We start from the raw sequence: 45,350 nt of genomic DNA on the forward strand, positions 1-45,350 counted from the left end.
CAATTACTCTTTTAACTCCCATACACACCTGGCCTGCATTTAGATATGCTCCTCTCATAACACCCAAAACAGCCTCATCAATATTTGCATCCTCTAAAACGACCAATGGATCATTACCACCCAATTCCAAAGTTATCTTTTTCATTCCAGCCCTATTTGCAATGAACAATCCTGTAGCCACGCTTCCTGTAAATGATATTTTATCAACATCAACAGAAGCTACGATTGCATCACCAACTTCCGAACCATATCCTGTCACCACATTTATTACACCATCTGGAAATTCCTCATTTACCAAATCGGCAAATTTCAAGACAGTCAATGGAGCATCCAATGGAGGCTTTACAACAACCGTATTTTTGGCAGCTATTGCAGGAGCTATTTTATGAATTGTTAGGTTCAAAGGATAATTGAATGGGGTGATTGCTCCAACAACCCCCAAAGGAATTTTTTGAGTGAATGCAAAAAATCCTTTTCCATTAATTCCAGCATCCAATGGAACGGTTTCGCCATAAATGCGCTTGGCTTCCTCCGCTGAAAGTCTTAAAGTTTCCAATGACCTATCAACCTCAACCAATGATTCTTTGATTGGCTTTCCAACTTCCTTTGTTAAAAGTTCAGCAAATTCCTGCCTATGTTCCTTTAGCTTTTCATATACTGCATATAATTTATTAGATACCTTAAATGCAGACATTTCCTGAATTGCTGATTTTGCTTCAACTGCAGATTCAATAGCCAAATCAACATTATTCAAATGAGAAATTGGAACAGTATCCACAACTTCACCATTGTAAGGATTTATAACTTCATGCAAATCATTATCTGATACCTTTTTACCGTTAATTAGCATATCCATATTATCGCCTATTCACCATCATTTAAAATAATTATTTATTTCATTTAATTTATTATTAAGCCCATTCACTTCATTGTTTTTAATATTTTTTGATAAGTCACTTAAATAATTTTTATAAAATATCAAACCAATCATTACAATTACAATCATGCCACCAATTATTAAAATCAATTCTGCTGCAACCTGACCCTTTTCATCCATTTTATCACCCCGAAATTAAAATTTGACCTGCGAAATTAGATATTATGTAAAATATTCCACAGGAAACCAGAACCAAAGGAATTGAAAATTTTATTCCCTTTTTAAAATCCCCATATAGAATTATGCTAATGATAAGACCTATTAAAAAGGAATGTATAACCAAATAAAGTTCTCCTGCAAGAGGGGCAATTGTAATAACTTCTGATGTTTTTCCAAAGCTTTCCATAAAGCTTCCATAAACACTTATCATTCCAAGAGAGAAAGGACTTGCGATTACTGCGGAAATTAGCAGAAACATCACTGCCATCATGACAGAAGATCTTCTTTCTCGCTTCAAAGCCAAAATGTCCCTTAAATCATTAGAAATGTCCATTATCACATTTGCAATCCCACCTCCACTTTTACGGCCGTCCAGAATTATCATGAAAACCCTTTCAATCTCTTTTGATTTTAAACGTTTGCACATGGCAATCCAACATTCATCAAAATTCCCTCCCATTTTAATTTCTATCAACGTTCTTCTCATCTCGTCATACAATGGACCAGATCCGTATTTAGACATATCCTCCATTGCGCTTTCAAAGCTCAAACCCACTTTCAATATACTGGCCAGCTGCCTTAAAAAGTCAGGAGCGGAATTTTCAATTTGGCTGATTCTACGCTCTTGCCTCAACATTGAAAAAGCATAAAATGCCCCAATTATGAAAAATGGAGCTATAAGAATGACTAAAGAGAATTTTAAAAATAAGATTAAAATAATCAGAACAAATTCCATTGATAAAAATAAAAAAATAAAATAAGATAAAAGTTTTATTGGATCAACAATAATGTCTGAAGAAAGTAAAAATTCCTGAAATCTTGATAATTGCTTTTCAGGAAGTTTATTTTCCAAAAATATTGATATGAATGAAATAATTTTAAGTTCCATGTATTTACTAAGTTTTTAAATGATTTAAAGACTTAGTTGGAAATTAAATCAATTATTCAATCACAAGTGGCAATTTACCCAATATTCTAGCCTTGTTGTCGATAGCTACAGTATCCTCCAACCTAACACCAAACTCCCCTTCAAGATAGATTCCAGGTTCTACTGTCATAACCATGCCTTTTTCAACAATTGTTTTGTCTTTAGATGAAAATGAAGGGGATTCATGAATATCCAAACCTAAACTATGACCTGTTGAGTGAATAAAATTATCGCCATAACCATATTCAGATATGATGTCACGTGCAATCTTATCCACCTCCCAACATTCCATTCCTGGCTTGATTTTATGAATGGTCTTATTATGAGCTTCAGCTACAATATCAAAAATTTCATGCTGTTTTTCTGTGTAAACCAAAGTCCTTGTATTGTCAGAGCAATAGCCATTGTATTTAGCTCCCCAGTCTATTAGAACAGGATTTGTTATTTTATCAGGTGTGGGAACAGCATGAGGTAAGCTGGAATTGGCACCGCTTGTTAGAATTGTTTCAAATGATGGTTCTGATGCTCCGTTTTCACGCATATATTTATCCAGTTCAAAGGCCACCATATTTTCCTGTGCACCATATTCATGTTTTTCGATGATTTTAATTTGTCTGAAAGCCTGCTGTGCAATTTCAGTAGCCTCCTCTATTTTAAAAATCTCTTTTGGACTTTTGATTGCTCTTTGTTTATTTACAAAATCCACGGCAGATATGTCAAAATCATCCCTGAATTTCTCATAAGTGCCGTATTCCAAGGACGGTTCTATAGCCAGCTTTTTAATTGATTTTCTTAAATCATCAATCATGCTGGAAAATGATTCGAACTCTTTTATTTCAATGGTTGAATCCCTATTTGCAATTTCCAAATCCATTTTTGAAGTATAAATTACGGGATTCTCCTTGATTACTGCAAAAGCAAAACTTGTAGGTTTGTAGTTTGATAAGTATTGAATATTTGAAAAATTAGCTAATAAATATCCATCATAACCGTCTTTTTCCATATCATTTAAAATATTTTTTATATGAAGCTCCATGATAACATCTCCTTAAAGATTGTATTAATTTATTTAATATTTAAAGTTAAGGAAAAAAGTTTATATAAAAAATAAGATATTTTATTAGTATGATTAGATTTACTAAAACAGAAGTGAGAGATTTACTAATATCTTTCATAGTTATTTCACTTTCTTTTGCTATTTTATTTACAGGCAGAAATCTTGCATCTGCAATTTATATCCTTCCAATAGCCATGGTCGGTGTAGGGGCAGGGTTTATCCTACATGAATTAGGACATAAATTCGCTTCAATTCATTTTGGTTATTGGGCCGAGTATAAGTTATGGCCTGCAGGATTAGTAATTGCATTAGTAAGTTCATTCTTCGGATTTGTATTTGCAGCACCTGGAGCTGTTTATACCTATGGAAACTTCGTAAGCGAAAGAGAAAATGGAATAATCTCAATAAGCGGACCTATTGTAAACATTATTTTAGCATTGATATTTTTAGGTGTGGCCGTTTTCATTTATCCTGCCGCATTCTACAGTGGAAGTCTGCAGATTGCATTTTTAGTTTGCAGTTTAGGTTTTAGTATAAATAGCTATTTGGCTGTTTTTAATTTAATACCAGTATGGAACTTAGATGGATCAAAAGTTCTAAGATGGAATGGATTGATTTGGGTAATTACAATAGCGATTGCTGGAATAATGACCTATTTCTCCATGACAATAGGTGTTGAAAATATTGTAAGAGCAATAATAGGATTATAGATTATGTTAAATGATGAAAAAATTGAATTTTTTGAAGGAACACAAAGAGTTACAACTCCTGAGAAAACTATAGAAAAATATGAACCGATGCTTAGAACTGCTGGAATAACCAGAATAACTGAAATTACACATCTAGACAGAATAGGAATTCCAGTGTTTTCAGCCATTAGACCTACCTCTCAAGATGGAGGAGTCAGTGTCTATGCAGGCAAAGGAATTGGAGTGAATCAGGCAAAGGCATCTGCAATAATGGAAGGTTTTGAAAGATATTCCGCAGAAAGGCAGGGAAATGAAGAAATCGTTGTTGCAAACATGAATGACCTTGAAGGAAACTATATTGATCCTAAAACACTTAATCTTCCCCAGGAAACAAAAAACTACAGCAATTTTGAAATTGAATGGAGTACTGCCTTTGATTTGGTGACTGAGAAAGAATTTTATGTCCCTTCAAATGCAATTTATCATCCATACATACCTGAAAATAACTGTTTGGCATTATTTAAAGGCCATACCAATGGATTGGCTTCTGGAAATGTAGTTGAAGAGGCCATTTTACACAGCATTTTTGAAGTTATTGAACGTGATGCATGGAGCATTTATGAACTTACCCGCAAAAACTCAAGGCAGATAAATCTTGAAACCGTAAAAAGTGACTTGATCAATGATTTGCTTGAAAAATTCAGTAAAAATGATATTGAGATAAGACTGTTCGATTTGACAGCAGACATCAAGGTTCCGACAATTCTTGCCTCTGCAGACGATACCCTACTTAAAGATGCAGGATTATTGTCCATAGGAATTGGAACACATCTTGATCCTGAAATAGCTGTTTTACGTGCCCTTACAGAAGTAGCACAAAGTAGAGCAACACAAATTCAAGGAGCCCGTGAAGATACCGTTCGTGCAGATATCGTGAGAAAAGTGGGCTATGAAAAAACAAAGAAAAAATACAAACATTACTTCAATGACAAGGAAAGCAAAATTGACTTTTCCGAAATTCCAAATAAAAGTACTGGGTCTTTAAAAGATGACATTGACATTGTGATTAAAGAGTTGAAAGCCAACGGCATTGAAAATGTCCTATATAAAGACATTACAAGGCCCGAAATCGGAGTGAATGTTGTGCGCGTCGTCATTCCAACAATGGAAATGTATTCCGTTGACAAGGGAAGAGTTGGAGACAGATGCTTAAAGATATGATAATATGAAGGCCATTATTTATACTGGACTCTCAGTGAGTTTTGATGAAGCGAAAGAGATATTGGATGAAAACGTTATTTATAAGCCCCCAATAAAAAGAGGAGATATCGGTGATGCCTTAAAAGAAAATCCAGACATTATTGGAATAATAGATGGGGTTTTCCACCAATCCCCTGCCGTTGCCCATAAGGAAATATTGAACGCAATCGATGCTGGAGTTAAGGTTATTGGATCATCAAGTATGGGAGCATTAAGAGCTTCTGAATTGGATGTGTTGGGAATGGTTGGAATAGGCTATGTTTATGAGCAATATAGAGACGGAGAGATAACTTCTGACGACGATGTTGCAGTTATGCTTGATCAGGAGACATTAGAACCTCTTTCAGTTCCTCTGGTCAATATGAAATATGTCTTTACAAAAGCCCAAGAGGAAAATGTGATAATCGCCAATGAAAAGGAGGAATTGCTACAGATAGCAAAAGAGATATTTTATCCAAAAAGAATTTATTCTGCCGTTTTGAATGAATCAAGCCTGAATGACGATAAAAAAAATAAGCTCATTGACTTTATCGCTATTTCTAAAGATATCAAAAAAGAAGATGGAAAAAAACTTATAAAATATGTTAAAGAGCTAATGGAAACAGCATGATTTTTATTAAAAAAAGAGAATAAAAAGATTATTTTTTACCTAATCTTTCCATATATTTTTTATAAACGATTTCTGGAGTTTCAATATGCTTTTCAACTTCTGTTTCTACAATTGAAACTTCATCCTCAGGACTTCTTTCAACACTTCTCAAACCATATACCATGATGTCGTCCCCTTCAATTTTAAAGCCAACGTCATCAGCCACAACATTCAATAAATTAATCTCTAATTGAGAAGCCTCACTTCTATCGTTATCAACTTTATAAATATATTTTAAGAATAAGTCCTTATGAGGCATGATTTCATTAACAGTTCTTTTTATTACAGATTCGAAAAGCTCTAAAAACTTAGCAACAATATCATCATCATTGTTCCAACAAAAAAGAACAGAATTAAGAACGATTTCATGCTCTGATGAATCGTCTCTTAATCTAGATCTAATCTTGATGATGCTATCATCTGATTTTATCATAAGGACTGGTTTAAGACCCATTATATCACTTATACTAAAGCCTTAATCAAGTCACTTGCCCTTACAAGACCTATTAAATCCCCATCAACATTAGTAACCGGAATTTGTTCAATATTCAACTGCTTCATCTTTTTAGCGCAATCTGAAACTTTAGTTTTTTCATTAGCTATTTCAATATTATCTCCAATAACGTCTTCAACTAACTTATCAGAGAATTTCAAATGATTCTTTTCAATGTATAAGACAGAAGTACTGTCCCAAGACCATTTGTCCCCTTCGGTTCCTACAGTAGAACTGTGTTCGGAACGTTCTGAGATAATTTCACTTTCAGCAATGAAATCAGTTTCAGTCAAGATACCAGTTAATTTTGCCTGATTATTTAAAGCTAAAATAGATTTAAGACCGAAAAGTTTCATACTTTCAAAAGCAACATTCAATGGAGTTCCTACCCAAGTTGTAGCAATATCAGTAATCATATACTTTCCAACAGGATCATTATTTTCCATATCTGCCAATGCTTTTGAAACCAAGTCAAATGAGGTTATGATTCCCACCAATTCATCTTCATCATTAACAACAGGAACTCTCCTCACATTATTTTCAATCATTTTTTTAGCAACGCTTTCAATATCTTCACCAACTGTTGCAGTAACAAGATCTCTAGACATCAACATGGCAATTTGATCTTCATCAGGATTTATAATCAAATCAGAACGTGTTAATAATCCAACAAGCTTATTAGTATCCCCTTTAACTACTGGAAGAACAGAAATATTTTCTTCCCTCATTAGTTTTAATGCTTTTTCCCTATTTCCAGGTACAGAAACACTAATTACCTTTTTAGACATAACTCTTTTAACTTTCATATTACCATCCCTACTAATAAATTAATTAAATTAACGTACTACTAAAACAGAACAATGAGCATGTTTTGATACTTTATCAGCTACACTACCCATAAGGAATTTATCCAATTTAGATTTTCCTGAACTTCCAACAACAATCAAATCGATATCTTCCTCTTCTGCAGCGGTTAAAATTTCTTTTGCTGGTGAACCTTCTTTTATTATGGATGTGATTTTAACATTGAAATTTTCTTCTTCATCCATATGTTCAAAATCTTCAATATTTTTCTCAGAATCTTGTTTTAATATTGAAGTTAATTCGAATACTTCTTCATCTAATGGAAGGCCGTTTACAAAGCTATTTTCAATAACACTAATAGCAAAAATTTCTGCATCCATTGATTTTGCAATTTCTAAAGCAATATGCTCTGCTCTTTGAGCAAATTCTGAACCATCAGTCGGAACTAAAATTCTTTTATACATATCAAATCCTCCTTTTAAGATATTAAATCTATTGATATTTATGAATTATATTTTTATGTATAATATATAATATATCTTTCGAATTTGAGCGATTTATTATATTAAGGTATGGATTTTTAGATTTTTGTTTAAAAACTATAAATTCGGCAAAACTATCCTCGCGAATAACTGCCTTTTTTATATGTTGATTAATGGAACTGCAGCATACATTTGTTGTAGCCATTTTAAGCAATTCCCTAGGATTTATATTATAATTTTGAGTTACAGAAACAAGTTTGATGGTAAATTCCAATTCCCTAAGCATGTTTGGAGAATTCAACATCAAATTATCTGATCCCAGTATCGGGGCAATATCAGACTCGACAATATCACTTATAGGGGCAATACCAACATTCAAAGTTGCATTGGCTCTAGGGCACAAACATAGATTAACATCGGAACTGGATATAATCTTCAAATCATCCTTCATTAAATTAGTCCCATGAACAATTTGATCGAAATTGCAGTCAATAGCCCTTTCAACTTCTGTCTTATTGAATTTTTCTAAGGAATTATGTTGAACTTCACTAGATTCCGCAACATGTATTGAAGAAATTTTAGACTGCTTTCTGCATTCTTCAGTAATTAAGTTAGCCACCTCATCAGTAATTTCACCAAATCCGCTCGGAGCAATTCCGTCCGCCACCTTCAGAATATCCCTAATGGCTTTTTTAACCCTTTTCAAATCAGGATCATCACCATAAAAGCTATTGTCACGGCCCAATATGATTGGATTAATTGGCATGTCCTTTGAAGCTTCTTTAAGAAGCTCTATTCCTTTAATTCCTCCCTCCCTATAGTCAATGAAATGTGTAGTTCCTGTTTTTATCATTTCCCACATTGAATCTTGCATTCCTGCAATGATGTCATCGTCATCGGCATTTGAAAGAGCAACATGCTTAACACCATTTGGAGGTTTTACCACCTCATCCAAAGTAAGGCCATAACCTTCATCCTTAATTATGGAATCTCCAATATGAGTATGGCCATTTAAAAATGTTGGAGAGACAATGCAACCTTCACAGTCAATTATTTTTCCTTCAAACGCGCCTTCATTAATTTCAATTATTTTTCCATCTTCAACAACGATATTTTCTTTTTTAGGAGTAAGATTTTCCCCCTTCAATATTGTTGCATTTGCAATAGTAAACATTAAAAAAAGATATGTAAAATCTAGTACTTATTTTATAGTGTAAAACCAATATAATATTAAAAATATATTTGAGATGATTTTTATTAACTCCCAGGAAATTAGATATTTTTACAGAAATATTGTTAAAACAAATAATGTTTACAGAATCAAATATAAAAATAAAGATTATGGTGAGTTTAAAAATTTATCTGACGCATTATATGAACGTGATGCCTTGTTTTACTGCAATTTCGACTATGATCTGCTAGTGGAATGCGACCTTGAAAACAAATATGAAAATATGGATTTGCCTCCGTTTCCAACCAAAAGATCCAAGGGGAGAATAAAGGGAACAAAAGTAAATAAAGAAAAAAGGGAAGGGGAAATCCTATTCAATCACAGTAAAAAGAAATTTTATGTGAAAAAAGAAGATAAAATTTACAAATACTGCGATACAATGACAGAAGCATATTATATTAAAAAAATACTAATGGAAAACAATTGGAACGAAAACAGCATCAAACAAACAATAACTGAAAAAATAGAAGTCAATATTGTAATTGATTCAAGTAAGGAATATGAAGTAAAAATAAGTTTCTGTCCTAACTGCAGACATAAGATAAAAAACAGCGCAAAAGAATGTCCGTATTGTGGATATAAAATAGAAGATTAATGAAGAATGATTATTCTCCATCAATATATTCATTTAATGATTTAACTTTAATTTCATTGTTTTGAACCGCTGCAATAGCGTTTAATGCAGCCCTTGCACCTGCAAGTGTGGTTACATATGGAATACCTAATTCAATAGCTAATCTTCTGATAATATAACCATCCTGTGCAGACTGTTTTCCTTCAGATGTGTTGATGATTAAATCAATTTCTTTGTTTAAGATAGCTTCCTTAATATTAGGAGAGCCTTGAGAAACCTTTTTGATTTTTTCTATGTTAACACTTGGAGCAGCGTCAGCAGTTCCACCAGTAGCTACTAATTCAAATCCTAATTCCTCTGCTTTTTCAGCAATAGGGAGGATTTTCTTCTTATCTGAATCTTTAACGCTTATGAATATTTTACCGGATTTTGGAAGATCCATTCCAGCAGCAAGCTGTGATTTGTAAAATGCCATTCCAAAGTTCTCGTCTATACCAATACTTTCCCCTGTAGATTTCATTTCAGGACCTAATACAGTATCGGATTCCGGAAGTTTCAAGAATGGGAAAACAGATTCCTTAACAGCCACATGGTCAATCTTGATTTCTTTAGTAAGTCCAAAGTCCTTAAGCTTGCTTCCAGTCATGATCCATGTTGCGATTTTTGCTAAAGGAACTCCAATAGCTTTACTTACAAACGGAACTGTTCTACTTGCACGAGGATTTGCTTCAATGATGTAAACACGTTCCTCATCAAGTTTGACAGCATATTGAATATTCATTAAACCTTTAACGTCCAATTCTAAAGCTAATTTTCTACTGCTTTCACGAATAGTATCTAAAATATGCTCAGGAATTGTTTGAGGAGGAATTACACAAGCAGAATCTCCTGAATGAACACCTGCTTCTTCAATGTGTTCCATGATTCCTGCAATGAATACATCTTCACCATCACAAAGAATATCAACATCCAATTCAATTGCATCCTCCAAGAATTTATCTACAAGAATAGGGTGTTCTGGGGAAACTTTTACTGCTTCCTTCATATATTCTTCAAGTTCATTGTCATCGTAAACAATTTCCATTGCTCTTCCACCAATTACATATGATGGACGCACAAGTACTGGATAAGTAATTCTTTGAGCAATTTCTTTTGCCTCTTCAAATGAGTTTGCAGTTCCATAAGGAGCTTGACGGATGTGAAGTTTCTCCAATAATTCTGCAAATAACTCCCTGTCCTCAACTCTGTCAATGCTTTCATATGGTGTTCCTAAAATTTTAACACCTGCATTAGCCAATGGCACTGCTAAATTAATTGAAGTTTGACCTCCAAATTGAACGATTACCCCATCAGGGTTTTCTTGTTCAACAATACCCATAACATCCTCAAATGTCAATGGTTCGAAGTAAAGTTTATCGGAAATGTCATAATCTGTACTTACAGTTTCAGGGTTGTTGTTTATTAATATAGTTTCAATATCCTCTTCTTTTAAGGCAAGAGAAGAATGTACACAACAATAATCGAACTCGATACCCTGACCTATTCTAATAGGACCTGCTCCCAAAATGATGATTTTCTTTTTATTGCTTGGTTCTGCTTCATTACCAACATCATGACTGCTGTAATAATATGGTGTTTTTGCTTCAAATTCAGCAGCACAAGTATCTACCATCTTATAGGAACGATTTACGTTATGAGTTTTGGTTAAGTTTTTAACATATTCCTCAGTTTGACCTACGAGATCAGCCAATCTCTTATTTGAGAATCCTAATTGTTTGGCTTTTCTTAAGAAGTCAGGATCATTGAGTTTTTCTTCTGTGACTTCATTTTCAAAGTCAACGATATTTTTAATCTTGTATAAGAACAATTCATCAAATTTGGTGAGTTTTTGAAGTTCCTCAACACTCATACCATCTTTGAATGCTGAATAAATTTGGAAGAATCTTTCATCGGTCGGATTAGCCAAATCATCCTCGTCATATTCAACATATTCAAATCCTGTGAAGCCCATATCAAGAGATCTGATAGCTTTTTGGAATGCTTCCTCCATGGTTCTTCCAATTGCCATTACTTCTCCAGTTGCCTTCATTTGAACTCCAATTTTACGGTTAATGCCCCTGAACTTGTCAAATGGCCATCTTGGAATCTTTACAACAACATAGTCAATTGCCGGTTCAAATGAAGCAGGAGTCTCCTTAGTAATATCATTTTTAATTTCATCTAAAGTCATTCCAAGAGCTATTTTTGATGAGATTTTAGCAATTGGATAACCGGTAGCTTTAGATGCAAGAGCACTACTTCTACTTACCCTTGGATTTACTTCAATAACCTTATATTCACCTGTTTCAGGATTTACTGCAAATTGAATATTACATCCACCGCGAATACCGAGGTTTCTGATAATTTTGATTGAAGCGTCCCTCAATGCTTGTGAATCCTTGTCATTTAAATTTTGAGCTGGAGCTACAACAACACTTTCCCCTGTGTGAATACCCATTGGGTCAATGTTTTCCATACTACATACAATAATACAAGTATCGTCTTTATCCCTCATTACTTCATACTCGTATTCTTTCCATCCCAAAACAGATTCATCAATAAGAACTTGGTTAATGAAACTCATATCCAATCCATGGGTTGTAATTTCAACCAATTCTTCCTCATTATGAGCTACTCCACCACCAGTACCTCCCAAGGTGAATGCAGGCCTTACAATTACAGGATAACCAATGTCTTTTACAGCCTCAATAGCTTCTTCAACACTTTCTACAGCATGGCTTTTAGGAATTGGCTCGTTTAGTCTGTGCATGAAATTACTGAAAAGGTCACGATCTTCCACATCTTTAATTGTTTGAACATCAGACCCCAATACTTTAATTCCATCCAATAAACCCAAATCTCCAAGGCCAGTAGCTATGTTTAATCCAGTTTGACCACCCATAGTTGGTAAAATTGCATCAACTTGTTCTTTTTCAATGATTTGAGCTACAATTTCAGGAGTTAATGGTTCTGTATAAACTGTATCTGCCATATCCATATCAGTTTGAATAGTTGCAGGATTACTGTTTACAAGCACGGTTTCAATTCCTTCTTCTCTAAGTGATTTACATGCTTGTGAACCGGAATAATCGAATTCTGCAGCTTGACCTATTTGGATAGGTCCAGAACCAATAATCAATACTTTTTTAATATCATTATCGACAGGCATTTTAATCCTCTTAAGTTATTTTAATAAAATGGTAATTTTAATAATCATCCATCATTTGGTTAAATTCATCAAATATGCTCCTTGTATCGTTAGGACCAGGACTAGCTTCAGGATGGTATTGAATGGTTTTTAAAGGCAATTCTTTATGAGATAAACCTTCAGGAGTACCATCATTAAGGTTAATTTGTGATAATACAAGGTCAGTATCCTTAAGTGACTCTTTATCAACTGTAAAACCATGATTTTGAGAAGTTATAACCACCTTTCCAGTTTCCAAATCCTTAACTGGCTGATTAGCTCCTCTGTGTCCAAATTTCATTTTATAGGATTTTGCACCAAATGATTTAGCAATTAACTGTTGACCCATACAAATTCCAAAGATTGGCAACCTATTGGATAATATTTTCATGGTTTCAATAGTTTCAGTTACCCTGTCAGGATTTCCAGGACCTGAAGTAATCATCAAACCTTTAGGATCATAATCCAAGATTGTTTTGTAATCAGTGTCGTATGGGAATAAGACAACACCAATGTCCCTATCTAAAAAGTTTTGAATGATACTTTTCTTAACACCACAGTCAATTAGGGCAACTTTCTTGTCGTTGTCTTGACCAAATTCCTTGATTTCCTTGGTGGATACTAGCGGCACCAAATCCACTTCAGAAATGTGTGGCTGGCTTTTTGCCATTTCAATTAATTCCTCATCAGGAATATCCTCAGTAGTGATAACACTTTTCATTGACCCTTTTTCACGAATTTTAAGAGTTAAATCCCTTGTATCCACACCACTTATTCCAGGTACTTCAAATTCAGTTAAAAACTCATCTAAGGTTTTTGGAGATGAAAAATTAGAAACATGTTTACATACTTCACGCACTACAAACCCTTCCACCTGGATTTTGTCAGATTGATACCATTCTTCACTAACACCATAATTACCTTCCAAAGGATATGTAGACATTAAAATTTCTCCTTTAAAGGATGGATCAGTTAAAGATTCAGTATAACCTCCCATACCAGTGGAAAAGACCAATTCACCAGTTTTAGTGGTTTCATAACCAAAACCTTCACCTTTAATAATAGTTCCGTCTTCTAAGACTAATTTAGCCTCTTTTACCATTAAATCACCATTTAATAAAAAAATATATAATCTTCTATTCTTTAATAATTATATTTTTTATATAATATTAAATTTTCTTTATTTTTGACCCCACAACACAGCATGAGTATAAAATTTAAACGGGACTCCCACCATATTACAACCTGACTCTTTCAAACAGTCCAATTGATATTGTATGGAATCAGTATCATCAAATTTTCTTCTTTCATTGGCCTGTTCAAACTCTTCCAGGCTAACATTTTGTAAAATCAAATCATCCACTTTCTTATAGAATAACCTTTCAACAGAATCATCCTCATCACAAACCAAATCTGCATTAATAAAGATTCCGCCATCATTTAATAGATTCACATATTTTTCATATAGAAACCCCTTTTCTTCCTGAGTTAAATGATGAATTGAAAGTGAAGACATTATAATGTCATATTCCCCATCAAATTCGGCAGTCAAATAATTTTCATTCCTATAGGAAATGTTAGGATTGTCTTTGAATCTTTCACGAGCAACATCCAACATGTTATCCGCCAAATCAATAAGCTCAACTTCAGCATTGGGATATTTTTTAAGAAGAAATTCTGTTAAAAGTCCTGTTCCAGCACCCAAATCCAAAACTTTTGGATTATCTCCTTCAAATGTCAATACATCAACAGCAACCCCATAAAAATCATGGAAACCTGGAATCAGCCTTTCCCTTTCCCCATCATAATTTCTTGCATGCCTATCAAAAATATCACTAACGTTCATTCATTTATCCCCAAAATTTAAAGAAAAATTAAGACTTCTGGAAGAGTGAGTAATTCCGCCAACAGAAATAACATCAATATCCAAACAGGAATAATCCAAAATATTATCTTCGTTAATTCCTCCGGAAACTTCAATTAAAGAATTTTGACGGATTCCCAAATCATCAAGATTGTTCAAAACCTCCTTGACTTCTTCAGGAGACATGTTGTCCAGCATTACAATATCTGCATTATTCCTAACACATTCAATAGCATCATCCAATGATTCAACTTCAATTTCAATTTTCTTAGAAAAACTGACGTTTTCCTGAGCTTTTTTAAGAGTTTCCAAAGGAGTACCCACTGCCTTAATATGATTGTCTTTAATTAAGACCATATCGTCCAATGAAAATCTATGAGTATCTGCCCCACCAATATTCAAAGCTATTTTATCGAATTTGGCAAATGCAGGAGCTGTTTTTCTGGTTCCCGCAACTATAACATCATCATCTTCAACCAATTTAACATAAGAATTTGCAGATGTTGCAACGCCACTCATATGCATCAATAAGTTAAGAACGCTCCTTTCGGCTAAAAGAATGTCTAAGGCCCTTCCCTCAATATAAAAAAGCAGGTCCCCCTCATCAATTTCACTACCATCTTCCAAATTAAAAATAACATCAATATTCTTAAAATTAAGAATATCCTTAGCAAACTCCACACCTGCAAGAATACCCTTTTCTTTAGAAGTGATTTGGGCAATTACTACCTTATCATTATCAATAACTGCATTAGAAGTAATATCTCCAAATCCTTCGTCTTCAAGAATCATATATTCCAATATTCTATCCATTGAAATCTCTCCTAACCATCTATCTTAATATAAATTTAATTATAAAACTAATTAAATATATTTATTAAAATAATGAAATTATTACATAGTGATTTAAAATGGAAATTACATTTTTAGGAACATCATCTGCAGTCCATTCACAAAACCGTAGCCATCCCGCAATAGCTTTAAGAGCATTCGGGGAAGTGATGCTATTTGATTGTGGAGAATCGACTCAAAAACAATTGATTTACGCAAAGATAAGTCCAATGAAAATATCAAAAATATTTTTAAGTCACTTTCATGGAGATCATATTTTAGGCCTTCCAGGATTATTGCAATCAATGAATTTTAGAGGTAGAGAAAAGAGTTTATCCATTTATGGACCAAAAGGCCTTAACAAGTTAATGGATACCATAAAACAGTTGGGATTTTCAGAATTTGATTTCCCGATAGAAGTAATTGAAGTTGAAAATGGTACATTAATAGAAACCGACGATTACATTATAAAAGCCAAAAAAATGAAGCATAATGTAATCTCCTTTGCATATTCAATAACTGAAAAGAAAAAACCTAAATTTTTAAGAGAAAAGGCCATTGAACTTGGAGTTCCTGTAGGGCCATTATTTGGAAAGCTTCATAATGGTCATGAAATAGAAGTGGATGGAAAAATAATAAAGCCTGAGCAAGTGCTGGGAGAACCTAAAAAAGCTAAAAAAATAGTATACTCGGGAGATACAATCCCATGTAAAGAAATGATTGAATTTGCTGAAGGGGCCAATTTGTTAATACATGAATCAACCTATACTCTTGAAGATAATGATAAGGCAATTCAAAATTTCCATTCAACCTCATCAGACGCAGCACAAATAGCTGCACAGGCCAATGTTGAAAAATTGATCCTGACTCATTTTAGCACACGTTACAAAGATACCAACGACATGATAAGCCAGGCAAGACAAGAATTTAAAAACAGCCATTTAGCAAAAGATCTAATGGTTGTAGACGTTTAGTGATTACTATGAACATCATTACAACAATACAGCCTTTTTTAAAAATAATACAGGCAATTATAATACTTATTCTAGCCTATATCAGTATAAAAATAGTCTATTTTATTATAAACAAGTTGAAATTCTTTGAACAAAAGTTAACTCTCATTTATGCTTTCAAAGACTTGTCAAAATATATAATTGCAGTCATTGCATTGATTTTGATATTTAACATATTTGGAATTGATTTGAAAGGAATATTCATAAGCATCGGAATCGTAGGTATTGCAATAAGTTTTGCTGCAAAAGACATCATTTCAAATTTCATGTCAGGATTTTTCCTAATAGCTGACAAAACCCTGGAAATTGGAGATGTGATGCAGATAAACAATCTAAAAGGAGAAGTTAAAAAAATAGGCCTTAGAAATACGGTTATTTTAACCGAAACTGGAGATACAATAATAATCCCAAATTCTTCGCTTTCAACAAATCCATACTCAAGATTTAAAAAAGGAGAAATTGAGAAAGTAAGCTTGAACGTTACAGCACCATTAAATATTGATATCAGCGACTTTAAAAATGAAATAGAGGAAATCATCAATAAAAACGAAGGCATTTTGAAAACTCCAAAACCCAAAATTGAATCAAAAGGCATTGATGAAAACGGAACGCTACTGAAAATAATGTTTTGGGTGAAAAATTTTAATAAAAAAGAAGATAATAAATTAATTATTACAAACCAAGTTAGAGAAATCATAAATAAAAAACTAGGTGATGACAATTAATTCAATACAAAAAGAAATTGAACAGTTAAAAAAGGAAAAAAATGCAATTATCCTTGCACACAATTACCAGCCAAAAGAAATCCAGGAAATAGCTGATTTTCTAGGAGATTCCCTGGAATTATGTATTAAAGCATCTGAAATCGAAGATAAGGATTTGGTAATCTTTTGTGGTGTAGATTTCATGGCAGAAACTGCATACATATTGAATCCTGATAAAAAAATAGTGATTCCAGATCTAGAGGCTGAATGTCCTATGGCAAATATGCTTCCTGAAAAAGAATTATTGGAAGCAATCGATAAACATCCTGACGCTGCTGTCGTATTATATGTGAACAGTATAGCAGAAGCCAAACAGCATGCAGACACATTATGTACCTCTGCAAATGCCGTGAAGGTTGTGGGAAGTTTAGATAATGATAAAATATTATTCGGACCAGACACAAATCTAGGCCGCCATGTTGGAGAAAAACTCAATAAGGAAATTATTCCAGTCCCGGCAGGAGGACATTGTTACGTTCATAATGAATTAACAGTAGATGATGTTGAACTTAAAAGAAAAGAATATCCTAATGCAGAAATTATTTGTCATCCAGAATGTAAAATAGAAGTTCAACATGCATGTGATGCAGTATTATCCACTGGAGGAATGCTCAAATACATTGCTGAAAGCGATAACGATGAATTTGTTCTTGGAACTGAAGTAGACATGATTACAAGAATAAATGCCGAAATTCCAGAGAAAAAAATATATCCATTGGTGGATAGTGCAATCTGTGAAACCATGAAACTCCATTCACTAGAAAAAGTAAAACAAGCTTTAGAAGATGAACAACCTGAAATAAAGCTTCCAGAAACTGTTCGTGAAAAATCTTTAAAAGCTGTTGAGCATATGTTAAATGCTTCAAAGTAAAACTATAAATTTTCTAAAAAGCTAGATAAGAAAACATTCATTTCTATTTCTTCTCTAGCTATAAAATCATTTAATTTAAACTTAGCTTCATCACTGTTGAATGGGAAAAGATTATCGTCAAAGTACATTCTAATCTTTAAATTGTCCCCATCCATTTCTATTTCTTCCTCTAAATTATCTTGAATAAATTTTAACTGATCATCAGTCAATCCAGTGACCAAATAATCAACATAATTTTTATCCCCTTGGGAATAGTCATCAATTTTTACATCCATTGAACTCACCTGTGTTTTAACATAAATGCCTGAAGATCATCTTTGATTTTTATTAGTTCATTGCTGCCCACATGACCCAACAATGAGTCGAAAATTACCAATTGAGAATTTTCAATCATATCGTTTAACGGAATAGCATCCAAATCAGGAGGGAAATACTGGTCCTGGTTAATAGCTATAATCAAGACATCCGCTTCTATTTTTTCCAAATCCTCTTCAATATCATATTCAAGTATCGCATCATTTTGATATTTCACATCATAAATGTCTGCAAATAGTCCCTCATCCCCATAATCATCAATAGCCACATCCAGCTCATAGTTGCTCATGCCTCTATACTGCTGTCTGGAAAGGCCGTAACTATAGGCCACCTGAGTAGCCAGCTTTAATGTTCTTGAAAGAGATTCTGAGTATCCGTCAACCCCATAATGAGGATCGGATGTAATTATCTCATTAGTAACTTTAGACAGTATGTAATTATGTCCTGCTGTCTTATAACTTGAAACTATGGAAATTATAAAGTCCATGTAATCCGGATACAGTGTAGCCCATGTTAATGCCACATATCCTCCCATTGAATTACCAATTACTCCCTTTACATGTGTTATGTTAAAGCATTCTTCTAAAAATTGCTTTTGAAAATTTACCATATCATCCAAGCTGTAACGGGGAAATCTGTAAAACAATTCTGTTGTGGATGGTGAACATGATTCTGGGGTTCCTAAGCCAGACATTGAAATGAAGAAATACTCTTCTTTGTCAAATGGGTCTCCAGGATTTATCAAATCATTCAATTTTTTAATTGAACCATAATTTCCTCCAGAACCGTGACAATATACAATGGCATTTGTAATTCTGCCATCATCATCATATTTTGGAGTGCCTCCAGTCACATATTCAACTTTAGCATTTTCCATTGTTTTTCCATTGGTAAATTCGAAGTTATCCAAATAAAAATAATCTAAATTATTTAGGAAAGTATTCATATCAATAACCTCTCAAAGCTGTTTTCCATAACATTATATGTAGTTCATTATATTGATAATGATAAATAAAAGTTCCTATGAATGCGAATAATTTTTTTATTGGGCCATTGAATTAAAAACTGAACAGAATCAACACGTCAAAAATCCCGAAAAATTACAGGTTAATTCCAAACTTTGCATCAATAGCTGTTTTTTATGTATTTTTGCATCAACACCCCTATAGAAACTATAAAGACAAAAGAAGAATTCTCCAATTTTAAATATTTCATCAAATCTTGAATATTGAATATAACAATATAAATGTTTATAGAAAAATAAATCATTTAACCTATTTCAAAATTATTTTATAAATGCAAAAATATTATAACACTCGAAAATAATTTAAAATTAATGAAATATAAAATACTGGAAAACCCAAATCATGAAAGTGCTTATGAACTCGTATCAGAAGCATTGCGTAAAAAAGCTACTGTTTACATATTTGCCAGCTGCAAAATAGAATATGAAGGACGTGCACTCAGTCAATTAAATTGGGGAGAAAGAATAATATTGATTAAACCGGACGGATCATTTTTAGTTCATCAGGATAAAAAAGTAGAACCTGTAAATTGGCAACCTCCAAAATCAAAAGCCAGAACCTATTTGAAGGACAAAACCCTTTTCCTGGAAAGCCATAGAAGAACTCCAAAAGAGCTGTTGACTGTGGAATTGGGAAAAATCCATATTATTAACTATACCAACGTGGAAGACTTTGAAGAATTAGAACAGGCAGGTTATGAAAAAGATATGGGCGACATGATTATGAAAAGGCCACATATCATAGAAGAAGGGTTTAAGCCAACTGCAAGAGAATATAGTGTGGAACATGGGTTTATTGATATTTTAGGAAAGGACAAGAACAACAATTTAATGGTTCTAGAATTAAAATGCAGAAAAGCAGGAGTTAGTGCCGTAAAACAATTGAAAAGATATCTTACAGATTTTGAAGACGATGAAGATTCCCTAACTAACCATAAAACAAAAGAAATAAGAGGAATCCTAGTGGCACCATCGATAGATGAAGATGCCAAAGAACTAATTGAAGAAGAAGGAATAGAATTTATTTCTATGGAAGCACCAAAAGAATTGAAAAGAGATAAAAAGGTTACTTTAGATATTTTCTAAAGAATTGATTCATCTATCCTTTCCATTTCTTTTTTATGGTGTTCAAGAGTATGTTTATTTGCAGGGATGGATTGTGTTACATGACATTCCTTTTCAAGCTTGTAAATCAAATAATCTTCATTCTCTAAAGGAATGGAATCCCCATTATCCAACAATTCCAACTTATCCAATTCTTCAACAATATTATCATACTCTTTTTGTTCCAATTCAATTATATCATTTAGATCCATTTCACGGACCTTAGGATTGATTTGTAAGGCAATAACCACAAACCCATTCACAGCAGTTCCGTTAAGATCAAATTCCGCCCTTCTGATTTCATCCATTGATAGCTTAACATGATCCACTGTGCTTTCTGTAACTGGAATTTCATTTGATAAACCTACTTGGTTAATTTCATATTCATTTTCCCAATTTCCAAGTTTATAAATTGCATAATTAATATCATCCGCATCAATATTTTTGTTTTCAGAATTAACCATAATATCCACCTTTTAGATTGAAATTATAAAATTTAAAATATAAAAATTTTTCTTTAATTTTAAATAAGATAACCAATATAAATAAATTCAATAGGAGGTTTAAATTTTGAAAAAATGTCCTGAATGTGGAAATCCTAGTTATGACGGAGCTCCAAAATGTGGAAATTGCGGTTATAAATTTCCGATGAAAACACGCAAAGCTCCTAAAAAAGAGACTGATATTTTCGCAGATAGTAAAAAAGCTGAAACTAAAAAGGTTAAAAAACCTAAAGTTGAAAAACCTAAAAAAGCAACATCAGTGAAAAAACCTGAAAAACCAAAAAGTCTCAAGCCTAAAAATACTAAAGACGAAAGCACAATCGAGATTATAAAACAAAATAAATTTGTAATCGGAATAATAGTTGCTGTAACAATAATAGCAATTTGTGGAATTGTTCTTTCAGGATCCAACTCACATGATTCAACTCCAGCAAAAACAGCAGACACAATGAATTTTTCAGAATATGGATTTAGTTTTTCATTCCCTAAAACTTGGAATCAAACAAAATTAACTGACGAAAGCCATGAAACTGCAATTTTCTTCGATGCTGGAAATAATACAATAGTTGAGTTTTATAATGTTACTAGTGATTACAAATCATTAAAACAGATTAACCAAGAAAGAATAACCAAGGCTCAAAATGAAGGAGATTATATTGATACAGTAGAAACCCTCACTCTTGATGGAAGAAATTCATCAAACATAATTATTGAAAATGCTGATGGTGATTATACCAGATACGTTTCACTATTTACTGACGGTGAATTGTATGTATTTAAAATCACAGGAGAATCATTGAATAATGTTAATTCCACAGCAATAAATGATATGGTTTCCACTGCTCACATAAGTTAAATTAAATAAGTATGATTAATTCATCATACTTAAATTCTATTTTTAAGTGTTTAAATGACTGAAATAACAATAGCTCTTTGTCAAATGAATGTTGTTGACAATAAAGAGAAAAATATCGAAAAAGCTATTGAAATGATCAATAACGCAATAGCTAAGAATGCTGATTTTATCGTATTGCCTGAAATGTTTAACTGTCCCTATGAAAACGAAAAGTTCATAGAGTACTGTGAAAATGGAAAAAAAAGCGAAACGGTAGCAAAAATATCCGAAATGGCAAGGTTGAACAATGTTTACATACTTGCAGGATCAATATCCGAGCAGGAAAACAGCAATATCTACAATACCAGCTATTTCTTTAATAGAAACGGTGAAATGATTGCAAAACATAGAAAAATGCATTTGTTTGACATTGATGTGAAAGATAAAATCTATTTCAAAGAATCAGATACTTTAACTGCAGGAAATGAAATAACAGTAGCTGAAACCGACTTTGGAAAAATTGGAATTGGAATTTGCTATGATATACGTTTTCCAGAACTAGCTAGGCTCATGGTAAATGAAGGGGCGGAAATATTATTTTATCCAGGTGCCTTTAATCTAACAACAGGTCCTGCACATTGGGAACTGTTATTTAGAGCAAGAGCATTAGATAATCAGGTATACTGTGTAGGTGTGGCTCCTGCACTGGACAAAGAGGCAAATTATAATTCTTACGGCCATTCAATTATCACAAACCCATGGGGAGAAGTGGTGGTTGAAGGAGACTATGGTGAAGAGCTTATAATTGGAAAAATAGATTTGGATGAAATAAAAAGAATAAGAGAGGAATTGCCTCTTCTTAAAAATAAAAGAAATGATATTTATAAATTAGATAAAATCTAACTCATTTTTTCCAATCTTTTTTGGAAATACACTTCTTTTCCTGGTTTTTTGGCACTTAATATTTCAATTGCCTTTTTAATAACCCTGACTTCGTTGTCATAGTCATTGTTTTTTCTATAAAGAATGCATAATCTTTTATAAGGAGAATCTTTTGGTTCTTCTCCTTCCAAATACTTTTCATATTCCTTAATAGCTTTTTGAACGTTGGTTTTTTCTATCTTTTTAATTGTTGAAAGTGGAATTACACTAGAAACTGTTTCTCCTTTTTCTTTAGCTTTCAATATTTTTTCTGCTTTTTTAATAGCCTTGTTACAGGATTTTTTAAAGTCCTTTTCATCCTCATTTCTTCTTGCCTGTTTTATTAGTTTGATTGATTCAGGTGTTGCAATATCTGCCAAAGCGTAAATTGCAGCAAGCTTTACACCCCAATCCTCATCTTCAAGACCTTTAGCAATATTATCCAATTGATCTTCTGCTTTAAGCTCACCAAGAGCCCTTATAGCTACTTTTCTAACACCAAAATCTTCATCATTGACAGAATTGGCGAAATATTCAACGGCTTTTGGATTTTCTGTTTCTTTAAGTGCAAATGCAAAAAAACGTTTGTTTTTACCTTCAGCAGCATCGTATTCATTAGCCAGTTTATCAAAAGCTGACTCGCCGAAAGTTCCTAAAATCTCAGCTGCCTTAAATCTGACTTGTGCATTGTCATCAGTAACTGCCACGATTAAATCATCAATTATACATTCATCATTACATCCAACTAAACTTTCAATAGCTTCTTTTCTAACAGCTACATCCCCATCTTTTAATCCTTGAATTGCATTTTCAACATTCATATCTCTAACACCTATAAGAATAAGTTTAAAAAGATTAATTTATAATATAGATATTTAACTTTATAGATTTTATGATAAATAATGATATTGAATTAATCCAGTGATTATATGATAACAAAACAGACAAAAAGCTATTCAAAAAAGCAGATTTATAAAACTTTAAACCCATTAGTTAGAAAATGGTTTGATGAAAGTTTTGATGATTTTACACCTGCTCAAAAACAATCATTGGTGGATATTCATAAAAAGAACAACATTCTGGTATCATCACCAACAGGATCAGGGAAAACATTGACTGCTTTTCTATCAATAATAAGCGAACTTACAACACTAGCTGAAAATAATGAATTGGAAGATAAGGTTTACTGCATTTACATTTCCCCATTGAAGGCTTTAGACAATGACATTGAAAAGAACCTTGATGAACCTCTAAAGGGAATTGAAAAAATAGCAGGAAAAGAATTGGGAATTAGAAAAGCAGTTAGAACTGGAGATACAAGCCAATATGAACGTCAGAAGATGCTTAAAAAGCCCCCACACATACTCATTACAACCCCCGAAACATTGTCAATATTGCTTGTTGCTCCAAAGTTTAGGGAGAAATTGAGTGCCGTAAAGTATGTAATTATTGATGAGATTCATTCATTGGCAGAGAACAAAAGAGGAGTTCATTTAAGCTTATCCCTGGAACGTTTACAACACCTGATTGGACATTATACAAGAATCGGATTGTCCGCTACCGTCAGCCCCCTTGAAGAAATTGCCAAATTTTTGGTGGGATATGAATATGGGGTTGGCCGTGACTGCAAGATTGTAGACATTAATTATCTAAAGGAATTGGATATGGAAGTGATCTGTCCCGTAAGTGACATTGTAATAGCGGACAGCGAAGATACTCGTTTAGCAATGTATGACATGTTGGATGATTTGATATGGGAAAATAAAACAACATTAATATTTACGAACACTAGAAGCGGTACGGAAAGATATGTTCACAACCTAAAGCAAATGTTTCCTAATCATTATAACGATGAAAATATAATGGCTCACCATTCCTCCCTTTCAAAGGAAGTCAGATTAGAAACTGAAGAAAAACTAAAGAAAGGAGAACTTAAGTGCGTAATTTGTTCCACTTCTCTTGAGCTTGGAATTGATATTGGCTACATTGACCTTGTAATTCTTATCAATTCACCAAAATCCGTTGCAAGGGCATTGCAAAGAATTGGAAGAAGCGGACACAAACTTCATGAAAAATCCAGAGGAAAAATTATTGTGACCGACAGGGATGATCTTGTTGAATGTTCAGTTCTTTTAAAAAATGCTAAAGAAGGAAAAATAGACAAGATTAAAATCCCAACTAACTGCCTTGATGTGCTTGCACAGCATATTTATGGAATGAGTATTGAAAACAAATGGGATATTGATTATGCCTATGATGTCATTAGAAAGAGCTATTGCTATAAAGACCTTTCAAGAGATGAATATGAGGATGTTTTAAGCTATTTGGCCGGAGAGTATGTTGAACTTGAAGACAGGTATGTTTATGCTAAGATTTGGATCGATTATGATGAAAATACCTTTGGAAAAAGAGGAAAATTGGCAAGAATGCTCTACTCAACAAATATCGGAACAATTCCGGACAGTTCTGGAGTTGCCGTAAAATGCAACGGTGAAGTTATCGGTACTGTTGAAGAGGACTTTATGGAAAGACTTAAAAAAGGAGATACATTCGTTTTAGGGGGAAACACCTATCGCTTCAACTACGGCAAGGGAATGACAATAAACGTGACACCATCAGTGGGACCTCCTACAATCCCATCATGGTTCAGCCAGCAGCTTCCATTATCCTTTGATTTAGCGTTAGATATTCAAAGGTTTAGAGATTTTATGAATTCAAAGTTCCAATATAAAAGAAGCAAAGAAGAAATAATGGAATTTATATACGATTATCTATATGTAGATGACTTTGCAGCAAATTCCATCTATGAATACTTTTTAGAGCAATATAAGTTTGCCCAAATCCCAAGCAATAGAAAAATGGTCATTGAATACTATACAGGTTTTGGAGGTAAAAAGTTCGTTGTATTCCATAGCTTATTTGGAAGAAAGGTAAACGATGCCCTTTCAAGAGCAACTGCATATCTGGTTGCAAAAAGATACAATGCAAACGTTACAATATCAATTTCAGACAATGGATTTTACTTAAGCTCAGACGGGAAAATTGGAGGTTTGGAATCATTTAAAGAACTTACCCCTGAAAACTTTAGAAATATACTTACACAAGCCCTAAACAAGACCGAAACACTTGCAAGCAGGTTCAGACATTGTGCGGGGCGTTCTTTGATGACCCTTAGAAACTATAAAGGGGAAAAGAAATCTGCAGGCCGCCAGCAAGTAAGGGGAAAAATACTGCTTAAATATGTTCAGGAAATGGACAATAATTTCCCAATACTAAATGAAGCCAGAAGAGAAGCGTTGGAAGATTATATGGATGTTGAAAACGCCCTTAGAGTCATAACATGGATCAATAGCGGAGAAATGGAAATTAAAGTAATAAACACTGTTATACCTAGTCCTTTTGCTTTTAATTTAGTATCCCAAGGATATTTGGATGTTTTAAATCAAAATGACAAGGCAGAATTTACAAAAAGGATGCATTTAGCCGTTCTTGAAAAAATCAAAACAAAACTGGATGAAGAATTTTATTGAAGGTGATAAGATGAAAATTTTAATAGTATACTATTCCAGAAGTGGAATTACCAAAAATGTTGCAAACATATTAAAAGAAAAATTAGATGCAGATATTGAAGAAATAACCGACAACAACAAATATTCAGGAGCTATAGGATGGTTAAAAGGAGGATTTAATGCATCCACCGGCCGCTTGAGTGAAATTAATCCAATTTCCAAAAATCCCCTCCATTATGATTTGACAATCATAGGATCACCTGTGTGGGCTTCAAATATTGCAACCCCTGTGGCAACATTCATAAATAAAAATTATAAGGACCTAACAAAGGTTGCAGGATTTGTAACCTGTGGAAGTGGCGGTGGAGAAAAGGCATTGGAAAAGATGAGTGAAGAATGCGAAAAACAATTAGAAGCGACAATGATTTTAACATCAAAAGATATTGAAAATGATTTAGATAAAAAAATAAATACTTTCATAGATAAACTTAAATTATGAACAAAAGGTGAAAAAATGGCAAAATGGGGAACTGTATTTATAGGTTTTATACTGGCCGTTATAGTCAAAACATTCTTTGGCCTATATGAATTGCCTGGACTATTACTAGTAGGATTTATAGTCGGATTAATTGCTCATGAAGGTGCATTGGGAGGATTATGGAATGCTGCTCTTGCAGGAGCATTTGGAAATATAGTATGTTCCATAATTTTCATCATTATAGCTACACTTGGAGGTGGAGCATTAATGGGCATCTTTGGAGGCCTTGTTGGTTTTACAGTATCTGGAGTTTACAGTTTGATAGATGTTATTGGAAATATCATTTATTATGTGATTGTAATGGGAATTGCTGGTGCTGTTGGAGGAGCGATATCATCAAAAAGAAGTTAAATGTGATGAAAAATGAATTTTAAAGAAGATATAAAAATAACAAAAAATGAAATTGACTGGAAATCATTGATATTTGGGTCTGCATTTTGTGCAGTTTTAGCAATGATGGGTGCAGAGCCTGACTTATGGTTTTTCACACCAGTCTCAGCAATTGGATTATTATATGTAGGATATGAAGCTAAAAATCTCTTATGGGGAGCTATCTTAGGAGCTATCGGATCATTACCTCTCTTTGGAGTTGCAATTCAAGGAGGGTTAGGCCCTATGGTTCTAAGTGCAACAAATATAATATTCCTTTTATTGACTTGTTTGATAATTGGAGCAGTTACTGGATTTGTAGGAGCTTATGTCAAAAAAGATAGGGCTGCAGCTCTTAAAATGAGAGAAGCTGAAATTAATAAAAAAAGTAAAAAAAATAAAAAAAGCAAGAAAAAATAATTTTATGTAATTATTTTTTCTAATTCTCCTCTTTCTATACCATTTTTGATTTCAAGAGCAATTCTTCTCCCCATACTCATTGGTTTACCGTAAGTAAGGAAGCTGTAAGGTGAACTGTCCATAAATGTATTGGTTCCACCATCAGTTCTTGCACTGATTTCAAAACAGATTACTTCCAAATTATCGTTAACTAAAGTTTGCATACAGAAAGGACCATTTAAACCAGGAGCAACTAATTTTTTAGCACTTTCAGTTAATTTGTCACCCATTTCAAACACTTGTGGAAGTAAGGATTCACGAATAACTGCAGGGTGGTTTCCTGTAACAACATATGAAGGAGTTAAAGGTATATCTAATTGGTCTTTAGCAGGCATTCTAACAAAACCGTCAATACTTGATTCATATCTGGTATCCATACCCATAACTTCAACAGTGTCATCTAATGCTGAATAGAAGTAGTGAATACAGTAATTACAACCAGACACGTATTCTTCAATGTGAGCCTGAGCTGCATCTTCGTCATCAAGCCATCCTCTTTCTTTCATGGTTGCTATCTTTTCATTGAATTCTTCAGTTGAAGAAGCTACAAAGTATCCTCTTCCACCTCTAGCACCTGGGAATTTAACCATTACTGGCCTGTCTATTTCTTCAGGATTATCGTATTTAAATGGAATTCTTACATTGCCCTCAACAAGCAATTGTCTTTCTTTGTCTCTTTCCGCTTCCCATCTTAAGATGTCCCTATTTCCAAACATAGGAACATTGAATTTGTCTTCAACATTTTCAAGACCAGCATATGCAACAAATGAACCATGAGGCACTACAATCGCATTCATCGCTCTCAATTGTTCTTGAACTTCTTCATTTACAATATCTTTAAATTCATCAACGATAATATACTCGTCAGCAACATTAAAACGTTGATATGGCACTTCCCTACCCTTTTCACAGACGATAGCTGTTCTGAAACCTTCATCTTTTGCTCCTTTTAAAATATGTAAAGAAGTATGGCTTCCAAGAGTAGCAATTGTAATATTTTCTTTGTCATAACCATCTAAGATTTCGAGGATATCCTCTTTTTTAATATTTCCCATAATAACCATCCTTATAACTAGGTAATAATATTTTTTAACTTAACATCATATAATATTTATTATTTATAATTAGAAAGAAATATTATACTCAGATTATCAAAATATAATTTAATAGGAGATAAGAAAAAATGATTATCGGATTAATATCAGATACACATATTCCAGACAGGGGCAGGAACCTCCCAGATAAAGTATTTGAATCCTTTGAAAATGTAGATATGATTCTCCATGCGGGAGATGTGACTTCCCAAGAAGTTTTAGACAAATTAAGTGAACTTGCTCCAGTTATTGCAATTCAGGGAAATACTGACAGAATGGTTGGATTCGACTTGCCGAAAACTGAAATTGTTGAAGTTAACGGAATAAAAATAGGTTTGAATCATGGAGAGGTTTATCCAAGAGCAGATACACAACAACTTTTATATATGGCAAAACAGCTAGGAGTAAATATTCTAGTAACTGGACATTCACATCAGCCAAAAATTGAACAGGTTGAAGACGTATTATTGTTAAACCCTGGAAGCCCAATGGTTCCTAGATTGGCTGACAGGACAGTAATGTTGCTTGAAATTGATGAAAATAAAAATGTGGATGTGGAATTGGTGAAAGTGGGAAGTCCGGTTTGCAGTTCCCTTGACTTTAGTAGATTTAAACATTAAGGAGGATAAAAAATGGGTGAGAATTGGCAGCATGAAAGAAAAAATGATCCATACTATAAAAAAGCTAAAAGTGAGGATTATCGTTCAAGAGCATCATACAAATTAAAACAGTTGGATAAAAAATTCAAAATAATAAAAGAAAGCAATACAGTGGTTGATCTGGGAGCTGCTCCAGGAGGATGGTCCCAAGTGGCTTTGGAAAAAGTAGGGGAAGAAGGAATAGTCGTTGGAGTGGATTTGAACAGAATAAAACCATTTAAAGAAGAGAACTTCTATGGAATAAGGGGAGATTTCACCACTGAGGAAGTTCAGCAGCAAATAATGGACATTATTGGAGGGAAAACAAAAGTATTGATTTCAGATGCATCACCACAACTTTGCGGAATCAAGAATCTTGACCAATTGCGCTCAATCGACCTGATAAATGTAGTTATTGAAATAGCTGACAATATCCTTGAAGAGAAAGGAAATCTTGTTATGAAAGTATTTCAGGGCCCTGAATACAAAAAAATGTTGGTTGATTTAAAAAAGAAATTTAGACAAGTCAAAACAACAAAGCCTCCATCATCACGTAAAAAAAGTTCTGAAATGTATGTTGTTGGTTTGGGATATAAAAAAAATAAAAAAATAGATTAAAGTTTTTTATAGGCATCTTTAGCCTTGACCAGTTGTTTCTGTGCAAATTCAAGCCTACTGTCAACCTCATTAGATGATTTTCCCGAATCCAATGCACTTTGAACATTATCAATAGCTGTACCTAAACGAGTTAATTCCAATTTAGCTGCATTATACTGATCTATCATGTTAGAATCCTTACCAGAATAATAAGATGATTTCTTTTGGTCAAACTTAACTGATAGATTATTATATTCATTTTTTAACTGAGCTAAATCATCATATTGGTTTCCTGAGGAAATATCATTGGTAAGACCTGATGAAACCATACTAAAACCAACATATGCAACTACCAATATTGTTGAAACAATCAATATAACTCCAACTATAGAAATTAACATTGAAGTGGATTTAAATAAATTAAGTCTTGATTTTCTCATGTTTACCTCACAAAAAGACAAGTAATAATTATTATATAAATTTTGATATATAACATTTACCAACTACTATTTTTAAAGATAAATATCTAATTAAAGAAAAAATTTTAAAAATTTAATTTTATTAACTATGAAAAATAATACCTTATAGTAATGACTACAACTACTACAAAAAAAGCACCAACATCTGTTGCAAAGTTCGAGGAATTCTTTTCAACAGCATATAAGGATGATGTTTTTAAAATACTGGAAAAATATCCTGATGAAAGATCATTAGATGTAGATTATAAGAATCTAGAAATGTTTGATCCTGATTTGGCAGATTTATTGATTGAAAAACCAGATGAAACATTACATGCCGCAGCAAATGCTATTAAAAATATTGACCCTTTAGTAAAAGATGCAGACATTAACATAAGGGTTGAAAATCTAACAAATGTAATTCCCTTAAAGACATTATTAAGTAAATATATAGGAACATTCGTATCAGCAGATGGTATTGTAAGAAAGACCGATGAAATAAGACCTAGAATTGAAACTGGAGTTTTTGAATGCAGAGGATGTTTAAGGCGCCACGAAGTGGAACAGACCTCTGACAATGTGACCATTGAACCTTCATTATGTGATTGTGGAAGCAGATCTTTTAGACTGCTCCAGGAAGAGTCAAAATATATAGATACTCAAACTGCAAGAATGCAAGAGCCTTTGGAAAACCTGTCTGGAGGAACCGAGCCTAAGCAGATGTTAATGATTCTGGAAGATGATTTGGTAGACAAATTAAATCCTGGAGACAAAGTAAGAATAACCGGGACTTTAAAAACATTTAGAGAAGAACGTAGTGGTAAGTTTAAAAATTATATCTATGTAAATCATATCGAACCATTAGAACAGGAATTTGAAGAGTTAAATCTTACTGAAGAAGATGAAGAGCAAATCATAGCATTGTCAAAAGATCCAAACATCTATGAAAAAATCATAAAATCAACTGCACCTTCCATCAGAGGTTACAGATATGTAAAAGAAGCTATTGCACTCCAATTGTTTGGCGGTTCTGCTAAGATATTGGAAGATGAAACTCGCCTTAGGGGAGATATCCACATTCTCATTGTAGGGGACCCTGGTATTGGGAAATCACAAATGCTTAAATACGTGTCAAAATTAGCTCCTAGAAGTATCTATACAAGTGGTAAAGGTACAACTGGAGCAGGATTAACTGCCGCTGCAGTAAGGGATGAATTAGGCGGATGGTCCTTGGAAGCAGGTGCATTGGTTCTTGGGGATCAGGGAAACGTATGTGTTGACGAATTGGACAAGATGCGTTCAGAAGACCGTTCTGCGTTGCACGAGGCATTGGAACAACAGACAGTGAGTATTGCAAAGGCAGGAATCATGGCAACCCTAAATTCAAGATGTTCAGTACTGGCCGCTGCAAACCCTAAATTCGGTAGGTTTGACAGGTTCAAAGTATTGGCGGAGCAAATTGACTTGCCTGCACCGATTCTTTCTCGTTTTGATTTAATATTTGTTGTTGAAGATAAACCTAGCGTTAAAAACGATTCAGAGCTTGCAGAACATATTCTGGAAATACATAAAGCAAATACTGTCAATTATGAAATCGAACCTGAATTGTTAAGAAAATATATTGCATATGCAAGAAAAAACGTGAATCCAATCCTAACTGATGAAGCTAACGCTGTTTTAAAAGAATTCTATGTATCTACAAGGAACAGCAATGCAGAGGAAGAAGCACCAGTACCTATTACTGCAAGACAATTAGAAGCTATTATTCGTCTAGCAGAAGCATGTGCTAAAATAAAACTTAAAGAATATGTGGAAAAGGAAGATGCTGAAAAGGCCGTGAAATTACAGCTGGCTTGTCTTAAAGAAATTGGTGTTGACCCAGAAACCGGAGAAATAGACATCGATAAGGTAGAAGGAAGAACACCTAAATCAGACAGAGACAAACTTAAACGTGTAATTGATGAAATTGAAATTCTTGAAGAAGAATTTGCGGGAGATGCTCCAACGAACATCCTAATTTCAAATATGGCTGACAAATATAATATCAGTGAGGATAAGGTTGAAAGCATTATCCGAAATCTGAAACAAAAAGGAATAATCTATGAGCCACGTTCAGGATATGTGAAAAAAGCCTAAAATTAATAAATGATTAAAAATATAATTATAACTATTATATTTATATTAATCATTTTATGCGGAGAGATAATATGGAAGAATATGAAAATTTATTAAATCGTGCAATAGACCAATTACCTCCAGAAGTATTTGAACACAAAAGGTTCAAAATCCCTAAAGCTTATTCAGATATTCAAGGAAACAGAACTTTTATAAAAAATTTCAAAGATGTTTCTGAAGGTCTTGGAAGAGACCCACAACATGTTTTAAAATTTTTACTTAGAGAATTAGGTACAGCTGGAAACATCGAAGGTGGTAGAGCAATCCTCCAAGGTAAATTTACCCATTATCTTATAAATGAAAGATTAGAAGATTATGTGGAAAAATACGTAATCTGCCACGAATGTAACAGACCGGATACCCGAATTATCAGAGAAGGTAGAATTTTCTTATTAAAATGTGCAGCATGTGGGGCAACAGCTCCATTAAAACCATTATAAGAAAGCTTTTACTTTCAAACTTATTTTTTTAATTTTTGAGGAAAACAAATGTTTTGTCCAGAATGTGGAAGTACGGATAAAAAAATGGTTGGAGATATCTGTATTGATTGTTTTTTAAAAGACTTCCAGATGATTGAAATTCCTGAAAGAATAGAAGTTACTATCTGCAAACATTGTAACAGTAAATTGGAAGAAGGAAAATGGTCCGAATCTAATTTGCCGGAAGAAGAAATCGTATACCGTGCACTTGAAAGAAACATAAAGATTAACGACCTTGTTGAAAATGAAATAATTGACCTTGAAATAGAACAAATAAAAGGGTCAACAGCAGAATGTGTCGTAATTGTCTATGGGGAGGTATACGGAACTGGAATTGAAGAGACACATGATGTAGATGTTAAGATTATAAGAACTGCCTGTCCAACCTGCAGTAAAATCCAATCAGGATACTATGAATCAGTTATCCAATTTAGAGCAGACAATAGAGAAATACATCCTGAAGAATATGAAAAAGCTGATAAAATTGTTGCAAGAACCTTAAACAAACAATACAAAAAGGACAAATTGGCATATTGTCCACAAATAGCTAAATTAAAAGAAGGACATGACTATTATATAGGATCCCTAAAGACAGGAAGAAAAGTAGCAAATGCATTGAAAGATGAGTTTGGAGGAATCATTAAAGAATCCCCACGCCTGATTAGTGAAGACAAGTCCACAGGCAAGGGATTATATAGAATATGGATTTCCGTAAGAATTCCGGAATTTGAAATTGGAGATTTCATAGAATATCAGGATAAAATCTTACAAGTTGAAGATATTGGAAAAAATAGAGTTGTAGGAATTGATATTGAATCAAATAAAAAGCATACCATACCTTGGAAGGACACCGAATCCATCAAAGTTATTAAAAAAGCAAAAGATGTTGAAAAAGCAGGAGTAATATCTAAATCTCCAACTACAATCCAAATATTAGACCCAACAGATTACTCTGTTGTAGATTTAGAGGTTAAAGATAACTTAACTGACATCAATATTGGAGATGAAGTAGATATAATTAAAATTAATGATTACTATTACTTATTGAATTAAAGTGGTAAATATGAATATTGATGAAAAAATTCAAAAAATCGAAGAAGGAACATTGGAAGTTGTAAATTCTGAAGAGTTAAAAGATGTTCTTGCAAAAGAGCAACCTATAGCTTATACTGGTTATGAACCTTCTGGAAAAATTCATTTAGGACATGCAGTAACCGTTCAAAAACTTAAAACACTTCAGGAATTAGGATTCAAGATTAAAATATTATTGGCTGACTACCATGCGTTTTTAAATGGTAAAGGAAGTCTTGAAGAAATTAGGGAAATTGCAGAATACAACATGAAATGTTTTAAAGCATTAGGTCTTGATGACACCACAGACTTCATTTTAGGTTCATCCTATCAATTAGATTCAGACTATGCAGATAAAGTTTATCAATTAGCTACAATGACCACTTTAAAAAGAGCTAGAAGAAGTATGGATCAAGTAAGTCGTCATGACGAAAATCCAAAAGTAGCTAGTGTAATTTACCCTATTATGCAAACCGTTGATATGGCTGCTTTAAATGTTGATGTTGCATTAGGTGGAATGGAACAAAGAAAAATACAAATGCTCGCACGTGAAAATCTTGAAAAAATAGGTGAAAATGTTCCTGTATGTATACACACACCACTATTACATGGCCTTGATGGAGATGCAAAAATGTCTTCAAGTAAAGGCAACTTCATAGCAGTTGACGATTCTGTTAAAGACATCACTAAAAAAATAAATAAAAGTTACTGCCCTCAAGGAGAAATTGAAGGCAATCCAATGATTGAAATTGCGGAAACTTTTGTTTATCCAAACCAAGAAAAATTACTTATAAAAAGACCTGAAAAGTTCGGTGGAGATATTGAACTCACACATGAAGAATTATTAGAAGATTTTGCTAATGGTGACTTACACCCAATGGATTTAAAAACTGGAATTAAAGACTTCTTAATTGAATATTTAGCCCCAGTGAGAGAATATATGGAGGAATAAACATGGAAGACAGACAAGAATTTGAAATGGGATTGCCGAATGGTGTTGGAGAACAAATGGTTGCACATGCAATCGAACAATTCGACATAAAATTAGAACATACTGAATTTGGACCTAAATTTATTGGAACCTATGAGGAGCTTGAAAAAGTAAAAGAGTTTTTAAGAGATGCAATTGCTCAACGATTAAGTGAATTAGAAGGATAATTCATTTATTCTATACAATCTCTACATAAACCAACTTTAGATGCAATAGCTTTCTTAACATCTGAAGACACTTTGTTTATGCCATTATTGGCATTGATAATTTCATGATTAAATTCCTTTATGATATCAAGGTAATTGTCTCTAACTTTGGTTAAAAATTCTTTATTTTCAAATTCATCCTCACCGGAAAATCTTAAAGCTGAATTTTTAATGTCAACATCTAACAATAATACCAAATCTGGTTTTTTTACATATTTATTAAGAGATCCTATCCAATCCTGCGGTTCTTGATAGGCCAAACTTGAAATAAATGACCTGTCTGACAAAAATATTTTCTTATCGTCCTCAAGTTTATCCATGATAAGCATCCTATCAGCTGCAAATAGGAGACCCAATACTTTTTGCATCCTATCGGTAGCAGCATCCGGTCTTTTGAGAATTTTCCTTATTAGAACCCCTATTTCTGAATCGGTAGGTTCAACAAGAGTTTCCACTTCAAGACCATTATCTTCCAACCATTTTTTTATTATTTCAATTTGTGTTGATTTCCCCGCCCCGTCGATTCCTTCAAAAATTATATACATGATTTTATATTACATTTTAAATATTAAAAATTTTATTAAACTGTAAATACAATATAATTATAAAGGTGTAAACAATGGTTTTATCAGAATTATTAGCGCCGGCAGGCTCTTATGAAGTGTTTTTAACAGCAGTGAATGCTGGAGCCGATGCTGTCTATATTGCAGGCAATAGATATGGTGCAAGAGCATTTGCTCAAAATTTTACAATGGAAGAAATAGAAAAAGCAGTCAGATATGCTCATTTGAATAAAGTTAAAGTCCATGTCACTGTCAATACATTAGTTAACAATTTTGAAATAATTGATGTGATGGATTACTTGTTTAAGTTATATCAAATTGGAGTTGATGCAGTTATTGTCCAGGATTTTGGAGTGGCTTATTTACTTAAAATGTTGATACCTGATCTGGAAGTCCATGCATCAACCCAGATGGCTTTAAACAATTACAGCAGCATAAAATGGGCTGAGGAAAACAATATAAAAAGAGTTGTGCTTCCACGTGAAATTAATGTGGATTACATTAAGGACATTAATGAAAATCTTGCAAAAGACAATATAGATATGGAATTGGAAGTTTTTGGACATGGCGCACTTTGCTATTCCGTGTCTGGAAATTGTTATATCTCCTCATACAATAGCGGAAGAAGCGGAAATAGAGGGGCATGTGCACAGCCATGCAGAAGAGAGTATAAGCTTAAATATAGAGGATATAATGTGGGAAATGGATTTCTTTTATCAACACATGATTTGGCCACCTACAACAATATAAAAGCAATTTCAGACGCTGGAGTAACTTCTTTAAAACTTGAAGGAAGAATGAAGTCCCAGGACTATGTGGGAACCATAGTCGACAGCTATAGAAACATCATTGATGAAGTTGAAGGAGATTATGATAAAAACTTACACCTTGTATTTAATCGTAAATTTACAGACGGATACCTGATGGGAGACAAGCCTGGAGAAGTATTGGGAAGAACCGCATCTGGCCATGAAGGACTTTATATTGGGGACATTGTGGATATTGACGGCACTAAAGTAACCATCGAAGTCAAAAACAATGACAATTACATACCATTGGAGCTTGGAGATGGAATTGGATTTAAATACAATGGAAAAATCAAGGGAATATATCTGGAAGACATTATTTCCCAAGATAAAGACAAGATAGTTATCAATACCACAAGAAACGTTAAGGTCGGGACTGAAGTATTTATTAGTTACCGCAAATCAATTACGGAAGACTTGAAAAGATTTAAAAAAGAAAAAATCGCTTCTAAACATGGATTGAACCTAAAAATCACATGGAATGAGGATTTGACCGTGTTTGTTCAAGTTGGATTTTATATTGATGGCGAATTAATAAATTTCAGATATAATGCGCCAGGAATATTTGAAGAAGCGATAAATCAACCAATTACAGAAGATAAAATTGAAAAACAGTTATCTAAAACTGGAGGAACTCCATTTTACATTGAGAATATTCAAATCAACAATATGCCAAAAAACATTTTCACATCAATGGGAAACTTAAATAAGATACGTAGAGAAATTATTGAAAAGGCAGAGGAACTACTGTTGAATCATTATACGCCAACTAAAAAATCAGTAAAGGCTACAAGAAAAAGATTGCATAAGTTTGTAGAAGACTACCACAATTACGAAAATCAGAACATAAATAAAAATCCAAAATTATCCGTATTCGTTGATGATCTGGATGTCCTTAATTCAATTTCAGGCTTTGATTTTAAGAGAGTTTATTTTGACGGCAATTATCTATACAACAATCCTGAAGATTATTTTGAAAATATTGAAGAGTATCTTGAAAAGGCAGCACTTATGGCTCCTCAAAGTGAACTTGTTTGGGTATTAGCAACCTTCCTGAGTCAGGAAGATGCAATAAGATGTTCGGAAATTGTGAAAAATCTTGAAAATAAGGGAATAATAATATCAGTAATGGGAGATTTCCCTGCGATGAGTGATATTTTTAGCTGTCCAATTTATGGAAATCATAATCTGAACGTTTGGAACAGTTATTCTGTTAAAAGCCTGGCAGAATCCGGATTTTCAGGACTCATATTATCCTCCGAATTATCAGGCGATGAAATAAGGGAATTGATTAAGAAAAATGAATGCCCAGATATTGATTTGGAAATGATAGTTAATGGAAATTTAGAAGTCATTGTAAGCAAAGACGACTTTTCTAATTTGAATGATGGTAAAGACTTCATAATTTCAAATAACAACGATTATGCTATTTTAGAAGATAAAAAAAGAAAAAAATTCAAGTATAAAGTTTCATTTGACTACAATAACTATAGCCACATTGCAAATAAGGATTGTTTGTGCTTGATTGAAGAAATGAACGACATTAAAAGCCTCGGACTTGATAGTTTGATTGTGGATTGCAGATATTCCAACGAAAACTATGCAAAACAAATCCTATCATATTACAATGATGCATTGAAAGGCCGGGACAAAGAAGAGTTGGCCAAATATAAATACAACATAATGGATCTGTCACACTCCTACATTAACAAAGGAAATTATATCGAAGGCAGACTTCACGAAGATAAGGAAAGGGAAAATAAATATGAAATTGCCTGAGTTACTTGCACCAATCGGTTCTATGGATCATTTGAAAGTTGCGGTTAATGCTGGAGCCAGTTCAATATACCTGTCGGGAAAGGATTATGGGGCTAGAAAATATGCTGAAAATTTCACAATAGATGAAATTGAGGATGCAGTAAAATTTGCCCATCTTCATAACGTAAAGGTTTATGTTACTGTAAACACACTAATTAAAGAAGATGAAATAGAAAATGTTTTAAATTATTTGAACCAGCTATATGGAATTGGTGTAGATGCAGTACTTATTCAAGATTTAGGATTGGTTGATTTAATAAACAAATATATACCTGATTTAGAAATACATGGCTCAACACAAATGAATATTGAAAATCAACTGAAAATAGATTATCTTGAAAATAAAGGAATAAAAAGAATCGTGCTTCCACGTGAAATGAATAAAAACGAAATCAGAAATCTGAAAACAGACATGGAATTGGAAATATTTGCCCATGGAGCATTATGTTACTCATATTCCGGACAATGCCTATTTTCAAGCATGAAGGGTGGAAGAAGTGGAAACAGAGGTTCATGTGCACAGCCATGCAGACAAAAATACACCATTTCAGACACCGATGATGCAGATTATTATTTATCACTAAAAGACTTATCATTGTTTGACTATTTAGATGAAATAATCGAATTGGGAATCGATTGCATCAAAATAGAAGGGAGAATGAGAAACAAAGAATACCTGGCAATTGTAATAAGCGAATACAGGAAAGCGCTGAACAAGATAAAAAGCCGGAAGAAGCTTGAAAGTGAAAATATTGATCTTGTTTTCAACAGAGGGTTTACACCAGGACAATTCAAGAGACGTTCCTCAAGAAGCATGCATTCAGGACATGTTGGTTTGGAGTTGGGAACAGTTTACAATGTAAACAATGATAAAATAGCAATAATGCTGAAAGACAATATTAAAACCATTCCTGAAAAGGGAGACGGATTATTAATTTTAGATAAAACCAACAAATACGGATTTGAAATCTCACAAAACCCCATCGTAACCACACTCAACCATTTTAAAAAAAATAGAATCAAAGCTTTGAAAGACATCAACCGTAAAGATAGGATTTTAATAATAAAACAGGTGAGACACAATAAAAAAGCCAATTTTAATCTGGAAGGTTCCGTTGTCTATTTAAACAAGAGAAATAAACTATCCAAAAAGACAAAGGAAATTGAAAATGATTATGCGAGCTATATTAAAAGTCCATTAAATTTAACATTTTCTGTAAAGAACAATTATCCAGTTCTTAAAGGAACTTTAAAACTGAAAAATAGGAAGATTGCAGAAACAGTAACTGGAAAAACACCTTTTGAAACTCCATTGAAAAAAGCTGTTGACATTGAAACCGTAAAAAAACAACTGTCAAAATTAGACAATTACCCATTTAAAATCCAAAATATCAACATTAATTACAATGGAGATAAATTCATTCCAATAAGCGAACTTAACAAACTCAGAAGGGAACTGTTATCAAAACTAGAAAACAATATTGACAACCACTACAAAAATGAAATAGAACCTATCGATTACAATCCAGGAAAGCCGATAATAATTGAAAAGGAATGTTCACTTTCATATTATGCAAATGACCTGGAACATCTGGATAAGATAAAAAATGTCAGCAGGGTTTACTTGGAAATTCCTCCTGAAAAAAATTTAATATACAACTTTGAAAAAAAACAGCCGAATATCAACTACATGGTAAAATTCATTGAAGACGCCATGAATGTTGCTAAAGACAAAGATTACGAGCTAATATGGAAATGGCCAGATATTGCCCATGACAGTTTAATAAAGACTTTAAACAAGGTAAAGGGGATTTTAAATAAGAAAAACATTAGAATCCCAATAATGAGCCCTAATTTTAATTGCGAATATGGACCATATTCCCTAAATGTGACCAATAGCGAAACTGTCAATGGTTTGGATCACTACAAAATCGTCACTTTATCCCCAGAACTGGATAAGAAAGATTATAAGGACATCATTTCACATGTCAAAGACAACAGGAAAGCCGAAATACTGGTTCAGGGAAATTTGGAATTGATGAAGACCAGAAATAAACTACTGAAAAAATCAGAATCCAAAACCATCAATCCCAATAACATTAAAAACACTTATTTGATTGATAAGAAAGGAAATAAGTACCTGATAAAAGAGAATTTGTCAAATGAAGAATTGATAATATTCAATAACGAAGAAATCTCATTATTGGAAGAAATCCCTTATTTGAAATCAGTGAATTATATTAATTTTGCAATTGACGGTCGCTGGAAAGATTCAGAATACACAAAAATGATTGACATTTATAACTCAGCTATCAATGAAGACAAGATCAATAAAAAATCACTACAGGAATTATCCGCAAAAAATACTAAGGGAAACTATTAGAATATTAGTTTTCAATCGCTCTCTGACAATTTGATTATATAGATAAAACCAATTATAAATTAACAAAGGTGGGGTAGAACATGACTGGAGACATAAGGACTTTACGTAACATAAAAGGAATTGGCGATAAAATGTCTGACAAGATAATCCAAAATTTAGGTGGCTTAGAAAACCTTCAAAAAATCGTAGAAGAAGAAAGCGTGGAACAAATTGCAAAGATTGAAGGCATAAGCCCTAAAAAAGCAGCAGAAATCATAAAGGAAATGAAACACAAATCACCATCTGACTTTATAAAAAGTGAAAGGGCAATGGAGCTATATGAAGATATATTAAATAAAATATTGGCATATTCAAACACCGAATATTCCAGAAACAAGGTCTTGCTCCTTTCACCGACAAAGGATAAGAAAACCATAATGGAACAATTAGAATTTTCAATGAATGCGAAAGAAATGGTTAGCAAATTACCTATAATAAAGCTAAGGGGATTGATGAAAAATTTAAAAGAGATAGAAAAGCCCAAACCAGTTTATGATGCAAGTAAAGTAATACTTGTAGAAAGTGAAGAAGACAATTCCTACCTTACCGATTTGGGGCTCAACCAATATTATCCAATTATAACTGCAAATGAAATGTCCCTGATGAGCGAGGAACTGCTAAGCTATGATTTGATATTTTACATATATAGCGAAGGTTTTCTTGATTTTGAAGGAGTGCCTAACCTGGTAATGATCAGTATTAATGAGCAAGATTATGAAATGGTTCCTGAAAAAATTATAAACTTCTTCGAGACAAATGAAACCTTATTTAAAAAAGTATATGAAATTCAAAAGATCAGAAATAACGAAAGCGTACTTGGAGAGATATTCCCTATTTTGGAAGAAGTTAAGATTATTGACAAGAGAGAAGTGGATATTGAAAAAATTGTCAATTCACTTAAAAAAGATATGGATAGTGAACTAGAAGAAGCTATTAAAAATGTTGACCTTGAGGGAGATGAAATACTTAACCTATTAAATAACAATTTCCCTCCAAAAATTGATAAAATATTTGAAGATATTATAAATAAACGAAAAGCCATCATAAAAGAAGAAACTGGATTCGATTTTGACCCTTTCATTAAAAAATACCCAATAGAAATTGACGACAGTGAAATTGAAAGGATAAGTCTGGAACAATCCTCCAGAAAAGAAAACAACATATTTGACATTAAAAAAAGTGCGGCAATTCAACTAAATGCAATAAAAGAAAGAGCAATAAATGAAATAAACGAAACAATAAAATTTGATTATGAGTTCACATTAGGCAGTTTTGCATACGAATATGAATTGACAGCACCTATTTTCACCAATGACATAAACCTGGAAGGAGCACTGCACTTAGAACTATCCGATAAAAAAGGAGAGCCAGGTATCCAGAAGATCAACTACAAATTAACAGAAGAGGAAAATATTGCATTGTTAACTGGGGCAAACAGTGGAGGAAAAACAACCCTGCTAGAAACCCTTACACAAATATCAATAATGGCCCAAATGGGACTTCCAGTAAGTGCAGATTATGCGGAAATCAAAATATTAGACGAAATATACCATTTCTCTAAAAAAAGATCACTAGATGCAGGAGCATTTGAATCATTCCTAAATGTATTCATACCTATTGTTACAACAGACAGTGAAAAGTTAGTGCTTTTAGACGAACTAGAAGGAATAACCGAATTAGATGCTGCAGTGAAAATAATATCAACATTCATAGATATGATAAAAGAATCCAATTCATATGGAGTTATCGTAACCCACATGGCACGCGAATTGATGAATTACACTGACATACGTGTAGATGGAATAGAAGCTAAAGGACTGGATGAAAACAATAATCTGATAGTGGATAGAACTCCAAAAATGCATTTCCTTGCTAACAGTACTCCAGAATTGATTCTAAAAAGAATATATGAAAAATCAGACAATACATTGAAACAGGTTTATGCAAGAATTCTTGAAAAATTCTAACATGATTAAGAAAAGTATTAATATTACATATAACAATTTGTTTTTATGAATATAATTCCTAGTACTAAAAACGAATATCTTAAAAGGATAAACCAGATATATGCTGTTCTTAAAAAAAATGATTTTGGATATGTAATCGAAAAGAATACATTTCTAAAAAAATTTCCCTTTATGAGAAACAGGAAAGCGGAAAAAGCAGCAGAATTCGCAGATGAAACACTTCCAGTTAGGGTAAGAAAAGTACTAGAAGAATTAGGACCTGCATACATCAAACTAGGGCAAATGCTAAGTACACGTCCAGACTTAGTTGGATGGGAAATGGCAAATGAATTGGAGAAATTAAGAGATGACACTCCAGCAACACCATTTTCTGAAATCAAACCAGTAATCGAAGAACAACTAGGAAAACCAATAAATGAAGTGTACACTGATTTTGATGAAACTCCAATAGGATCCGCTTCAATCGGACAGGTTTATAAAGCAATTCTCATAGAAAACAATGAAGAAGTTGCAATAAAAGTCCAAAAGCCAAACATTCAAAAAATCATTGAAGCAGATGTAAAAATTATGGAATTTCTTGCAAACAATATGAACAAATACGTAGAAAGTACAAGAATATATAATCTTCCAGCTATCGTATATGAATTTAAGCGTTCCATAAGAAAAGAACTGAATTATAAGGAAGAAGTAATGAATATGGAACATTTAGCATATAACTTTAGAACAAATCCATACATATACATCCCAAAAGCATATACAGACTACTGCAATACAAGATTAATAACAATGGAATTCATTAAAGGAGCAGAAATGGAAAAGGTATTCGAAAGTACTGATCCAAAATACAATAAAAAATTAATTGCAACCAGAGGAGTAAAAGCTTACTTTAAACAGATATTCATTGATGGATTTTTCCATGCAGACCCACATCCAGGAAATCTAATGGTAATGGAAAATAATGTAGTTTGTTTTATTGATGAAGGAATGATGGGAATATTGGATGATAATTTTAAAGAAAATTTGGCAGAACTAATAATTCTCCTGATAAGTGGAAATACAGATCATCTTTTAAATCAGCTAAACTACATGGGCATAATCAATAACAGCCAAAAAGAAGATCCAAAATTAAAAGATGACGTAAATGACCTGATGAGCAAATACTATGGAGCAGACCTTAAGAATATGGAAGGTGGTCTCAAAGACCTTTTGGATGCAATGATAAAAAATAATGTGGTTTTACCTAGGGAATTCGTAATGATTGGAAGGGGGGTTGCATTAATTGAAGAAACAGGACAGAAATTAGACCCTGAATTCGATACAATTGCCCAATTAAAAAAGCTCAGCAAAAAGATATTATTAAATAAGTACAATCCAAAAAGAATTGCTAAAAATAGTGAAAATTACCTGCTGGAAATAGAACATTTAGCAAAAAATCTTCCAACAAGAATTGATAACCTAATTTATAAATTAGAAGATGGGGAAATTAGCATAACCCTAAAACATGCAGAACTGGAAAAACTAACACACCAATTATCTGTTTCAATAATCCTTGCAGCATTATTGGTAGGATCATCACTAACCATTGTTTCAAAAACAGGACCTAAATTATTTGACATGTCTGTATTTGGACTAGTTGGATTTTCATTTAGTGGAATATTAGCAGGATACCTTTTAATAAGATACATAAAAGATTCTGAAAAATAGATAAAATTTATTTAAAAAAACTTTTTTTATGAAATTATCAAATCAATATAAAGTAAGAATAGTTTAAAGAAAATATGATTTGATAGTTTTTAAGTATAATAATTAAACAAAATAAAATGCTCCTCTTAAAAGTATTGATTTTTTAGAGCAATTAAAAGTAAATGATATTTTAATAAGTATCGCCCGTATACTAACTCTCTTGAATCATAGGTAGATTACCCTTTCCTCCTCGAGCAACCCTCGAAACGGGCGGCCTATCCAATGCTGGGTTTCTTCTAATCATAGACAGCAAAAACTTTCCTCATAAAAGGACCGTAGGCATTGGTCATTAAAAATGATATGACAATGAAAAATTTGTAAAAAATTATATATAAAAGTAATGAAATAATTAATGGAATTTTATATATAAATTGGCTTGCAGCGAAATGAAATTCCCATAGAATAACCATAGTACACAATACAAAACACAAAAAGACTTCACTTCTGGGATCGAAACGAGACCAGGTATAGCCCTCATGCTATGACCGCAATACCAACCAATATAATTCCATTTTTATGAGCATAAATAAATAATAAGTAATTAAAGAGAATATGAGCTCGCAGCGAAATGAAATTCCCATAGAATAACCATAGTACACAATACAAAACACAAAAAGACTTCACTTCTGGGATCGAAACGAGACCAGGTATAGCCCTCATGCTATGACCGCGAAACTCACACACAACCTCTTTATAAGAATAAAAAAGGAAAATAGGAAAAAAAACAAATACAACGCACACTTTCACCCAAAAACTGTATACACCTAACCAAATCACTAGAAAAATCAAAATTCCAAGTGAAAAGTTATAAAAAAAGAATAATGATTAGAATCCAAAAATAATAGAATATAAAATAAAACATTATCTTATTTAAAATAATGCAAGCGGGCAATTGGAAGCAGCGGACTAAACA

General features: G+C 33.0%; 44 protein-coding genes and 2 rRNA genes (1 of these 46 cut by a window edge). 25 read left to right on the plus strand and 21 right to left on the minus strand.

What is annotated here, in order from left to right:
• The 4 genes in view from Q4P18_RS05335 to Q4P18_RS05350 are tightly spaced (at most 52 nt apart) and all read right to left on the minus strand, a layout consistent with a single transcriptional unit that may run on beyond the window.
• Window positions 1–856, minus strand: the 5' portion of a protein-coding gene (locus Q4P18_RS05335; protein ID WP_303336464.1) for a lactaldehyde dehydrogenase. The gene continues 557 nt to the left of window position 1, outside the view; 856 of the gene's 1,413 nt are visible here — the first part of the coding sequence; it begins with the start codon at window positions 854–856; its stop codon lies beyond the left edge, outside the window.
• 18 nt (window positions 857–874) lie between these two features.
• Window positions 875–1,057, minus strand: a complete 183-nt coding sequence (locus Q4P18_RS05340) for a class III signal peptide-containing protein (protein ID WP_303336467.1) — start codon at window positions 1,055–1,057, stop codon at window positions 875–877.
• A gap of 4 nt (window positions 1,058–1,061) precedes the next feature.
• Window positions 1,062–1,985, minus strand: coding sequence for a type II secretion system F family protein (locus tag Q4P18_RS05345; protein WP_303336469.1), 924 nt, complete (start codon window positions 1,983–1,985; stop codon window positions 1,062–1,064).
• Window positions 1,986–2,037: 52 nt separating this feature from the next.
• The gene (locus Q4P18_RS05350) at window positions 2,038–3,060 is read right to left on the minus strand and encodes a Xaa-Pro peptidase family protein (RefSeq protein WP_303336471.1); all 1,023 of its coding nucleotides are present in this window, start codon (window positions 3,058–3,060) and stop codon (window positions 2,038–2,040) included.
• Window positions 3,061–3,149: 89 nt separating this feature from the next.
• On the opposite strand from Q4P18_RS05350, the gene Q4P18_RS05355 reads away from it, so the two are divergent.
• The 3 genes from Q4P18_RS05355 to Q4P18_RS05365 are packed head-to-tail and all read left to right on the plus strand — an operon-like array spanning window position 3,150 to window position 5,640.
• Window positions 3,150–3,791, plus strand: a complete 642-nt coding sequence (locus tag Q4P18_RS05355; protein ID WP_303336473.1) for a site-2 protease family protein — start codon at window positions 3,150–3,152, stop codon at window positions 3,789–3,791.
• A gap of 3 nt (window positions 3,792–3,794) precedes the next feature.
• Window positions 3,795–4,991, plus strand: coding sequence for a YcaO-related McrA-glycine thioamidation protein (locus Q4P18_RS05360; protein WP_303336475.1), 1,197 nt, complete (start codon window positions 3,795–3,797; stop codon window positions 4,989–4,991).
• A gap of 4 nt (window positions 4,992–4,995) precedes the next feature.
• A complete protein-coding gene (locus tag Q4P18_RS05365) occupies window positions 4,996–5,640 on the plus strand; it encodes a TfuA-related McrA-glycine thioamidation protein (protein WP_303336477.1) in 645 nt (214 codons plus the stop codon).
• Between the two features lie 28 nt (window positions 5,641–5,668).
• On the opposite strand, the gene Q4P18_RS05370 is transcribed toward Q4P18_RS05365, so the two are convergent.
• Genes Q4P18_RS05370 through Q4P18_RS05385 form a run of 4 tightly spaced genes read right to left on the minus strand, consistent with a single transcriptional unit; the run spans window position 5,669 to window position 8,632 of the window.
• Entirely contained in the window at window positions 5,669–6,133 is a 465-nt protein-coding gene (locus Q4P18_RS05370; protein WP_303336479.1) for a hypothetical protein, read from the minus strand.
• An 8-nt stretch (window positions 6,134–6,141) separates the two neighbouring features.
• Window positions 6,142–6,978, minus strand: a complete 837-nt coding sequence (locus Q4P18_RS05375; protein ID WP_303336481.1) for a CBS domain-containing protein — start codon at window positions 6,976–6,978, stop codon at window positions 6,142–6,144.
• A gap of 30 nt (window positions 6,979–7,008) precedes the next feature.
• On the minus strand, window positions 7,009–7,440 hold the full coding sequence (locus tag Q4P18_RS05380; protein WP_303336483.1) for a universal stress protein: 432 nt from the start codon (window positions 7,438–7,440) through the stop codon (window positions 7,009–7,011).
• Between the two features lie 28 nt (window positions 7,441–7,468).
• Entirely contained in the window at window positions 7,469–8,632 is a 1,164-nt protein-coding gene (locus Q4P18_RS05385) for an amidohydrolase family protein (RefSeq protein WP_303336486.1), read from the minus strand.
• A 73-nt stretch (window positions 8,633–8,705) separates the two neighbouring features.
• Between Q4P18_RS05385 and Q4P18_RS05390 the strand changes: the two genes are divergently transcribed.
• The gene (locus Q4P18_RS05390; protein WP_303336489.1) at window positions 8,706–9,284 is read left to right on the plus strand and encodes a zinc ribbon domain-containing protein; all 579 of its coding nucleotides are present in this window, start codon (window positions 8,706–8,708) and stop codon (window positions 9,282–9,284) included.
• Between the two features lie 10 nt (window positions 9,285–9,294).
• On the opposite strand, the gene carB is transcribed toward Q4P18_RS05390, so the two are convergent.
• From carB to nadC, 4 genes are all read right to left on the minus strand, one after another.
• Complete coding sequence (gene carB / locus Q4P18_RS05395; RefSeq protein WP_303336491.1) at window positions 9,295–12,471, minus strand: carbamoyl-phosphate synthase large subunit; 3,177 nt, start codon at window positions 12,469–12,471, stop codon at window positions 9,295–9,297.
• A gap of 37 nt (window positions 12,472–12,508) precedes the next feature.
• Window positions 12,509–13,591 (minus strand): glutamine-hydrolyzing carbamoyl-phosphate synthase small subunit, encoded by a 1,083-nt coding sequence (gene carA, locus Q4P18_RS05400; protein WP_303336494.1) that lies wholly within the window; start codon window positions 13,589–13,591, stop codon window positions 12,509–12,511.
• A 78-nt stretch (window positions 13,592–13,669) separates the two neighbouring features.
• Window positions 13,670–14,335, minus strand: a complete 666-nt coding sequence (locus Q4P18_RS05405) for a trans-aconitate 2-methyltransferase (RefSeq protein ID WP_303336496.1) — start codon at window positions 14,333–14,335, stop codon at window positions 13,670–13,672.
• Window positions 14,336–15,166, minus strand: coding sequence for a carboxylating nicotinate-nucleotide diphosphorylase (gene nadC, locus Q4P18_RS05410; RefSeq protein WP_303336498.1), 831 nt, complete (start codon window positions 15,164–15,166; stop codon window positions 14,336–14,338).
• Window positions 15,167–15,264: 98 nt separating this feature from the next.
• On the opposite strand from nadC, the gene rnz reads away from it, so the two are divergent.
• Genes rnz through nadA form a run of 3 tightly spaced genes read left to right on the plus strand, consistent with a single transcriptional unit; the run spans window position 15,265 to window position 17,832 of the window.
• Window positions 15,265–16,158 carry a ribonuclease Z gene (gene rnz / locus Q4P18_RS05415; RefSeq protein WP_303336500.1) on the plus strand — a complete coding sequence of 298 codons (894 nt, stop codon included), beginning with the start codon at window positions 15,265–15,267 and terminating at the stop codon, window positions 16,156–16,158.
• Window positions 16,159–16,166: 8 nt separating this feature from the next.
• Window positions 16,167–16,922, plus strand: a complete 756-nt coding sequence (locus Q4P18_RS05420; protein ID WP_303336502.1) for a mechanosensitive ion channel family protein — start codon at window positions 16,167–16,169, stop codon at window positions 16,920–16,922.
• The gene (gene nadA, locus Q4P18_RS05425) at window positions 16,912–17,832 is read left to right on the plus strand and encodes a quinolinate synthase NadA (protein ID WP_303336504.1); all 921 of its coding nucleotides are present in this window, start codon (window positions 16,912–16,914) and stop codon (window positions 17,830–17,832) included. The genes Q4P18_RS05420 and nadA overlap by 11 nt, the downstream gene beginning before the upstream one ends.
• 2 nt (window positions 17,833–17,834) lie before the next feature.
• On the opposite strand, the gene Q4P18_RS05430 is transcribed toward nadA, so the two are convergent.
• A complete protein-coding gene (locus Q4P18_RS05430; RefSeq protein ID WP_303336506.1) occupies window positions 17,835–18,107 on the minus strand; it encodes a DUF5750 family protein in 273 nt (90 codons plus the stop codon).
• A gap of 5 nt (window positions 18,108–18,112) precedes the next feature.
• Window positions 18,113–19,093 (minus strand): alpha/beta fold hydrolase, encoded by a 981-nt coding sequence (locus Q4P18_RS05435; protein WP_303336509.1) that lies wholly within the window; start codon window positions 19,091–19,093, stop codon window positions 18,113–18,115.
• 390 nt (window positions 19,094–19,483) lie between these two features.
• Here Q4P18_RS05435 and nucS point away from each other — a divergent pair, with 390 nt between their 5' ends.
• Window positions 19,484–20,257, plus strand: coding sequence for an endonuclease NucS (gene nucS, locus Q4P18_RS05440; protein ID WP_303336511.1), 774 nt, complete (start codon window positions 19,484–19,486; stop codon window positions 20,255–20,257).
• On the opposite strand, the gene Q4P18_RS05445 is transcribed toward nucS, so the two are convergent.
• The gene (locus Q4P18_RS05445) at window positions 20,254–20,739 is read right to left on the minus strand and encodes a hypothetical protein (RefSeq protein ID WP_303336514.1); all 486 of its coding nucleotides are present in this window, start codon (window positions 20,737–20,739) and stop codon (window positions 20,254–20,256) included. The genes nucS and Q4P18_RS05445 overlap by 4 nt on opposite strands.
• 106 nt (window positions 20,740–20,845) lie before the next feature.
• On the opposite strand from Q4P18_RS05445, the gene Q4P18_RS05450 reads away from it, so the two are divergent.
• Window positions 20,846–21,634, plus strand: coding sequence for a zinc ribbon domain-containing protein (locus Q4P18_RS05450; protein ID WP_303336516.1), 789 nt, complete (start codon window positions 20,846–20,848; stop codon window positions 21,632–21,634).
• Between the two features lie 54 nt (window positions 21,635–21,688).
• Window positions 21,689–22,516 (plus strand): carbon-nitrogen hydrolase family protein, encoded by an 828-nt coding sequence (locus Q4P18_RS05455; protein ID WP_303336518.1) that lies wholly within the window; start codon window positions 21,689–21,691, stop codon window positions 22,514–22,516.
• On the opposite strand, the gene Q4P18_RS05460 is transcribed toward Q4P18_RS05455, so the two are convergent.
• Complete coding sequence (locus tag Q4P18_RS05460) at window positions 22,513–23,355, minus strand: HEAT repeat domain-containing protein (RefSeq protein WP_303336520.1); 843 nt, start codon at window positions 23,353–23,355, stop codon at window positions 22,513–22,515. The two genes, Q4P18_RS05455 and Q4P18_RS05460, sit on opposite strands and share 4 nt — an antisense overlap.
• Window positions 23,356–23,463: 108 nt before the next feature.
• On the opposite strand from Q4P18_RS05460, the gene Q4P18_RS05465 reads away from it, so the two are divergent.
• From Q4P18_RS05465 to Q4P18_RS05480, 4 genes are read left to right on the plus strand one after another with little or no spacing between them, the layout of a single operon-like run.
• Window positions 23,464–26,064, plus strand: a complete 2,601-nt coding sequence (locus Q4P18_RS05465) for an ATP-dependent helicase (protein ID WP_303336522.1) — start codon at window positions 23,464–23,466, stop codon at window positions 26,062–26,064.
• Between the two features lie 10 nt (window positions 26,065–26,074).
• A complete protein-coding gene (locus Q4P18_RS05470) occupies window positions 26,075–26,542 on the plus strand; it encodes a flavodoxin (protein ID WP_303336524.1) in 468 nt (155 codons plus the stop codon).
• Between the two features lie 15 nt (window positions 26,543–26,557).
• A complete protein-coding gene (locus tag Q4P18_RS05475) occupies window positions 26,558–26,932 on the plus strand; it encodes a DUF5518 domain-containing protein (RefSeq protein ID WP_303336526.1) in 375 nt (124 codons plus the stop codon).
• Between the two features lie 12 nt (window positions 26,933–26,944).
• Window positions 26,945–27,370, plus strand: coding sequence for a hypothetical protein (locus Q4P18_RS05480; RefSeq protein ID WP_303336528.1), 426 nt, complete (start codon window positions 26,945–26,947; stop codon window positions 27,368–27,370).
• A 2-nt stretch (window positions 27,371–27,372) separates the two neighbouring features.
• Here Q4P18_RS05480 and Q4P18_RS05485 read toward each other — a convergent pair whose 3' ends face one another.
• Window positions 27,373–28,464 carry a formate--phosphoribosylaminoimidazolecarboxamide ligase gene (locus Q4P18_RS05485; protein WP_303336530.1) on the minus strand — a complete coding sequence of 364 codons (1,092 nt, stop codon included), beginning with the start codon at window positions 28,462–28,464 and terminating at the stop codon, window positions 27,373–27,375.
• Window positions 28,465–28,592: 128 nt separating this feature from the next.
• On the opposite strand from Q4P18_RS05485, the gene Q4P18_RS05490 reads away from it, so the two are divergent.
• Window positions 28,593–29,123: a YfcE family phosphodiesterase gene (locus Q4P18_RS05490; protein ID WP_303336532.1), complete on the plus strand. Its 531-nt coding sequence runs from the start codon at window positions 28,593–28,595 to the stop codon at window positions 29,121–29,123.
• A gap of 12 nt (window positions 29,124–29,135) precedes the next feature.
• Window positions 29,136–29,759, plus strand: coding sequence for an RlmE family RNA methyltransferase (locus Q4P18_RS05495; RefSeq protein ID WP_303336534.1), 624 nt, complete (start codon window positions 29,136–29,138; stop codon window positions 29,757–29,759).
• Here the strand turns inward: Q4P18_RS05495 and Q4P18_RS05500 are convergent.
• Entirely contained in the window at window positions 29,756–30,178 is a 423-nt protein-coding gene (locus tag Q4P18_RS05500) for a hypothetical protein (protein ID WP_303336536.1), read from the minus strand. The two genes, Q4P18_RS05495 and Q4P18_RS05500, sit on opposite strands and share 4 nt — an antisense overlap.
• A gap of 150 nt (window positions 30,179–30,328) precedes the next feature.
• Between Q4P18_RS05500 and Q4P18_RS05505 the strand changes: the two genes are divergently transcribed.
• The 5 genes from Q4P18_RS05505 (at window position 30,329) to Q4P18_RS05525 (ending at window position 35,079) form a co-directional block, all read left to right on the plus strand.
• The gene (locus tag Q4P18_RS05505; protein ID WP_303336538.1) at window positions 30,329–32,332 is read left to right on the plus strand and encodes a minichromosome maintenance protein MCM; all 2,004 of its coding nucleotides are present in this window, start codon (window positions 30,329–30,331) and stop codon (window positions 32,330–32,332) included.
• A gap of 71 nt (window positions 32,333–32,403) precedes the next feature.
• Window positions 32,404–32,811 (plus strand): translation initiation factor IF-2 subunit beta, encoded by a 408-nt coding sequence (locus Q4P18_RS05510; RefSeq protein ID WP_303336540.1) that lies wholly within the window; start codon window positions 32,404–32,406, stop codon window positions 32,809–32,811.
• A gap of 48 nt (window positions 32,812–32,859) precedes the next feature.
• Complete coding sequence (locus Q4P18_RS05515) at window positions 32,860–33,903, plus strand: 60S ribosomal export protein NMD3 (protein ID WP_303336542.1); 1,044 nt, start codon at window positions 32,860–32,862, stop codon at window positions 33,901–33,903.
• Between the two features lie 10 nt (window positions 33,904–33,913).
• Window positions 33,914–34,873: a tyrosine--tRNA ligase gene (locus tag Q4P18_RS05520; protein ID WP_303336545.1), complete on the plus strand. Its 960-nt coding sequence runs from the start codon at window positions 33,914–33,916 to the stop codon at window positions 34,871–34,873.
• Between the two features lie 2 nt (window positions 34,874–34,875).
• Window positions 34,876–35,079 carry a hypothetical protein gene (locus Q4P18_RS05525; RefSeq protein WP_303336548.1) on the plus strand — a complete coding sequence of 68 codons (204 nt, stop codon included), beginning with the start codon at window positions 34,876–34,878 and terminating at the stop codon, window positions 35,077–35,079.
• A 5-nt stretch (window positions 35,080–35,084) separates the two neighbouring features.
• Here the strand turns inward: Q4P18_RS05525 and tmk are convergent, their stop codons facing one another.
• Window positions 35,085–35,663: a dTMP kinase gene (tmk, locus tag Q4P18_RS05530; RefSeq protein ID WP_303336551.1), complete on the minus strand. Its 579-nt coding sequence runs from the start codon at window positions 35,661–35,663 to the stop codon at window positions 35,085–35,087.
• A gap of 74 nt (window positions 35,664–35,737) precedes the next feature.
• Between tmk and Q4P18_RS05535 the strand changes: the two genes are divergently transcribed.
• From Q4P18_RS05535 to Q4P18_RS05550, 4 genes are all read left to right on the plus strand, one after another.
• Window positions 35,738–38,266, plus strand: a complete 2,529-nt coding sequence (locus Q4P18_RS05535; protein WP_303336553.1) for a U32 family peptidase — start codon at window positions 35,738–35,740, stop codon at window positions 38,264–38,266.
• On the plus strand, window positions 38,253–40,688 hold the full coding sequence (locus tag Q4P18_RS05540; protein ID WP_303336556.1) for a U32 family peptidase: 2,436 nt from the start codon (window positions 38,253–38,255) through the stop codon (window positions 40,686–40,688). The genes Q4P18_RS05535 and Q4P18_RS05540 overlap by 14 nt, the downstream gene beginning before the upstream one ends.
• Window positions 40,689–40,768: 80 nt before the next feature.
• Window positions 40,769–42,694, plus strand: a complete 1,926-nt coding sequence (locus Q4P18_RS05545; RefSeq protein ID WP_303336558.1) for a helix-hairpin-helix domain-containing protein — start codon at window positions 40,769–40,771, stop codon at window positions 42,692–42,694.
• Window positions 42,695–42,739: 45 nt separating this feature from the next.
• Window positions 42,740–44,398, plus strand: a complete 1,659-nt coding sequence (locus Q4P18_RS05550) for an AarF/ABC1/UbiB kinase family protein (protein WP_303336560.1) — start codon at window positions 42,740–42,742, stop codon at window positions 44,396–44,398.
• 412 nt (window positions 44,399–44,810) lie between these two features.
• Here the strand turns inward: Q4P18_RS05550 and rrf (Q4P18_RS05555) are convergent.
• A 5S ribosomal RNA gene (gene rrf / locus Q4P18_RS05555) occupies window positions 44,811–44,930 on the minus strand.
• A gap of 62 nt (window positions 44,931–44,992) precedes the next feature.
• A 5S ribosomal RNA gene (gene rrf, locus Q4P18_RS05560) occupies window positions 44,993–45,112 on the minus strand.
• Between the last annotated feature and the right edge of the window lie 238 nt (window positions 45,113–45,350).

The sequence above is a fragment of the Methanobrevibacter sp. genome (assembly GCF_030539665.1).
Classification (GTDB): Archaea; Methanobacteriota; Methanobacteria; order Methanobacteriales; family Methanobacteriaceae; genus Methanocatella.

Bases quoted from the DNA above. Each gene is read 5' to 3' on its own strand.
- Q4P18_RS05455 (WP_303336518.1), top strand. From the start codon at position 21,689: ATGACTGAAATAACAATAGCTCTTTGTCAAATGAATGTTGTTGACAAT.
- Q4P18_RS05545 (WP_303336558.1), top strand. From the start codon at position 40,769: ATGACTGGAGACATAAGGACTTTACGTAACATAAAAGGAATTGGCGAT.
- Q4P18_RS05515 (WP_303336542.1), top strand. From the start codon at position 32,860: ATGTTTTGTCCAGAATGTGGAAGTACGGATAAAAAAATGGTTGGAGAT.
- nadA (WP_303336504.1), top strand. From the start codon at position 16,912: ATGACAATTAATTCAATACAAAAAGAAATTGAACAGTTAAAAAAGGAA.
- carB (WP_303336491.1), bottom strand. From the start codon at position 12,471: ATGCCTGTCGATAATGATATTAAAAAAGTATTGATTATTGGTTCTGGA.
- carA (WP_303336494.1), bottom strand. From the start codon at position 13,591: ATGGTAAAAGAGGCTAAATTAGTCTTAGAAGACGGAACTATTATTAAA.
- Q4P18_RS05525 (WP_303336548.1), top strand. From the start codon at position 34,876: ATGGAAGACAGACAAGAATTTGAAATGGGATTGCCGAATGGTGTTGGA.
- Q4P18_RS05480 (WP_303336528.1), top strand. From the start codon at position 26,945: ATGAATTTTAAAGAAGATATAAAAATAACAAAAAATGAAATTGACTGG.
- rnz (WP_303336500.1), top strand. From the start codon at position 15,265: ATGGAAATTACATTTTTAGGAACATCATCTGCAGTCCATTCACAAAAC.
- Q4P18_RS05370 (WP_303336479.1), bottom strand. From the start codon at position 6,133: ATGGGTCTTAAACCAGTCCTTATGATAAAATCAGATGATAGCATCATC.
- Q4P18_RS05535 (WP_303336553.1), top strand. From the start codon at position 35,738: ATGGTTTTATCAGAATTATTAGCGCCGGCAGGCTCTTATGAAGTGTTT.
- Q4P18_RS05540 (WP_303336556.1), top strand. From the start codon at position 38,253: ATGAAATTGCCTGAGTTACTTGCACCAATCGGTTCTATGGATCATTTG.
- Q4P18_RS05430 (WP_303336506.1), bottom strand. From the start codon at position 18,107: ATGGATGTAAAAATTGATGACTATTCCCAAGGGGATAAAAATTATGTT.
- Q4P18_RS05340 (WP_303336467.1), bottom strand. From the start codon at position 1,057: ATGGATGAAAAGGGTCAGGTTGCAGCAGAATTGATTTTAATAATTGGT.
- Q4P18_RS05495 (WP_303336534.1), top strand. From the start codon at position 29,136: ATGGGTGAGAATTGGCAGCATGAAAGAAAAAATGATCCATACTATAAA.
- tmk (WP_303336551.1), bottom strand. From the start codon at position 35,663: ATGTATATAATTTTTGAAGGAATCGACGGGGCGGGGAAATCAACACAA.
- nucS (WP_303336511.1), top strand. From the start codon at position 19,484: ATGAAATATAAAATACTGGAAAACCCAAATCATGAAAGTGCTTATGAA.
- Q4P18_RS05435 (WP_303336509.1), bottom strand. From the start codon at position 19,093: ATGAATACTTTCCTAAATAATTTAGATTATTTTTATTTGGATAACTTC.
- Q4P18_RS05475 (WP_303336526.1), top strand. From the start codon at position 26,558: ATGGCAAAATGGGGAACTGTATTTATAGGTTTTATACTGGCCGTTATA.
- Q4P18_RS05345 (WP_303336469.1), bottom strand. From the start codon at position 1,985: ATGGAACTTAAAATTATTTCATTCATATCAATATTTTTGGAAAATAAA.
- Q4P18_RS05390 (WP_303336489.1), top strand. From the start codon at position 8,706: ATGATTTTTATTAACTCCCAGGAAATTAGATATTTTTACAGAAATATT.
- Q4P18_RS05505 (WP_303336538.1), top strand. From the start codon at position 30,329: ATGACTACAACTACTACAAAAAAAGCACCAACATCTGTTGCAAAGTTC.
- Q4P18_RS05420 (WP_303336502.1), top strand. From the start codon at position 16,167: ATGAACATCATTACAACAATACAGCCTTTTTTAAAAATAATACAGGCA.
- Q4P18_RS05485 (WP_303336530.1), bottom strand. From the start codon at position 28,464: ATGGGAAATATTAAAAAAGAGGATATCCTCGAAATCTTAGATGGTTAT.
- Q4P18_RS05470 (WP_303336524.1), top strand. From the start codon at position 26,075: ATGAAAATTTTAATAGTATACTATTCCAGAAGTGGAATTACCAAAAAT.
- Q4P18_RS05465 (WP_303336522.1), top strand. From the start codon at position 23,464: ATGATAACAAAACAGACAAAAAGCTATTCAAAAAAGCAGATTTATAAA.
- Q4P18_RS05520 (WP_303336545.1), top strand. From the start codon at position 33,914: ATGAATATTGATGAAAAAATTCAAAAAATCGAAGAAGGAACATTGGAA.
- Q4P18_RS05365 (WP_303336477.1), top strand. From the start codon at position 4,996: ATGAAGGCCATTATTTATACTGGACTCTCAGTGAGTTTTGATGAAGCG.
- nadC (WP_303336498.1), bottom strand. From the start codon at position 15,166: ATGGATAGAATATTGGAATATATGATTCTTGAAGACGAAGGATTTGGA.
- Q4P18_RS05500 (WP_303336536.1), bottom strand. From the start codon at position 30,178: ATGAGAAAATCAAGACTTAATTTATTTAAATCCACTTCAATGTTAATT.
- Q4P18_RS05405 (WP_303336496.1), bottom strand. From the start codon at position 14,335: ATGAACGTTAGTGATATTTTTGATAGGCATGCAAGAAATTATGATGGG.
- Q4P18_RS05350 (WP_303336471.1), bottom strand. From the start codon at position 3,060: ATGGAGCTTCATATAAAAAATATTTTAAATGATATGGAAAAAGACGGT.
- Q4P18_RS05510 (WP_303336540.1), top strand. From the start codon at position 32,404: ATGGAAGAATATGAAAATTTATTAAATCGTGCAATAGACCAATTACCT.
- Q4P18_RS05490 (WP_303336532.1), top strand. From the start codon at position 28,593: ATGATTATCGGATTAATATCAGATACACATATTCCAGACAGGGGCAGG.
- Q4P18_RS05445 (WP_303336514.1), bottom strand. From the start codon at position 20,739: ATGGTTAATTCTGAAAACAAAAATATTGATGCGGATGATATTAATTAT.
- Q4P18_RS05355 (WP_303336473.1), top strand. From the start codon at position 3,150: ATGATTAGATTTACTAAAACAGAAGTGAGAGATTTACTAATATCTTTC.
- Q4P18_RS05385 (WP_303336486.1), bottom strand. From the start codon at position 8,632: ATGTTTACTATTGCAAATGCAACAATATTGAAGGGGGAAAATCTTACT.
- Q4P18_RS05550 (WP_303336560.1), top strand. From the start codon at position 42,740: ATGAATATAATTCCTAGTACTAAAAACGAATATCTTAAAAGGATAAAC.
- Q4P18_RS05380 (WP_303336483.1), bottom strand. From the start codon at position 7,440: ATGTATAAAAGAATTTTAGTTCCGACTGATGGTTCAGAATTTGCTCAA.
- Q4P18_RS05375 (WP_303336481.1), bottom strand. From the start codon at position 6,978: ATGAAAGTTAAAAGAGTTATGTCTAAAAAGGTAATTAGTGTTTCTGTA.
- Q4P18_RS05460 (WP_303336520.1), bottom strand. From the start codon at position 23,355: ATGAATGTTGAAAATGCAATTCAAGGATTAAAAGATGGGGATGTAGCT.
- Q4P18_RS05360 (WP_303336475.1), top strand. From the start codon at position 3,795: ATGTTAAATGATGAAAAAATTGAATTTTTTGAAGGAACACAAAGAGTT.